This is a genomic window from Acinetobacter sp. FDAARGOS_559 (genome assembly GCF_003940475.1).
GTDB classification, from domain to species: Bacteria; Pseudomonadota; Gammaproteobacteria; order Pseudomonadales; family Moraxellaceae; genus Acinetobacter; species Acinetobacter baumannii.
In genome coordinates, this window is the sequence record NZ_RKJG01000005.1 from 1,499,459 (window position 1) to 1,557,129 (window position 57,671).

Below are 57,671 nucleotides of genomic sequence, written 5' to 3' on the forward strand. Positions count from 1 at the left end.
CTGATGTATTGGGGGCCATATCAGAAATTACAATGTCTACTTGTCTTCCGTTTAAAATATTTAACAATTTTTCAAATACAGCTTCTTCTCTGAAGTCGCCTTGTAAGAAAGTGACATCTGGCAAAGCATCCATAGGTAAAATATCGGAAGCAATAACCAATCCTTTACTACCAACGAGTTTCCCAGCGATTTGTGACCAACTCCCAGGAGCTGCTCCCAAGTCCACCACTGTCATGCCTGGCTTGATCAACTTATATTTTTCTTGAATTTCAAGAAGTTTATACGCTGCTCGTGCACGATATCCTTCCTTTTGTGCTTTTTTTACAAAAGGATCGTCTAGATGTTCCCTCATCCACGCACGACTACTTTTAGACAATTTTTGGTTGGTGATGCGTGTTGCCATAACTCACTAAATATCAAAAAAACTTCTGATTGCTCATTGTACGTGAAAATTACTCTCATTACAGTACGGATGTAACGTAATCTCAATAACTTTTACAGTTTTTTTTCAATAATGTTGATCGATTATTTATACAGTTTTTCGTACATTTGATTTTAAGTTTTTTGCTATACTAAGTCGTTTTTAAAATCAGGTATTTTTAATGGCCGCTTTATCTATTCATGAACGTAAACGTTTACGTCAAATTGGTCATGTGCTTAATCCGGTTGTCATGATTGGTGGACAAGGCTTAACAGACGCTGTTATTGAAGAAACGCTTCGTGCTTTAAACGATCATGAACTCATCAAGGTAAAAATTGCTGGTGAAGACCGTGAAGCTCGTGCCGCAGTAATTGATGCGATTGTAGAAGCAACTGGTGCTGAAGCTGTCCAGAAAATTGGTAAAATTGTTTTACTCTATAAAAAAGCAGCTAAGCAAAATCAACATTTATCTAACCTCGTTCGTCACGCACACTTAGCAAACTAACTTATTGACTACTTATGGCAAGTTACGAACTTTCAGCTTTTGATCGTTTTCATGCTGTTTCTGTTGTTGGCGCAATTGAACAGCAAGCCCCATATACATTAAATGTGGGTTTTTGGATTCGTGATCCAAACCAACTGATTATCTGGCCCCAAGAAGTCGCCGCTCATCCTCGTCAGGACTTTTTGTGGGAAGAGACTTGTTTTGAAATTTTCATTGGCGTGGATGATGAAGATTTCTACCGGGAAATTAATCTTTCCCCTTCTCAAGCATGGCAGACTTACCAGTTTGAAGAATATCGCTATCCGGAAAGCATGCCTCCCCTCGTTGCTTACGATATCGAATTGAATCATCTCAAACGTACCCACTATGGGTTAAATGTAAGTCTTGACTTAAGCCAGTTTATGCAACAGCACCGCTTAAAATGGGCAAACCTTTATCTAGGTTTGACTGCTGTTTTAAAAACAAAAGATGGTATGCAGTACTATGCAATGCAGCATAGTGGAAAACATGCTGATTTTCACAATAAACGTGATTGGCTGCATGAGTTTTAAAAAACAAAAAAGCGAGAAATTAATTCTCGCTTTTTTATTAACTTTTAATGCTAATTCTTTAGTGGTCTCTTGCTTTGTTCCAAGCTTCAACCGCATTATTTTTAGTACGTTTTAAGCTTTCAGTTAAAGAGTCTTTATGTTTTAAAGAAATTTGGCTAATGTCACCTTTAAGTTCTTTAGTCACTTTGGTTAGATCTTCAATTAATGCATTGATTTCAGCTTTTAAAGTATTTTTTAATTCATTCAATCCTTCTTGTGAAGTATTGAACTGAGCTTTAATCACATCAAGACGCTGTAAAATATCTTGTTTAATCTGAGCAAATTGATTGTGAATGTTCTGATTCAATTCTTGTGTTTCAGCTTCAATCTTTTCTTCGGTCTCATTAATTACAGCTTTTACTTGCTCTTGTGTTTCTGCAATAGCTTCTTTAACTTGCGAAGTCGCTTCGTGAGCCACTTCTTTGACCTGTTCTGTTTTTTCAGCTACAACTTCTTTTACCTGTGTAGCTTTAGTGCTAACCGCTTTTTTAGCTCGAGTCGTCGTTTTGGCTACGATCTCTTTAGCTTCAGCTACTTCTGTTTTTACAGTCTCTGCTACTGATGAAGTATTCTCAGCTATGTCTTTTGAAACTTGGTTATCGCTCATGCTATTTCCTCGTATTGTTTATTTTTTAGCTAACATTACAATAAGAGGAATTAGACAATTTCAGCAGCCAGATTGTCAGACAATTTGCTAAAAGTATCAATTTCAGACAAGTGGATGAATTTTTTTGCTAAAAGCAAGCAATGAATTAAATTTTTTAATAGAAAATAAATAGACTTTTTAAGGTTCCATGCGTATAATGCGCTGTTAAGTTACAAGCGAGCAGACCAGTGAGGAGGGGCATGTTTTTTTAGAACATCGCCTATCTTTTTTAGGTCTACTCGCTTTTTTACAGCCGAAATTCAGGAGCTTTGGTTTGAGCACCCCCGCCATTTTAGCCCTCGCAGATGGAACGATCTTTAAAGGAACGTCAATCGGCGCAACGGGAAGTACGACTGGAGAAGTCGTTTTTAACACAGCCATGACAGGCTATCAAGAAATTTTGACTGACCCAAGTTATGCACAACAAATTGTGACATTAACTTACCCTCATATTGGTAACACTGGTTGCAACGAAGAAGACGTTGAATCTGGTCGTATCCATAAAGTATGGGCGAATGGTTTAATTATTCGTGACCTTCCACTATTACACAGCAACTTCCGTTCTGAGCAATCATTAAGTGAATATTTGCAAGCGCACAATGTTGTCGCAATTGCTGATATTGACACACGTAAACTTACTCGTATTTTACGTGATAAAGGTGCACAAAATGGTTGCATCCTTGCCGGCGAAAATATTACTGAAGAAGAAGCAATTGCTAAAGCTCGCGCTTTTGGTGGTTTAAATGGTTTAGACCTCGCAAAAGAGTGCTGTGATCCGACAGGCTTTGAATGGTCTGAAGGTTCATGGGTATTAGGTAAAGGCTTTACTCAACCTGAGTTAAAATACCATGTGGTTGCATACGATTATGGTGTCAAAACCAACATCTTGCGTATGCTTGCAGACCGCGGTTGTAAACTCACTGTTGTCCCTGCTGAAACTCCGGCTGAAAAAGTATTAGCACTTAATCCGGATGGCGTATTCCTTTCAAACGGCCCTGGCGACCCAGCTGCTTGTGATTACGCTATCGAAGCTGTAAAAACTATTGTTGAAACCACAACATTACCTGTATTTGGTATCTGTTTAGGACACCAAATCTTGGCACTCGCTTCTGGTGCAAAAACTGTAAAAATGAATCATGGTCACCACGGTGCGAACCACCCTGTACAAAATCTTGAAGATGGTACAGTGATGATTACATCTCAAAACCATGGTTTTGCTGTAGATGCAGAAACATTACCGGCTAACTTAAAAGCAACGCATAAATCATTGTTCGATGGCACTCTACAAGGGATTCATCGTACAGACAAACCAGCTTTCAGCTTCCAAGGTCACCCTGAAGCAAGCCCAGGTCCACATGATTGTGCACCTTTGTTCGATCATTTCATCGAACTTATTGAAGCATCTAAACAGTAATTAAGGAGCGAATAATGCCTAAACGTACGGATATTAAAAGCATCTTAATTATTGGTGCTGGTCCAATTGTCATTGGTCAAGCTTGTGAGTTTGACTATTCTGGTGCTCAAGCATGTAAAGCACTTCGTGAAGAAGGCTATCGTGTTATTTTGGTTAACTCTAACCCAGCAACCATTATGACTGACCCTTCAATGGCTGATGCAACTTATATTGAGCCAATTACTTGGCAAACTGTTGCTCAAATCATTGAAAAAGAGCGCCCAGATGCAGTTCTCCCTACTATGGGTGGACAAACTGCACTTAACTGCGCACTTGCACTTGATGAAAATGGTGTATTAGAAAAATACGGCGTAGAACTTATTGGTGCAACTAAAGAAGCAATTGAAAAAGCTGAAGACCGTAAATTGTTTGATGAGGCAATGCGCAAAATCGGCTTGGAATGCCCAAAAGCTGCCATTGCTGAAACAATGGAAGAAGCATTGGAAATTCAATCTCGTTTTGGTTTCCCAGTAATTATCCGTCCGTCATTCACTATGGGTGGTTCAGGCGGTGGTATTGCATATAACCGCGAAGAATTCCTTGAGATTTGTGAACGTGGTTTCGACCTCTCTCCTACTCACCAATTATTGATCGACGAATCTTTAATTGGCTGGAAAGAATACGAAATGGAAGTTGTTCGTGACAAAAACGACAACTGTATTATCGTATGTGCGATCGAAAACTTCGACCCAATGGGCGTTCACACAGGTGACTCAATCACTGTAGCACCGGCTCAAACCTTAACTGACAAAGAATATCAATTGATGCGTAATGCTTCAGTTGCAGTTCTTCGTGAAATTGGTGTTGAGACAGGTGGTTCTAACGTTCAGTTCGGTATTAACCCGAAAGACGGCCGTATGGTTGTGATCGAGATGAACCCACGTGTATCTCGTTCTTCTGCGCTTGCGTCTAAAGCAACTGGCTTCCCAATTGCAAAAATCGCAGCCAAACTTGCTGTTGGTTACACCCTTGATGAATTGAAAAATGACATCACTGGTGGCGTAACTCCTGCAAGCTTTGAACCATCAATTGACTACGTTGTAACAAAGATTCCTCGTTTTAACTTCGAGAAATTCCCACAAGCAGAACCTGTATTAACCACTCAGATGAAATCTGTTGGTGAAGTCATGGCTATTGGTCGTAACTTCCAGGAATCTGTACAAAAAGCATTACGTGGTCTTGAAGTTGGCGTAAGCGGTTTCGATGAGAAAATCGAAGCTGGTGCAACAAATGTAAAAGAAACTATTCTAAAAGAGCTTAAAGTTCCGGGACCTGAACGTATTTGGTACGTAGCAGATGCATTCCGTCACGGCTTCTCTTTAGATGATGTATTTGAAGCAACTAAAATTGACCGTTGGTTCTTGATCCAAATTCAAGATATTGTCAACACAGAAGCTCAAGTAAAAACTTTAGGTTTTGGTGATCTCACTGCTGAAAATATCCGTTCGTTCAAACGTAAAGGTTTATCTGACCTTCGTATTGCGAACCTCATGGGTATTTCTCAAAAGCAATTCCGTAAGCAACGTTGGAACTTGGGTGTTTACCCTGTTTACAAACGTGTTGATACATGTGCTGCCGAGTTTGAATCTGGTACAGCATATATGTACTCCACTTACGATGAAGAGTGTGAAGCTAACCCATCAAATCGTGACAAGATCATGGTTATTGGTGGTGGTCCAAACCGTATTGGTCAAGGTATCGAATTTGACTACTGCTGTGTACACGCTGCTTTAGCAATGCGTGAAGACGGTTATGAAACAATCATGGTAAACTGTAACCCTGAAACTGTTTCTACCGACTATGACACATCTGATCGTCTATACTTCGAACCTGTAACACTTGAAGACGTTCTTGAAATCGTACGTACAGAGAAGCCTAAAGGCGTAATCGTACAATACGGTGGTCAGACTCCACTGAAATTGGCACGTGCTTTAGAAGAAGCTGGTACTCCAATTATCGGTACATCTCCAGATGCAATTGACCGTGCAGAAGACCGTGAACGTTTCCAACAAATGATTCAACGTTTACAGCTTCGTCAACCAAACAACAGCATTGTAAAATCTGCTGAAGAAGGTATCTCTGAAGCTGCGAAAGTTGGCTATCCATTAGTTGTTCGCCCATCTTATGTATTAGGTGGCCGTGCAATGGAAATCGTCTATAACGAAGATGAGCTTAAACGTTATCTTCGTGAAGCAGTACAGGCTTCTAATGAAGCACCTGTTCTTCTTGACCATTTCCTTGATGATGCAACTGAAGTTGATGTTGACTGCGTATCTGACGGTAAAGATGTCGTGATTGGCGGTATTATGCAACACATCGAACAAGCAGGTATTCACTCAGGTGACTCTGCATGTTCTATCCCTCCTTACTCTCTTTCTAAAGAGATTCAGGATGAGATGCGTCGTCAAACAATTGCGATGGCAAAAGAACTTGGTGTAGTTGGTTTAATGAACGTTCAGTTCGCAGTGAAAGGCAACGATATTTACGTTCTGGAAGTAAACCCACGTGCATCACGTACTGTTCCATTCGTATCGAAATGTATTGGTGAATCTTTAGCAAAAGTAGCTGCTCGTTGTATGGCGGGTCAATCACTTGAGTCTCAAGGTTTTACTAAAGAAATTATTCCAAATCGTTTCGCAGTAAAAGAAGCGGTATTCCCATTTGCAAAATTCCCTGGCGTAGACCCAATGCTTGGTCCTGAGATGAAATCTACAGGTGAAGTAATGGGTGTTGGTCAAACCTTTGGTGAAGCATTCTATAAGGCTGTTTTAGGCTCAAATGACCGCTTACCAGGCTTGCCAACTGAAGGTGAAGTAAAGCATGCTTTCTTATCTGTTCGTGAGTCAGACAAGAAATACATCGCTGATATTGCTAAGAAATTAGTTGAATATGGCTTCAAACTTGTAGCAACAGGTGGAACATATCAGGTACTTAAAGAAGCAGGTTTAGAATGTGAATCTGTAAATAAAGTAACTGAAGGCCGTCCACATATTGTTGACCGCTTGAAAAATGGTGAAATACACCTTATTGTCAATACTACTGAAGGCAAACAAGCTCAATATGACTCTGCAATGATTCGTCGTGCTGCCCTACAAGGCAAAGTGTATTACACAACGACTATCAATGGCGCAGAAGCGGTTTGCCAAGCCTTTGCTGTGAAATTGCCAATGGATGTATACCGCTTGCAAGATTTAACTGTAGGTTAATTTTTTCCGATAAGTCCCGCCACCTTATCGGTGGCGGGATTTTTTCATTTTTTTAACTGTGTTTTCTCAACTTAAGAGGGACCGAAATGCAACGTTATCCAATGACCCCTGAAGGTAAAATCGCCTTAGAGAAAGAATTACAACATCTGAAAACTGTTGAACGTCCACGTATTACTCAAGCGATTGCTGAAGCACGTGAACATGGGGACTTAAAAGAAAATGCAGAATATCATGCTGCTCGTGAACAGCAAGGTTTCTGCGAAGGCCGTATCCAAGATATCGAAGGAAAATTGGGTGCTGCACAAGTCATCGATGTTAAAGACTTAGAACAAAACGGTCGTGTTGTATTCGGTGTTACGGTAACGATTGAAAACCTTGATACTGAAGAACGCAAGACTTATAAGATTGTTGGTGATGACGAAGCTGATTTTAAAATCAATAAAATTTCAGTAAATTCGCCAATTGCACGTGGCCTTTTGGGTAAAAATGAAGGTGATGAAGTAAAAATTACCACCCCTCAAGGCGAAGTGGAATACGAAGTTGTAAGTGTAGAATATCTCTAAGGTAATACACTTGAACCCCTCTTCATGAGGGGTTTTTATTTAATATGTTTTGGCTCATTTTTCTTTGGATAATAAATTATGGATACTCCTCTAATTAACACACCAGTCCGCCATTGGTGTGAATTTGAGTTTATTTCCAAAACTGTGAAAAATCCAAATATCCATATTAAAGGGAATTACTCTTACTACTCGGCATATTGGGATCAAGGTTTTGAACGTTGTGTAGTGCGATATCTACATGACAAGCCTTCTACTCCAGACAAGCCAATTGATCAGCTCTATATTGGTAATTTTGTTTGTTTTGGCGCTGAATGCGTGATTATGATGGGTGGCAACCAACTTCATCGGCCAGACTGGATATCGACATTTCCCTTTGACACCCGAAGTTTTTTAGCCGCTGGTGACACTATAATTGCAGATGGCTGCTGGATTGGAAGTCGTGCAATGATCATGCAAGGTGTAAAAATCGGTGAAGGTGCTGTTGTTGCAACTGGAGCTGTGGTCACTAAAGATGTCCCCCCTTATACAATTGTTGGTGGCGTACCTGCAAAAATTATTAAATACCGTTTTCCTCAAGAGCAAATAGAAAAACTACTTGCTTTAAAAATTTATGATTTAGATGAAAAACAAGTTTTAAAAATGCGGGAATATTTACAAACGGATGATATAGATGCATTAACAGCACATCTTAAAAAATTACAGAGCGAATAAAATATATTTGCAAGAATTTCTTGCTTAAAAACACAAATGATTACGTGCTCGAATTTAAATCGTAAGAAAAGAAGTATAAAGTATTGAATAAATAACCATCATTACAATAAGGAATAAACTCATGTTATATCAACATATTCTTGTACCAATTGACGGTTCTGAAACTTCTATGGTTGCTATGAAGGAAGCAATCAAAATTGGGAAAGCATTAAACAGTAAAATTACGGTTGTACAAGTTATGGCACTTGACCCGATTATTGCTGACCTTTACGTTAAGACGGGGCAAACCAATGAATTGATTGAGCGTACTAGAACATATTTGCTAGATATTTTAGAGCAAGCCAAGCAACAATTTTTGCAAGAAGGTCTTAGTGTAGAAACCAAATTACTTGAAGGTTTTGTTGTTCACGAAGAAATTATTCAAGCTGCACAAGAGCTTAATGCTGATCTGATCGTGATGGGTTCTCATGGCCGCACGGGTGTACGAAAACTTGTATTAGGAAGTGTTGCGCAAAAGGTTTTAGGTGAAAGTCATATCCCGGTTTTAATAGTTCGTTAAAACTAAAAAGCCTGTCTAGCTTATGGAGCAAGGCAGCAATTATTAAAATACTTTTAAGGCTGCCAAGCAAATTCCTTTAAGTTTACTTTGCCATTTAATAAATAGATTCCCTCTGCTTCAAGCTTTAACTGCTGAATATTTTCGCCCTTTTCATTAAACTTACTTAGGCTAATTTTACCTTGCGAATTAATAACACGATACCAAGGGACCTGATGATCTGCCTCAAGATGTTTAAGCACATACCCAACTAATCTGGCATGTTTAGGTAAACCTGCCATACAAGCAACTTGGCCATAAGTTGCAACTTTTCCATATGGAATCAAAGCGATGACTTCTAAAATTTGTCGATGTAGTTCATACTGAGTTGTCAAAATGGAATCCATAAACGTTGACATTATTCATATCATATAAAAATTTTTGAATAAAATTAAACCTACTCTAAGATGAGCTCAAGGGAAAATCGCATGAAAAAAATATTGCTGTTGATCAGTGGAACTTTACTGTGTGTTTCTTGTACTACTCGTCCCCCTCTGCAAAAGCCAGACTTATTAGAGGAGCCTGGTAATAATAGACCTGTAGTCCCTGTAACTTTCGTTTTTACAACAAACAATCCTTCTGCTGCACAATTTGATAACTTTACGCAGATGCGTAAAGAAATCAGCATCCTTAATAAATATTATTTAGATGACCAAGGAAAGAAAATATTTAATTTCAAATTAAACCGTTATATCCCTTACAAAGAGTTCTCAAAGTTACATTGTGATTTAAAACAACAAATTAACCAGCCTTATCCCATTTCTACTGAAACGATTCCTGCCAGTGTAAATACATGTTTTCCTAAGCGTACTGCAAGTAAAGAAGTCATTGTTTTTATTTATGATGCCTACTCAACAAAATGGAAATTTAAAGATGTTACAAGTAGAGCATTTCGTAATAATGGCAAACCTTTTATTTTATTAGATTGGAACCGTCTAAATTATAATATTCAGGCTGGTAGTGTGCATGAGATGGGGCATGTATTTGGTCTAAAACATGTTTGTGCACCGAAGGCTACAAAACGTACTCCAACCAATATTATGACAAGTGCCGAATGTAAATTAGGTAGTGGTGGCTTAAGAAATTTAGGGTTTACTCCAGTACAACTGCAAACCATTTTATCGACTTACAACCAATATCCTTAAAATTTAACTTCAAGATATCTCCCTAATTTATCTTGGGATGCCATGTAATTCTCAGGGGTCAGTAAAGATGTCATGTAAGCATTGGCCTTTGAGAAATCTTCCGCATCTACAGGATAAGGCTGCCAAAATGTTTGTAAATTATTGGTGTACATGGGGTAAAGGCGAATGATATCTTTTGCCAAATCAAGTCTAGCTATACAGCCAAATGGCAAAGCATTTTGCTGTTCATATTCACCGTCACTATTAAAGACTGCATTGCCTATATTAAAAACAACAGGCTTTTGATTGATGATCTGGATTGGTTGAATAGTATGAGCACCATGACCAACGATCAGATCAGCTCCTGCTTGAGTAAGAATAGTCGCGAGTTTAGTTTGGTCTTTTGTAATAGGCTTAAAGTCGACACCCCAATGACAAATAACAATAATTTTGCGTTCTGGATGAGCCTGCTTATAACGCATTATTTGTTCAAGTAAAACGCCATTTAAGCAAGCTACTCCACTTCTTGATCCTAACGCATAAAAGTCATAATCCAGATAGGCTGTGTCTCTATGCCAATAACCATTAAAAATCGCATAGTGCTTAGTCTCAAAAGTGATTTCAAAGTAATTGTGAGCATCTTTCTGGTTCAGTCCAGCGCCAATATAAGAAATACTCGCCTGATCCAACTGTTGTAATGTATAGGCTAATCCTTGCTCACCGTAATCTTTCAAATGGTTATTTGCCAAAACCAAATAATTTAGATGAATGCGCTTAAATTCTTCTAATGTTTTTTTAGCATCTGCTTTTAAAACAAATGGCTTTTTATCTTTTAACGGCGATTGATTTTCTAAAGAAAATACTGCTTCAAAATTAGCGATGTTGATGTCATTTTTACCTAAAAAGGGCTGTATTTTTTCAAATGAATAATGATATCCATATTGCTGTAAGGCATCTGTTTGCCCTCTAGACTTACGCTTTTCAGTATACATTTCACCAAAATAGGTATCTCCAAGAATATTGATAATGCCTGTTTGAGAAGAATATTTTTTTGCCTCCACATACCCTTCTTGAAAATAATGATAGTAAGGAACCAAATGCTCCAGACGGTGAATATCATCCAGAAAAGAGAAAAAACCAATGCTCCGGTTATGTTCGGAATAAGTGATATAAATCTGTCTAAAGGTATGTGAGATATATAAAACCGAAGTGAGTACCGGATGAGCAAGCAAAGGCGTAATCGGTTGATATACTTTATTTTTAAAAGAAAGTGTTCTAATAAAGAAAAGTTTTTTCAGCTCGGCTGGATAGCTATAAATGTGTTTTACCAACAAAAATAGATTTTTTAATTGATTAGGTGCTCTTAAAGCTAACTGGTAATCTTCTGCTCTTTTAGACAAGATCAATTGTGTTTGCTCAACAGAACCCAACAGCATATTGCTTAAGGCATCTTTAACATCATTTGCCTGAGTAAAAATTAAGAATTGTAAGTGCTCGGCAAATGTATATGATTCATTTTTTTCTAGACCTAAATTTTGTTTACCAATTTTCTTAATTTTTTGTTCAGGAACCCGATAGACTTCATCAGCTTGAACTTTTTTTTGATGAAATTGTTCTAATGCATAGTCAATCAGTAATAATGTAGAAATGTCTCCATCAATTTCAAATGCCCAAATTTCCTCTTCAAATTGAGCATGATCAAGAGCAGCTAGCAGCTTAAGTTCAAATAGAGGGTAAGTCATATCTCCCCTCCTTCGAAATCTTTTACGTAGGCAATATAACCAGAAAGGTTGTGTTCCTGATCATCAATTCTTACTCTAAAGCGGTCATGCCGTACATAAAAAGCATGCAATATTTTATCTGGTCGAGCCATATACATGGCTATTTCCGGATAGAAAAAACCTGTGGTTTGAAATTCGGCTCGAAACGTAATGAGTTTTTTTAACTCAGACATATATGCTTGTTCAAAAAGTGCATTATGGCCTTGCTCTTTTAAACGATTTACCATTTTATAGGCTGCCATTAGCATTTCTAATAAAGTGGCATATGTTGTTTTTCTATTTCGAATAAAAATAAAATGTTTTAAATAGTTATTTAAACCAAAAATAAAATATTTTTCTTCAGGACACATTTTTGTAAGCTCATTGGTACAATAACTTAACCAATGATCATGATATTTTTCATATCTTTTATGAATAAAATTTTCAAACATTAACTTAACTGTGTCTAATAATCTTTTATCCTGATTAATTTGATATAACCTTAATAAAGCTAATGCTGCTTCTCCATCATAATAAATGATTCTGAACTTTTCTTTTAAATCATAATTTGGATAATTTAATACATGAGTAGTTAATCCATCCGGATCTACTAATTCTAAAATACCATGAGCAAGTTTCTCTGCATATTTTAAATAATCATCTTTTCCTGTGATTTCTTGATATTTCGTTAACATTAAAATAGCTGCGGCATTTGCACCTAATTTAATTTCTAGCTCCCCTTCTTTACCATCAATCATAAACGCAGTTATTGGGTCTTTTTCTTTATAGAAAGTAGTAAGTGCGTATTGAATTGCTGCAACAATTTTAGGCCAGTATTCAGGTTTATCTTGTACTTCAAAAGTCTCTAAAAGCGCGTAAAGCGAAGTACAGTGACGTACCGTATTATAGTTCCGTATATCACGATCATAAGCAGGAAAATATCCATAAATGAATTTGCCATTTTCTTGAATCTGGCTATGTAAAAATGCTGCATTTTTTTCAATGAGGTCTCTAAAGTGCTGTTTTTTATTGCTAGCAATGGCTCTAATGCCATTTGCATCGTAGCGACTCGCTAAATTAATAAATTGTCCATTTTCATAAAAAGTTGCATAGGTATCGAAAGTCCACACTTCTTGTAGTGACTGAAGTCTAATTTCCGGCTTTGTTGCACGATATTTTTGTTTAATTGCATAGTTCAGATTTATTTCATCAAAAAAGTTCGGCTTGTCATAACTTAAGCCCCGAATAATGGCTTTTCCATATATTTCTTGCTCCAGAAAAGCTACCGAACAGGAATCATCAAATCCAATACCTCTGCGGTAATGATTATTGTGAAATTGGTGATGAACCTGCTGCTCTATTTGGTTCCAACTTTGCTTTTCTAAATTGTACGCAACATCAATTTTTATGTAGTCTGGAAGTTGATCTGGCGAAAACTGATCATCAATAAAATCAAATAATTGTAGAGTTGCTTGTGTAAGCACTGTTTTTTCACTATGCCATACGCTACATCTATGATCTTTAGGGCCAAATGATATAAATAAAATAGTTTCTTCTTGAAGGTCTGAAACATGGTGAACGATATGTTCTAACCAAAGCTTGAGCTGTCTTTTGAAGTCTAAAAATACCACCACTCGAATTAAGTCCCTATCCGTTATTTGTTGTTCTATAAAATTCTCAATGCATCATAGCATGAACTCTTTCAAAGCTAGGTTAACGTATTGTTTAAAAATAAAAAAAGAGAACCCTAGAGTTCTCTTTTTCTGATGAGTCAATTCTCTATTAATAGATAATTGAATTATTATTTAACAAATCTACTAAACTAGTAATAGGATTTGTTGCGTGGTCTTCATTAGTTAAAGTTAACAATGCGGTAGGAGTTGAAATACCCCCACTACTACCATCTCGGTCAACCAATAAAGTAACCTGATTCCCACTAATACTCACACTAAGATAATTATTAATATTATCTGTGGTAGCGCCTGATAATAAAGATGAAACATCGATTTTATCGCCTTCAGACATATTAAAATCTAACCACTGATCAGTTCCATTCCCACCTGTTGGGCTTGAACCGTTAAGTACATTGTAAATTAACAAATCAGCGCCATCACCTAATGTGAAGACTTCATTTGCGGATTGACTAACAGCGATATCGTTCCCTGTTGTACCAGCATCTGGCGTACCAATCAGAACATTATCAGCATCTACTTTAATTGTTAAAGTTTGTGTGTTTACAGTACCATCCAATGTCTCAATTTTATATGTAAAGACATCATCTTTACCAAGGTCAGCAATTTTACCATTAGCTTGATAACTATAGGTTCCATCTAAATTAACAGTTAAAGTTCCATACGCTCCTACTATTGGTGTTGAATTTGCATCCAAATAATTGCTAGGCGTAGTCGATCCAGCCGCAACACCAATTTTAAAGACACTTGAATATAATATATCATTAGAAATTAGGTCACCTGATACAGAAGATGCTGTATATGTTGTATCTTTAATATCTAATTGAATATTATTAATACCAAATGTCTTACCAGTAGTATTCGTCCAGTTATACGCTATTGAACCATCACCATAACCAATATTTAGATCATAGTTAGCCGACGAATTTCCTGTATTAGTCACTTTATAATAATACTTCGTACCACTGGTGGTTGATGTCCAAGTGGCCAATTGAGTATCGAATGCTAGTGTTCCTCCATCTCTCTCTAATTCAATAACCACATTATAAGCACTGGTTTGGTTTCCTCCTCCTAAGAAGCCAAAGTCTTGAGTCACATTTGATGGTAATATTGATGTGAAAGAAATATATGCTGTTTGCCCTGCACCTAGGGTAAAACGCCCAGAATCATCTGGTATTGCCGTACTACCTGTCTCAGGAGGTGAAGTAGGTAATACACCGTTACTTCCAGTTACCTGAATACTATTTGAAGAATCACCAGAACCATTTAATACCTGATCGAATAAAGTAGTAACTGTACCTGCGGAAGCCTTATTATCAGCGGTCAGTTGCGTTACTAACTTATTAGCTTCTTCTAGTCCTGTTTTACCCGTCCAATCTAATGTAACTAAATTAGAGTCCAAACGAATATAAATAGTTGCCTGTTTTGAATGACCATCATTATCTTGTACGGTATAAGTAAATGCTTCAACCTTACCTAAGGCAGTTGCATTAGCCGTCATTTGATAACTATATGCACCAGTTGAATCTATAGTTAAAGTACCATACATCCCTTCAATGACTTTAGGAGTACCAGACACTACAGTTTCATCTACACCTGCTGTAGTTTCTTTAATGGAAACAATTGACAAATCTAAACCTATCGGTGCAGCAGTATCATTAGATAAAACATTACCAGTAATAAGATCTGTATTGTTAATGGTTGCTACGTAAGCGTCCGCTGAATCCCATACCTATTTTTTAATTCGATTTAGGTTTCCAGCAGTGCGGCAGTAACTCTTCAATCTGGGTCACTTTATGTGTCGGTAACCTTTTCAGCACATCACTTAAATAGGCATACGGATCCAGCCCATTCAGCTTTGCTGACTGGATTAAAGTCATGATGTTTGCCGCTCGCTGACCACTGCGCAGCGAACCTGCAAACAGCCAGTTCTTGCGCCCCAACGCCCAGGGACGCATCTGATTCTCTACCCAATTGTTGCATATCGGTAGATTGCCATCATCCAGATAGCGGCTTAAGGCTGGCCAACGCTTCAGAGTGTAATTGATGGCCTTGGCGGTGGGAGAACTCGATGGCACTGTCAGATGATGTTGGTTGAGCCATTCATATAGTTGTTGCATCACTGGTTGACTATGCTGTTGTCGGTATTCGCGGCGGTCTTCCGCTGTACCATCGGTCTTTTTCCTGAGTTCTGCTTCTATCGCATACAGTTTCTGAATCAGCACCAATGCCTGTTCAGCGACCTGACTTTTCCCGGTCACATGCAGTTCATGGAATTTACGACGTGCATGGGCCATGCAGCCGACCTCTATGACCTGGCCTGATTTAAAGCGTGCTTTATAACCACTGTAATCATCACAGACTAGATTGCCCTGCCAGCCTTTCAAGAACTCTGCAGCATGCTGGCCTGAACGACTATCCTGAAAGTCATAGATCACCGCCTGAACTGGATTGTACTGTGTGGTGGCATAGGCCCAGACATAACCTTTCTTCGGTTTTTTCTCATTCTCACCCATCCGCATGATGGTGACCGGTGTTTCATCTGCATGCAGCACCCGCTGTTGCAGCACCACCTCTTTTAAGGCATTGGCCAGAGGTTCCAGTTCTACACCGCAGCGACCTATCCAGTCAGATAAAGTTGATCTAGAAAGTTCGATTCCCGCCCGCTGATAGATCAGACGTTGACGGTACAGCGGCAAATGATCGGCATACTTCGATACCAGCACATGGCTGAGCAATTCAGGTGAAGCAATGCCTTTATCAATCACATAGGCGGGCATCGCTTGCTGAGTCAGAGTGTCACACTGATCACAGACCCATTTACCACGCACATGCTGTTCCTTATAGAACTGTGCCGGTCTGAAATGCAGTTTCTCACTGACATCTTCGCCGATACGACGGAGTTGGCATCCACAAGTGCATTGGGTTGATGCAGGTTCATGCTCAATACGGATGGTGTGTAGATGATCTGGCAGTGGTCGACGTTTAGGTTTATTGGTTTTGGCTTTCTGTGTCGCTGCATCGGTTTTATCTGCATTTAATCGTTCTAATTCCAGATCAACAGCAGCAATATCTTCTTCAACCGCTTCATCCCATAGGTGGATTTGTTTTGCCGTTAAGTGTTCATTCTTTTGGGCGAATTTGTGCTTTTTAAACAGCGCCAGTTCATGCTCGTATTTTTGATTGAGAATAGAAAGATGTTGAACTTTGGCATCCAATTGTTGGTTTGATTGTGCTAGAGACTGATGCTGCATCGCCAACTGTCTGGTGAATTCCAGCAGTTGTTCATGGGTCAGTTGGCTTAAGTCAGGCAGCGTATTCATGACCGCAGTATGCCTGAGGTCATGAAGAGAATGAAATAGAACGTTTGGAGGATGGCAGAATGGTCGAGCTTGGTTTAGAGCATATTCACCACTTGCTGCAATCCAATTCTCTGCCAGGGCAAACCTTGGATTAATGCCTGTAACTGTTCCGGGCTGAGGGCCACGGTTTCACCTTGGTGAACTTGAGCCCAGTGAAATTTACCCTGTTCCAAACGCCGGGCACACAGCCAGATGCCCAGTCCATCATGTACCAACACTTTCATACGATGACCACGTTTATTACAGAACAGGTAGGCGCAATGCGGTTTGATGTAGCCAAAGGCTCTCACCACCTGAGCCATGACAGTATCCATTCCTGCTCGCATATCCATGGGCTGGGTAGAGAGCCAAATTTCATTGATACGGATCATGTTGCCAGTGCCTTGAGTAATTCTGCCAAGGCAGGTATTTCTGATGTCTGCCATTTTAGCTGAATATCATTATTCGTATGAGGCACGGTGATACACAACGTGATCCTCTCATCAATAGGTTGGCTGATTGCAGCAGTGTAAGGCAAAGCAATAAATGCTGGATTCACATGAGTAGGATCCTGCACGGCACCCTCATGATGGCTGAAGATCCTGATCCAACGACTGACAAGGTTGGCATTAATACTATGTTGCAGTGCGACCGAAGCGATCGAGGTATTAGGATTTTTACAGGCATTGACAATACTGAGTTTGAATTCTTTGCTGTATGTTCTGCGTTTTTTAGCAACAGGAGGTGTTGCTGAATATATATCCATGTTCATGGATTAAGTCCCCACTTGTTTTTAGGTGGGAACTAAATTAAGGCTTATAGGACCGCTTGGTAAGGCTGTGTTAGCCGGATGCTTACGTTGCTACTACATCGTTAGACGATAATATTAAATTACCTAATAAGTTCAGAGATAATAAGTTACTTAAAGCACTCGAGGTTGAGGAATTTGGAGCAAGAATAAATTTATAGACACCAGCATCATCCAAAGATATGGATTGCGAACCAGACGCGGTAAAAGTTAAAACATTATTGTTTAACGTATATGCATTAGCAATAGTATTATAAACTTCATAGCTACCTGTTGATGTTTGTTTAGCAATAATCAAATCAAGACTACCACCAATATTTCCACCTAAAATAGCATCAATTAAATTCCCAACTGCACTTATATCTAAACCAGTAGACCCACTTGCCGTTAATGTTAAAGTGATTTGTTCATTTGTACCGACAGTCACACCAGGAGCGGATGTAGCACTCAGATCTAAATCAATTAAATCTCCAAGAACACCAGCATTAGCTAAAGTAAAAATACCACCACTAATATTTGGACGATCTGCTGTAGTAGATAACTCATAGTTAGTTTGGTTAGGATCATCAAGCGCGACAATATTATGCAGACTTGCAATTGTTGGTGTAGAAATATTGCCAGCCGCATCTTTTGAAGTAACAACCACTGTGTCCCCTAAAGCGATTGCAGGGTTCAACGTGACTGTATAACTACCATCAGGATTAGCTGTAGTTGTACCAAGTAATGTATCCGGAATACCATCGCCATCACTGTCTGTACCACCATAGACATTAATAACACTATTAGCTTCCGCAGCTCCAGCAACACCAGTAACGGTGGTTTCATCCAATGAAGAAACAATTGGTGCTTTTGGTGCAATAACATCTGCCACACTTATAGTTAAAACGGCTGTATCTGAGTGAGTACCGTCTGATAAAGTGTAAGTAAAATCATCTACCTGACCATTAGAATCTACACTACCATTCAGCACATAACGATAAACACCATCTTTATTAATATACAAGGTACCATACAAACCTTTAATCACGGCATCTGTACCATCAGTAGGGACATCAACTCCATCTACTTTGGTCACAAGTGCTGCATCACTATTACCACGATCATCTGCTCCAGATCCATTGTCATCAAAAACATTACCTGATACTTGTGGTGTAGTGTAATAAGTTTCTGAACCATTGATGGTTACATTGGTAAACTCAAGTACACTAAGTAAATTATCAACCAATGCGTCTGCAATATAATCTAAAACAGTATCAACACCACCTAAAAGACTACCAACTAATGGTATTTTCACAATTGCTGCGACAATATCAGTCACAGCTAATGTTTCACCAGCAGCATTAGCAATATTTAACAGTGGTTCTAAAACATTTCTTACTAGAGTTCCTAAATTTAATACTTGACCATTTAAGGCAGTTTCTACCGCATCTAATACAGCATCCTGATTGTCAGCTCCTAATAAAATACCTTGGTCACCTAGTTGTGCTAATGTTAAATCATCTAATAAATCACCAATAGCACTACTATCGTTCTGCACTACAACACGATATTGACCTTCTGGTACACCTGTTAGATGCACAGCTATTGTTTTGCCATCATCTACAATACCTAAAACCCCTAAACCAAGCGCATCAGCAATTAAACCTCCATTTGTAGTTGTAGCCGTGGTGTATTGTACCCAATTAGCCCCATCAAAATATTCGACTAATACACTAAACCCGGAAGCAACTGCTATCAAATTGTCTTGGCTTACTTGAATAACAACATCACCTTCATGACCTGTACCAATATCTGCGCTATTTCTAGGGACAGAAAACTCAACATTCATTGAAGTATCACCAATAATAGAGGTATCAAGAACATTAATATCTTGAGCTATTATTGGTGCGTCCCAAATAGTACTTACAAACGTACCTGGATCAAACGTTACATTATCATTAATAGCATCAATGGTATTAACCACAAAGCCGTCCGTACCATCGAATACATCGCCTTTACCCAAGTTACCTGCAAGGTCCGTGTAGGCATCATCTGCAACACTGATGCTTGGTGCAGTTAGAGTACCGTCTTGAGTAAACGTAGCTGTCCAGACATTCGGGTTGGTTGTACTTTGGACCAGATTGCTCAGCGTACCGCCTACGGGCGTGATGTCATCAATATCAAAGCCACTGACCGCCTCGCTAAACGTAAAGCTGATTGTTGTCGATTCACCCAAGGATAGATTCGTATCAGTTGCGCTGATTACAAGTGTCGGCGCCAATGTATCGACCGTAAGGCTCTCTGTTGCAGTCAGGTTGGCATTACCTGCCACGTCCGTAACAATACCTGCCGGTACGTTCACAACCACATCGCCTTCAAAGTCCGCAGCCGGTACCAGCGTACCGCTGAAGCTGCCATCGCCGTTGTCTACAAGGCCGGTCAATGTGCCGTTAGCAATGTCCAGCAATCCCTCAAGCGCATCTGCCGTAAGCGGGCTGCCATCAACCGCATTGACTGCTTCACCAAAGTCAATCGTGATTGCATTCGTTACAGGATCAATCGTAATCACCGGTGCCGGAGCTAGCGTATCAACCACAAAGCCGTCCGTACCATCGAGTACATCGCCTGTACCCAAGTTACCTGCAAGGTCTGTATAGGCACCGTCTGCAACACTGATGCTTGGAGCCGCACCACTGCCGTCAGCTGTAAACGTAGCTGTCCAGACATTCGGGTTGGTTGTACTTTGGACCAGATTGCTCAGCGTACCGCCTACTGGCGTGATGTCATCAATATCAAAGCCACTGACCGCCTCGCTAAACGTAAAGCTGATTGTTGTCGATTCAGTCGCAGTGAGTGCAGGGTCCAGGGCCGTAATCACCAAGCCCGGCGCCAATGTATCGACCGTAAGGCTCTCTGTTGCAGTCAGGTTGGCATTACCTGCCACGTCCGTAACAATACCTGCCGGTACGTTCACAACCACATCGCCTTCAAAGTCCGCAGCCGGTACCAGCGTACCGCTGAAGCTGCCATCGCCGTTGTCTACAAGGCCGGTCAATGTACCGTTAGCAATGTCCAGCAATCCCTCAAGCGCATCTGCCGTAAGCGGACTGCCATCAACCGCATTGACTGCTTCACCAAAGTCAATCGTGATTGCATTCGTTACAGGATCAATCGTAATCACCGGTGCCGGAGCTAGCGTATCAACCACAAAGCCGTCCGTACCATCGAGTACATCGCCTGTACCCAAGTTACCTGCAAGGTCTGTATAGGCACCGTCTGCAACACTGATGCTTGGAGCCGCACCACTGCCGTCAGCTGTAAACGTAGCTGTCCAGACATTCGGGTTGGTTGTACTTTGGACCAGATTGCTCAGCGTACCGCCTACTGGCGTGATGTCATCAATATCAAAGCCACTGACCGCCTCGCTAAACGTAAAGCTGATTGTTGTCGATTCAGTCGCAGTGAGTGCAGGGTCCAGGGCCGTAATCACCAAGCCCGGCGCCAATGTATCGACCGTAAGGCTCTCTGTTGCAGTCAGGTTGGCATTACCTGCCACGTCCGTAACAATACCTGCCGGTACGTTCACAACCACATCGCCTTCAAAGTCCGCAGCCGGTACCAGCGTACCGCTGAAGCTGCCATCGCCGTTGTCTACAAGGTCTGTCAATTTACCGTTAGCAATGTCCAGCAATCCCTCAAGCGCATCTGCCGTAAGCGGACTGCCATCAACCGCATTGACTGCTTCACCAAAGTCAATCGTGATTGCATTCGTTACAGGATCAATCGTAATCACCGGTGCCGGAGCTAGCGTATCAACCACAAAGCCGTCCGTACCATCGAGTACATCGCCTGTACCCAAGTTACCTGCAAGGTCTGTATAGGCACCGTCTGCAACACTGATGCTTGGAGCCGCACCACTGCCGTCAGCTGTAAACGTAGCTGTCCAGACATTCGGGTTGGTTGTACTTTGGACCAGATTGCTCAGCGTACCGCCTACTGGCGTGATGTCATCAATATCAAAGCCACTGACCGCCTCGCTAAACGTAAAGCTGATTGTTGTCGATTCAGTCGCAGTGAGTGCAGGGTCCAGGGCCGTAATCACCAAGCCCGGCGCCAATGTATCGACCGTAAGGCTCTCTGTTGCAGTCAGGTTGGCATTACCTGCCACGTCCGTAACAATACCTGCCGGTACGTTCACAACCACATCGCCTTCAAAGTCCGCAGCCGGTACCAGCGTACCGCTGAAGCTGCCATCGCCGTTGTCTACAAGGTCTGTCAATTTACCGTTAGCAATGTCCAGCAATCCCTCAAGCGCATCTGCCGTAAGCGGACTGCCATCAACCGCATTGACTGCTTCACCAAAGTCAATCGTGATTGCATTCGTTACAGGATCAATCGTAATCACCGGTGCCGGAGCTAGCGTATCAACCACAAAGCCGTCCGTACCATCGAGTACATCGCCTGTACCCAAGTTACCTGCAAGGTCTGTATAGGCACCGTCTGCAACACTGATGCTTGGAGCCGCACCACTGCCGTCAGCTGTAAACGTAGCTGTCCAGACATTCGGGTTGGTTGTACTTTGGACCAGATTGCTCAGCGTACCGCCTACTGGCGTGATGTCATCAATATCAAAGCCACTGACCGCCTCGCTAAACGTAAAGCTGATTGTTGTCGATTCAGTCGCAGTGAGTGCAGGGTCCAGGGCCGTAATCACCAAGCTCGGCGCTGTCGTATCCACTGTCAGTAACAGTGCAGGACTCTGTACACTTTCATTACCTGCTGCATCAGTCAACGTATAAGTCAGTTGATGTGAACCATCTGCCAGCGGAGTGGTAGGCGTTAGTGTACCTGTTACAGGATCATAACTTGCAGCTACCTTCTCACCATCAACATACAAGGTCGGAGTCTCACCTGCACCCGGTGCAGAAATCACAACACCCGGGGTCGTGTCATCTGTACTACTGCCTGATCCCTTGATTCCTTGATCAGGTCCAACATTGTCCAGATAGCCTGTTGGTGCAGAAGGCGTAATAGGTGCTGTCGTGTCAACTGTAATCACTTTTATAGTTGTATCGGCAATGTCTGTATTACCAGCAGAATCACGTGCTTCTGCACGAACAGATAAATCTCCATCCACAGTTACAATAATTTCTGCTGTTATGAACCCAGCATCCAAATCTGCCTGTACTACTGTATAGTTTATACCATTTACACTAATAATATTTCCTACAGCCGCATCACTACCTAAAGTAATCTGAGCAGTAAATGTCTTATCTGCTCCTAACTCATTAGCATTGAGAATATTATCGTTATTTATATCTGCTGGAATAGTGATTTCACCAATCAAGTCAACTGCTAAGGGATTAAAAATAAAACCATCTGCTCCATCCAGAACGTCACCTTTACCGGTATTGCCAACAATATCAGTATAGGCCCCATCAGCTACACTAATACTTGGTGCTACTGATCCACTTTGAGTAAAAATTGCTGTCCATGTATTTGCATCAACTTGAATAAAATTACTTAGTACACCACCGCTAACAACTACATCTGAAACTGAAAATTCACTAACGGGTTCACTAAATTCAAATGTAATAGTTGCAGCTTCGCCCGATGCGAGAACCAAATCAGATGTACTAATTGTCAAAACTGGCGCAGTTGTATCTACAGTAACTGTTATTGCTGGGCTCTGTGCACTTTCATTACCTGCTGCATCAGTCAGCGTATAAGTCAGTTGATGTGAACCATCTGCCAGCGGAGTGGTAGGCGTTAGTGTACCGGTTACAGGATCATAGCTTGCAGCTACCTTCTCACCATCAACATACAAAGTCGGAGTCTCACCTGCACCCGGTGCAGAAATCACAACACCTGGTGTCGTATCATCTGTGCTGCTTCCTGACCCCTTGATTCCTTGATCAGGTCCAACATTGTCCAGATAACCACTCGGTACAGAAGGAGTAGCCGGTGCTAATGTATCTACAGTAACTGTTATTGCTGGGCTCTGTGCACTTTCATTACCTGCTGCATCAGTCAACGTATAAGTCAGTTGATGTGAACCATCTGCCAGCGGAGTGGTAGGCGTTAGTGTACCGGTTACAGGATCATAGCTTGCAGCTACCTTCTCACCATCAACATACAAGGTCGGAGTCTCACCTGCACCCGGTGCAGAAATCACAACACCTGGTGTCGTATCATCTGTGCTGCTTCCTGACCCCTTGATTCCTTGATCAGGTCCAACATTGTCCAGATAACCACTCGGTACAGAAGGAGTAGCCGGTGCTAATGTATCTACAGTAACTGTTATTGCTGGGCTCTGTGCACTTTCATTACCTGCTGCATCAGTCAACGTATAAGTCAGTTGATGTGAACCATCTGCCAGCGGAGTGGTAGGCGTTAGTGTACCGGTTACAGGATCATAGCTTGCAGCTACCTTCTCACCATCAACATACAAGGTCGGAGTCTCACCTGCACCCGGTGCAGAAATCACAACACCTGGTGTCGTATCATCTGTGCTGCTTCCTGACCCCTTGATTCCTTGATCAGGTCCAACATTGTCCAGATAACCACTCGGTACAGAAGGAGTAGCCGGTGCTAATGTATCTACAGTAACTGTTATTGCTGGGCTCTGTGCACTTTCATTACCTGCTGCATCAGTCAACGTATAAGTCAGTTGATGTGAACCATCTGCCAGCGGAGTGGTAGGCGTTAGTGTACCGGTTACAGGATCATAGCTTGCAGCTACCTTCTCACCATCAACATACAAGGTCGGAGTCTCACCTGCACCCGGTGCAGAAATCACAACACCTGGTGTCGTATCATCTGTGCTGCTTCCTGACCCCTTGATTCCTTGATCAGGTCCAACATTGTCCAGATAACCACTCGGTACAGAAGGAGTAGCCGGTGCTAATGTATCTACAGTAACTGTTATTGCTGGGCTCTGTGCACTTTCATTACCTGCTGCATCAGTCAGCGTATAAGTCAGTTGATGTGAACCATCTGCCAGCGGAGTGGTAGGCGTTAGTGTACCTGTTACAGGATCATAACTTGCAGCTACCTTCTCACCATCAACATACAAGGTCGGAGTCTCACCTGCACCCGGTGCAGAAATCACAACACCCGGGGTCGTGTCATCTGTACTACTGCCTGACCCCTTGATTCCTTGATCAGGTCCAACATTGTCCAGATAACCACTCGGTACAGAAGGAGTAGCCGGTGCTAATGTATCTACAGTAACTGTTATTGCTGGGCTCTGTGCACTTTCATTACCTGCTGCATCAGTCAACGTATAAGTCAGTTGATGTGAACCATCTGCCAGCGGAGTGGTAGGCGTTAGTGTACCGGTTACAGGATCATAGCTTGCAGCTACCTTCTCACCATCAACATACAAGGTCGGAGTCTCACCTGCACCCGGTGCAGAAATCACAACACCTGGTGTCGTATCATCTGTGCTGCTTCCTGACCCCTTGATTCCTTGATCAGGTCCAACATTGTCCAGATAACCACTCGGTACAGAAGGAGTAGCCGGTGCTAATGTATCTACAGTAACTGTTATTGCTGGGCTCTGTGCACTTTCATTACCTGCTGCATCAGTCAACGTATAAGTCAGTTGATGTGAACCATCTGCCAGCGGAGTGGTAGGCGTTAGTGTACCGGTTACAGGATCATAGCTTGCAGCTACCTTCTCACCATCAACATACAAGGTCGGAGTCTCACCTGCACCCGGTGCAGAAATCACAACACCTGGTGTCGTATCATCTGTGCTGCTTCCTGACCCCTTGATTCCTTGATCAGGTCCAACATTGTCCAGATAACCACTCGGTACAGAAGGAGTAGCCGGTGCTAATGTATCTACAGTAACTGTTATTGCTGGGCTCTGTGCACTTTCATTACCTGCTGCATCAGTCAGCGTATAAGTCAGTTGATGTGAACCATCTGCCAGCGGAGTGGTAGGCGTTAGTGTACCGGTTACAGGATCATAGCTTGCAGCTACCTTCTCACCATCAACATACAAAGTCGGAGTCTCACCTGCACCCGGTGCAGAAATCACAACACCTGGTGTCGTATCATCTGTGCTGCTTCCTGACCCCTTGATTCCTTGATCAGGTCCAACATTGTCCAGATAACCACTCGGTACAGAAGGAGTAGCCGGTGCTAATGTATCTACAGTAACTGTTATTGCTGGGCTCTGTGCACTTTCATTACCTGCTGCATCAGTCAACGTATAAGTCAGTTGATGTGAACCATCTGCCAGCGGAGTGGTAGGCGTTAGTGTACCGGTTACAGGATCATAGCTTGCAGCTACCTTCTCACCATCAACATACAAGGTCGGAGTCTCACCTGCACCCGGTGCAGAAATCACAACACCTGGTGTCGTATCATCTGTGCTGCTTCCTGACCCCTTGATTCCTTGATCAGGTCCAACATTGTCCAGATAACCACTCGGTACAGAAGGAGTAGCCGGTGCTAATGTATCTACAGTAACTGTTATTGCTGGGCTCTGTGCACTTTCATTACCTGCTGCATCAGTCAACGTATAAGTCAGTTGATGTGAACCATCTGCCAGCGGAGTGGTAGGCGTTAGTGTACCGGTTACAGGATCATAGCTTGCAGCTACCTTCTCACCATCAACATACAAGGTCGGAGTCTCACCTGCACCCGGTGCAGAAATCACAACACCTGGTGTCGTATCATCTGTGCTGCTTCCTGACCCCTTGATTCCTTGATCAGGTCCAACATTGTCCAGATAACCACTCGGTACAGAAGGAGTAGCCGGTGCTAATGTATCTACAGTAACTGTTATTGCTGGGCTCTGTGCACTTTCATTACCTGCTGCATCAGTCAGCGTATAAGTCAGTTGATGTGAACCATCTGCCAGCGGAGTGGTAGGCGTTAGTGTACCTGTTACAGGATCATAACTTGCAGCTACCTTCTCACCATCAACATACAAGGTCGGAGTCTCACCTGCACCCGGTGCAGAAATCACAACACCCGGGGTCGTGTCATCTGTACTACTGCCTGACCCCTTGATTCCTTGATCAGGTCCAACATTGTCCAGATAACCACTCGGTACAGAAGGAGTAGCCGGTGCTAATGTATCTACAGTAACTGTTATTGCTGGGCTCTGTGCACTTTCATTACCTGCTGCATCAGTCAACGTATAAGTCAGTTGATGTGAACCATCTGCCAGCGGAGTGGTAGGCGTTAGTGTACCGGTTACAGGATCATAGCTTGCAGCTACCTTCTCACCATCAACATACAAGGTCGGAGTCTCACCTGCACCCGGTGCAGAAATCACAACACCTGGTGTCGTATCATCTGTGCTGCTTCCTGACCCCTTGATTCCTTGATCAGGTCCAACATTGTCCAGATAACCACTCGGTACAGAAGGAGTAGCCGGTGCTAATGTATCTACAGTAACTGTTATTGCTGGGCTCTGTGCACTTTCATTACCTGCTGCATCAGTCAACGTATAAGTCAGTTGATGTGAACCATCTGCCAGCGGAGTGGTAGGCGTTAGTGTACCGGTTACAGGATCATAGCTTGCAGCTACCTTCTCACCATCAACATACAAGGTCGGAGTCTCACCTGCACCCGGTGCAGAAATCACAACACCTGGTGTCGTATCATCTGTGCTGCTTCCTGACCCCTTGATTCCTTGATCAGGTCCAACATTGTCCAGATAACCACTCGGTACAGAAGGAGTAGCCGGTGCTAATGTATCTACAGTAACTGTTATTGCTGGGCTCTGTGCACTTTCATTACCTGCTGCATCAGTCAGCGTATAAGTCAGTTGATGTGAACCATCTGCCAGCGGAGTGGTAGGCGTTAGTGTACCGGTTACAGGATCATAGCTTGCAGCTACCTTCTCACCATCAACATACAAAGTCGGAGTCTCACCTGCACCCGGTGCAGAAATCACAACACCTGGTGTCGTATCATCTGTGCTGCTTCCTGACCCCTTGATTCCTTGATCAGGTCCAACATTGTCCAGATAACCACTCGGTACAGAAGGAGTAGCTGGTGGTGTAGTATCTGTTGGTGTTGAAGAATCATCATTACTATCATGATTTGATGCTGCGGCGATAATACCGCCCGCAACTAGTGGAATAGCAGCCCATAACCATGGGTTCACGCCTGCATCATCATAAAGTAAAGGTTCAATTGAAGAAATAGGCTGGTAAATAACATCAGATACCAACTCTTGTGGAGCTTCTGCTGGTAGAGCTGCTGGTAAATCCTCACCTAAAAGTGCTTGTGGTTCCACATCACTGTCAGCATCTGCATCTGCGTCACTATCAGCATCTGCATCATTTTCAGCATCTTTGAATTTTGCCCAAATCAACTGTCCATTTTCATCTTGGAAAACCAGACTGTTATCTTTAGGCTCGGCTGTTCCGCTAAAGAAACCTTCAATAACAATGGTCTCGCCATTTTTCAGACGTATGACTGCATTGGTACCCTCCCTATTCACTACCAATACATCACTGGCAGCCACTTTCACCAATACAACTGACGCTTCTGAAAGTTTTGCAGAAGTTCCCTCTGTGGTTACCAAGGTCTTATGATTATCCTTAGCAATAATTTGTATCTCAGGCATATCTACATTCCTTTATATTATTGATTTAAATGATTTTATGTATAATTCTTTTTACTTAATGTTTTCATGTTTTTTGATCTACAACTTAAAAAACATTAAGTAATGTGATCATTTTTACGTTAATCACTTTAAAATAAAAAAAATAAATACTAAAGCCCTTAAAGAAAAAAAATTAACTAATACAAATTTTATATAAATAAAAATCTGATTTTTCTACTTATAATCTATTCAAAAAGCTTATTAACTTTTTTATATGTAAAAGAAAATTAATTTTTCAATATTGAACATTCATTAAAAATTATTTTAATTTAAATTTTCATATAACAAGTTTTAATATCTCAACAAAATAAAATATATTAATAATGATATATATAAAAAAAATGGCCTTAGATAATATTTTACTATTACACTAAAGCCTCATTTTTATATTCAAATAAAAATTATTTTTTATTTACCTTTAGAAATTATCGGGACTTTCAAAACGTTTTACTTCTTGTAACTTATTTGGATCATGCATGGTTGCGATCCCGTCTTCTGTTTTTTGATCAACAATAACATCTGGGTTAAAGATAGTAATTGTTTCTCTTCCTAATGCATCTTCTCCAACTATATATTGAAAGCCACGGCGATTCATTTTATGGCATAGCTTTTGATAAAAGCCTTTAAGCCCTTCCGTTTCTTCATTAGGATTGTAATAAAACGCATTCATTACCGCAGGAAGGCCAAGTCCACATACTACACCAGATAACAATACGCTAATAAAGGTATATCCAATCAGAATACTACTATAAGGACTCAGCGCCGGAATATTCGCGACCGCCAAAATTAAAGCGAGTGAAATCCCTCCTCGAACACCACCCCAAGATAAAATAGTTAAACTACCATTGTAACTTTTGGTCTTACGCATTGTTGGGAAGAAAGCAAAAGACATAAAGTTGGCGGCAAAACGAGAAATATGGAGAATAAAGAAAGCAACTATTCCACCTAAAATCAGGCTAAAGTTTAAGTCAAGAATAAATAACTCAAGGCCAATTAAGGTAAATAAGAATGAATTGATAATCCCTTCTACTGTATGCCAAAAATGGTTAACCTCTCTGATCTCACGCTCTTCGCGAATTTCTTTCCATTTATTGCCGACGATTAAACCACCAATTACGCAGGCAATCGGTGCGGATGCATGGGCGAATAGAGCCACCAAATATGCTCCACTTGCAAGTAATGCAGTTGTTAAAATCAGGGATTCCATTTCGTGTTTACCACGCAATAAGCGTAAAGTACCTATCCCAAATGCCCACCCAATACCAACAGCAACCACAATTTCATAAAGCAAAGCTTCTAATGTCGCAACCAATGAAAAATGTTCACCCTGTAAAACATTCAGTAATGTCATAAATAAGGCAATACACATCGCATCGTTAAATAAAGATTCTCCTTCTAATTTAACAATGAGATGATGAGGAGCACGAATTGAACTTAAAACACCTTTAATACCGATCGGGTCTGTTGCACCTAATGCTGCACCTAATAATAGAAGAACCAAAATTGGTACATGATGTCCAACTAACAATTGGAAACCGTAAAGTAAGCTACCAAACAATACAGCGCAGATTACCAAGGCAATAGTGGCCAAAATACTAATCTGTTTCCAATAACTTCTTAGATCTGAAATTTTAAATTTAAGTGCTGAAGACGTCAGAATAAAGCAAATAACACCATTAATTAAAAAATCATAGAAATCGATGTGACGTACTGCTTCCTCAATATTATGAATATTGATAGTAATGAATTGATTACCATTTAAAAGACTGGCTCCCCATTGCAAAATGAAGACAAAAATCGCAGAAACAAGAGGTACGCCGATAGCCTGAGGAAAGCCCAAAATACGCTTATTAAATATGGTGGTCGCAATTGATAAGGCAAATACAACCGTAAATGCTTGTAATAAGAAAAAATTACCCATGAACACCCTTCTTCTGGGTCAATGACCAAATAAAAAATCTAGACAGCTGAACTGAACAGAACAGAACGAGAAAATAGACACCTCATGTGTGCCCAAGCAATTAAAAAGTTGGAATACAAGTTTAACGAATTACGTTAATCATTCTATCAATTAGTTAAATTTCTTAACATTAATTATGTTGGAGGGATGATTAAAAAGATGAGCCTACTTAAACACCTTGTAAACTCATCTTATTTATAGATTTAGATAGAATTATTAAAAGTATCGCATTGGCTAATATCACCAGTTTTTAAACCAACTTGGAACCAGTGCATTCGCTGTTCACTACTACCATGAGTAAAGCTATCCGGAACGACTTGTCCTGTTGCTCGTTTTTGTAAGTAGTCATCTCCAATTTTTTGCGCGGCATCCATTGCTTCCTCAACGTCCCCCTGCTCTAAAAACTGAGTACGTTGTTGATTATGATTGGCCCAGATACCCGCTAAACAGTCAGCTTGTAATTCTTGACGTACAGATAACTGATTACCTTCTCTTTGACTGACTTGCGCACGAGCCTGTTGTACTTGAGATGAGATACCAAGCAAAGTTTGGACATGATGTCCTACTTCATGGGCAACCACATAAGCTTGGGCAAAGTCCCCTGCCTGATCTTGTCTCGATAATTCTGTCTGATTTTGTTCGCCAGATATTCCCATCTGCTCACGCATATCTTTGAAGAATTCTGTATCTATATAAACCTTCTGATCTGCAGGGCAATAAAAGGGACCCATTGCAGACTGAGCTGTACCACAGCCTGACTGAATCATCCCACTAAACAAGACTAATTTTGGTGGCGTATAAGTTTTACCTAACTGTTTAAAAATAGGTGTCCACGTATCCTCTGTATCGGCTAATACTGTTCCAACAAAATCAGAAGCTTCCTTTTGCTCGGCTGTTAAACTTTCGGGTGCAGTTGCATTTGATTGTTGCGAAGCAGTAACCTGCTGCGTTGCCTGATATGCTTGTTGGGGGTCAACGCCAAAAAATTTCCATGCAACAAATGCCACAACCAAACCAATAATACTAATACCACCTGCCCTAACACCGCCTCCGCCTCGACGGTCTTCAACATTGGTACTGACTCGACGATCTCTCCAACGCATAATTTCCCTCTTCTTTGTAGATGGCCTGATTAAGTAGAAGCTTTTGGCCACATTTTTTGTATCAAGCTAACAACAAGCAATACTATTGCACCAGCAACAATTCCTATTGCAAAGTTAATAAGCGTTGGGGTTAAAGCACCAATGATGTTGCCTACAGCAGGTATAGTTTCCACATGGTCAACTGTATTTTCAGTGACATGATGGAGTAAAGGAATCGTATGATTAATAATCCCTCCACCTACCAAGAACATCGCAATAGTGCCGACGATAGACAATAACTTCATTAAAAGTGGCGCAAATGCAAGCAGCCCGCGACCAATAGTTTGTTTAAAAGAAGCAGCCTGTTTTGTTAAATATAGACCCAAGTCATCAATCTTAACAATCATGCCGACCAAACCATAAACGCCGATCGTCATTACAACTGCAATAATGCTGAGGACACTAACTTTAGTCATTAAAGTTGCAGTTGCCACAGTACCTAAAGAAATAACCACAATTTCAGCTGACAAAATAAAGTCTGTACGAATAGCTCCTTTCACTTTATCTTTTTCAAAAGTCGCCAAGTCTAACTCTTCACTATCAAACTCTTTTTGTGCTTCTTCTGAGGTTGAGGCTTTTTTATGTGTAATGGTATGAAGAACTTTTTCAACACCCTCGTAACATAAGAATAGCCCGCCAAGCATTAATAAAGGATTAATCAACCAAGGAGCAATCACGCTAATTAATAAAGCTAGAGGAACTAAAATGAGCTTATTAACAAAGGAGCCTTTAGCAACTTTCCACACAATCGGTAATTCGCGATCAGCACGGACACCTGTAACCTGTTGTGCATTTAAAGCCAAATCATCACCTAAAACACCAGCAGTTTTTTTTGCTGCCATTTTGCTCATTAAGGCGACGTCATCTAAAATTGTTGCAATATCATCTAGTAGTAAAAGTAAGCCACTTGCCATTTCTTATCCAAGTTTGTATTTATTAAACTATTGTAAGATGATTTTTTTCAATTTTTGTAATTTTACTGAATAAATTCACAATATTATTTTAAGAAAAGTTTACCCAATTGCTGACGAAAAAATTTTATTTCCCGTACAATAATGCCAATCTTTTATATTGCAGGGCTTATTATCCCTGATTAAGCCAATACCATAGTGGAATAAATAATGAGTAATGTTGATCAGCGTCCAATTATTTTGACAGGCGACCGCCCAACCGGACAACTTCACCTCGGGCATTTTGTCGGTTCTTTGCGTTCTCGTGTAGGTCTACAGGATAGCCATCATCAACATCTCTTATTAGCAGATGCACAAGCGTTAACAGACAATGCCGATAACCCAGATAAAGTACGCCGTAACATTTTAGAAGTTGCTCTAGACTATTTAGCGGTAGGCATTGATCCAACTAAAACCACAATTTGTGTACAGTCATGCTTGCCTGCACTGAATGAGCTTACAATGTTATATCTTAACTTTGTAACTGTAGCTCGTTTGGAGCGTAACCCAACCATCAAATCTGAAATTCAAATGCGTGGTTTTGAACGTGATATTCCTGCCGGTTTTCTTTGCTACCCTGTAGCACAGGCAGCTGATATTACGGCTTTTAAAGCGACTGTAGTACCAGTAGGCGAAGATCAAATTCCAATGATTGAGCAAACTAACGAAATCGTGCGTCGTGTAAACCGTCAAATTGGTCAAGACCTTTTACCTGAATGTAAAGCATTGCTTTCTAATATGGCTCGTTTACCTGGTTTTGATGGTAAAGCGAAAATGTCTAAGTCATTAGGCAATACCATTGTTTTAAATGCTTCTGACAAAGACATCAAAAAAGCTGTAAATGCGATGTATACCGATCCAAATCATCTTCGCATCGAAGATCCGGGCCAAGTTGAAGGAAACATTGTATTTACTTATTTAGATGCATTTGATCCAAATAAAGAAGAAGTTGAAGAGCTAAAAGCACACTACCGCCGTGGTGGTCTTGGTGATGGTACAGTTAAAAAACGACTTGAAGGTGTACTAAAAGAATTAATTACACCTATACGTGAACGTCGAGAAGAACTTGCTAAAGATCCTGACTACATTATGGATGTTTTACGCCAAGGTACTGATAAATGTCGAATCATTACCCAGCAGACTTTGGACGAAGTTAAAGATGGCTTAGGCTTATTTAAGTTCTAATTTTTTATATTAGAGATATAAATCAAAAAAGCCCTACGGGGCTTTTTTTATAATTATATTTAGATTCAATAATTTAACTCTTTAGAATTTCTATATATTTATTATGATTCACACGCTTTTACCCTTTTAACGTGAAGTAACACTAATTAACGTGAACCTTAATGAACAAATAAGAATGCATCACTAATATAACTTGAGTAGGTTGATATGAACCTCACGACATTTCTCCTTAAGCCGAAACTGTTTTTAACAGATTCGTTGTTCTACGCAGTGATCACCCCAATCATTGCGTATTTTTTTGTCTTTTTTAGCCAGATTATTTCTTACATCATTTTATTTAGCTTTCAATAATACAAAAAAATACCGCATCATTTTTCAGATGCGGTATTTTTTAAAGATTCAAGGAAGCAATTAAGCTAAACCTTTCTCTTTTAATACTTGCAACATAGTTGAACCAAGCTCAGCTGGGCTACGAGTGTAAGCCATACCTGCTTTTTCAAATGCAGCGAATTTCTCTTCAGCAGTACCTTGACCACCAGAAATGATCGCACCAGCGTGACCCATACGCTTACCTTTAGGCGCAGTTACACCAGCGATGTAACCTACTACAGGTTTAGTCACGTTAGATTTGATGAATTCAGCAGCTTCTTCTTCCGCTGTACCACCGATCTCACCGATCATGATGATTGCATCAGTATCTGGATCGTCTTGGAACAATTGAAGAGCTTCGATTTGGTTCATACCTGGGATTGGGTCACCACCGATACCGATACAAGTAGACTGACCTAAACCAAGCTTAGTTGTTTGAGCAACAGCTTCATAAGTCAATGTACCTGAACGTGAGATGATACCAATACGACCTGGTTGGTGGATGTGACCAGGCATAATACCGATCTTACATTCACCTGGAGTGATCACGCCTGGGCAGTTAGGACCAACTAAACGAGTACCGTTACCGTTAGTTTCTAAATAACGTTTTGCTTTAAGCATGTCGATTGTTGGAACACCTTCAGTGATCACAACGATTAGGCCAACACCTGAATCAACCGCTTCAACGATTGAGTCTAAAACGAATGGAGCTGGTACATAGATTACAGATGCATCTGCATTTGTTTCACGTACAGCTTCTTTCATTGTGTTGAATACTGGTAAGTCAAGGTGAGTTGTACCACCTTTACCTGGAGTAACACCACCAACAACTTTTGTACCGTAGTCTAAAGCTTGTGCAGAGTGGAAAGTACCGTTTTTACCAGTAAAACCTTGTACCAATACTTTAGTGTCTTTATTAATTAATACGCTCATGATTGATACTCCCCTTACGCTTTAACTGCAGCTACAACTTTTTCTGCGGCATCAGACAAACCGTTCGCAGAAATTAATTTCAAACCAGATTCATCAAGTAATTTCGCACCTAACTCAGCGTTGTTACCTTCTAAACGAACAACAACTGGAACAGTTACATTTACTTCTTGAACCGCTGCAATAATTGCTTCAGCAATCATGTCACAACGTACGATACCACCGAAGATGTTGATTAAAACACCTTGTACAGACGTATCAGCAAGAATGATTTTGAACGCTTCGATTACACGCTCTTTAGTTGCACCGCCACCAACATCAAGGAAGTTTGCAGGCTGACCACCATAAAGTTTAATGATGTCCATAGTTGCCATTGCAAGACCAGCACCGTTAACCATACAACCAATGTTACCTTCTAAAGCAACATAGTTAAGATCAAATTCAGATGCTTTTAACTCACGCTCATTCTCTTGAGATTTATCACGTAAAGCAGCAACTTTAGGTAAACGGTAAAGCGCGTTAGAGTCGATACCTACTTTCGCATCTACACATAAAATTTCGCCATTTTCACGAACTGAAAGTGGGTTAATTTCAAATAAAGCGAAATCATTTTCAACAAATGCTTGATAAGCAGCTGTCATGATTTTCACGAATTGACCGATTTGTTTGTCTTTCAAACCTAAAGCAAACGCAACTTCACGTGCTTGGAATGGTTGTAAACCAACTAATGGATCAACTTCAACTTTGATAATTTTTTCTGGAGTTTCTTCCGCAACTTTCTCGATTTCTACACCACCTTCTGTAGAAGCCATGAAAGTAATACGACGGCTAGAACGGTCTACAACCGCACCCAAGTAAAGCTCACGCTCAACTGGATATACGTCTTCAGCAACAATGATGCTGTTTACTGGTTGACCATTTGCATCTGTTTGATACGTTACAAGACGAGTACCAATGATATTGTTTGCAAATTCGATAACATCTTCTTTAGATTTTGCAACTTTAACGCCACCAGCCTTACCACGACCACCAGCATGAACTTGCGCCTTCATTACAGCGAATTTACCACCAAGCTGTTCAAATGCAGCAACTGCTTCGTCTGCATTGGTTGCCAAGATACCTTCTTGTACCGGCATACCATATTCTTTCAATAACGCTTTAGCTTGATACTCATGTAAGTTCATTTAGTTACCTACTTAACTTTGTTTGTTGTCTTCAATTTGCGCAACATTCTCATGTTGTATAAGCAAATTGCTGTCTACGTCTATCAACTTGATGATTTTTTAATCACACCATCGAATGTGAAAAAGAGCGGAGGACCGCTCTTTATTTTATTTACGCTTACGTTGAATCGCGTGAATTGCACGACCATCTACAGCAAGTGCAGCTTCATGAACAACTTCAGAGAATGTTGGGTGACCAAAAGTCATCAACTGAAGATCTTCAACAGAAGATACAAATTCAAGTGCAATCATACCTTGGTGAACGATATCAGATGCCGCAGGCCCAATCACATGCATACCTAATAAACGGTCAGTTTTTGCATCAGCAACAAACTTAACAAAACCTGCACCTTCACCAGCAGCTAAAGCACGACCATTTACAGCAAAACCGAATTGACCAGTTTTTACTTCATGACCTTTTTCTTTAGCTTGCTCTTCAGTTAAACCAACCCACGCCGCTTCAGGGTGTGTATAGATAACAGAAATGATTGTGTCATAGTTTACTTGAGCTGCATGACCATGAATACGTTCAACAGCCATTACGCCCTCTTCCATTGCTTTATGAGCAAGCATTGGACCGCGTACTAAGTCACCAATCGCATATACACCTTCTACAGAAGTTGCACAGTGATCATTTACTTCAACTAAACCACGTTCAGTTAATTTAATACCTGAATCTTCAGCCAATAAACCTTCAGCATAAGCTTTACGGCCAACACAAACGATTAACTTATCAAACGTTTGTTCTTTGTCTTCACCAGCTTGAGTGTATTTAACAGTCACTTCACGACCGTTTACTTCAGTACCAGATACTTTTGCACCAATGCGGATATCTAAACCTTGTTTAGTCAAGATTTTTTGATATTCCTTAGAAAGTGCTTTATCAGCCATTGGCAAGAATGCATCCATTGCTTCAAATACAACAACTTCTGCACCAAGACGACGCCATACTGAACCAAGTTCTAAACCGATTACACCTGCACCAATTACACCTAAACGCTTAGGTACTTCAGGGAAGTTTAATGCGCCAGTTGAATCAACAATAATATCTTGATCTACAGGAGCTACAGGAATATTTACAGGCACAGAACCAGACGCAAGAATTACGTATTTAGGTTCTAAAATTTGAGTTTCACCTTCATGTGGAACAAACTCAACTTTTTTACCAGCAAGTAATTTACCTGTACCTTTTAACCACTCGATACCGTTGCCTTTAAGCAATTGATCAATACCGCCAGTTAATTGGTCAACAATTTTGTCTTTACGAGCAAGAAGTTTTGCAAGATCGAAATTCACTTCACCAGTTGTAATACCGTGATCAGCTAAATGATGCACTGTATCTTCATAACGATGAGAAGAATCAAGCAAAGCTTTAGAAGGGATACAACCTACGTTTAAGCAAGTACCACCTAAAGAAGGCTTACCGTTGTGAATACGTTTTTCAATACAAGCGACTTTGAAGCCTAGTTGAGCAGCGCGAATCGCAGCTTCATAACCACCAGGACCACCGCCAATGACAACAAGATCAAATTGTTGAGACATTTTTATCTCCATAAACCAGGATAGAGGATTACTCTACCCTGGTAGGTATTTATTCGAAGAAATTAAAGATCAAGAATGAGTTTAGCTGGTTCTTCTAACAATTCTTTGATTGCTACTAAGAAACCTACAGCTTCTTTACCATCGATCATACGGTGGTCATAAGAAAGCGCTAAGTACATCATTGGCAAGATTTCAACTTGACCATTTACCGCCATAGGACGTTCTTGGATTTTATGCATACCCAAGATACCAGTTTGCGGCTGGTTCAAAATTGGAGTTGAAAGTAATGAACCGAAAGTACCACCGTTAGTGATCGTGAAAGTACCGCCAGTCATTTCTTCGATAGATAATTTACCATCACGTGCTTTAGCAGCGTAAGCAGCAATACCTGCTTCAACTTCTGCATAGCTCATACGGTCAGTATCACGTAATACTGGTACAACAAGACCACGATCAGAAGATACTGCAACACCGATGTCATAGTAACCGTGATAAACGATATCATCGCCATCAATTGAAGCATTTACAGCTGGGTAGCGTTTTAGCGCTTCAGTTGCTGCTTTAACGAAGAATGACATGAAGCCTAAACGAGCACCATGACGTTTTTCGAAAGCATCTTTATATTGCTTACGTAATTCCATGATTGGCTTCATGTTAACTTCGTTAAATGTAGTTAACATTGCTGTTTCTTGAGTAGCTGCAAGAAGACGCTCAGCTACACGTTTACGTAAACGAGTCATTGGAACGCGTTTTTCGATACGCTCGCCAACAGCAACGCTTAATGGAGTAACGTTAGCAGCTGGTTTAGCTTGATGGTTTGCAACATCTTCTTTAGTAATACGACCGCCACGACCAGTACCTTGTACGTCAGAAGCAGCAATACCAGATTCAGTTAACGCTTTACGTACCGCAGGAGCTTGATCAGATACAGTTTCATTACGCTCAACAACAGGAGCAGCACCAGCTTGAGTCTGAGCAACTGCTTGTTCTACTGCCGCAGGAGCAGCAGCCGCTGCGCCAGCACCAGCTTCGAATTGAGCAATAACTTCGTCAGAAAGAACTGTATCGCCTTCACCTTTAATGATTGCAACCAAGCTACCATCTGCAGGAGCAACAACTTCTAAAACAACTTTGTCGGTTTCAATATCACAGATTACTTCATCACGTGATACAGGTTCACCCACCTTTTTATGCCAAGTTGCGATGGTTCCATCTGCAACAGACTCTGGGAATACCGGTGCTTTAATTTCGGTTGCCATTATTGAGAATCTCCTGATTGTTCAGCTTCGATTGCCAATGCATCATTAATTAGCTGAGCTTGTTGTTTTGCATGCAAGTACGGTGAGCCACAAGCTGGTGCAGCAGAAGCTTCACGACCTGCAAAACTGATACGGATTTGTTTGCCAGATTTTAAGATATCGTCATATAAACGCGGTGCGATAAACAACCAAGCACCTTGGTTCTTCGGCTCTTCTTGCGCCCAAACGAGTTCTTTCACATTTGGATAAGCAGCCAAGATTTCCGCAAGACGTTGCTCTGGGTATGGATACAACTGTTCAATACGTACAATTGCAACATTAGTTAAGTTTTGTTCACGACGTTTTTCGAGTAAGTCGTAATAAACTTTACCGCCACAAAGTACAAGACGAGTTACATCTGACTTGTTAATTTGATCAATTTCGTCAATTACAGTTTGGAACGAACCATGTGCTAGCTCTTCTAAAGTAGAAGTCGCAAGTTTATGACGAAGTAAAGATTTCGGTGACATTACGATTAATGGCTTACGAATTGGGCGTACAGCCTGACGACGTAATGCATGGAAAATCTGTGCAGGTGTCGTTGGAGTAATCACTTGCATGTTGTCTTCAGCACATAACTGTAAGAAACGTTCTAAACGAGCTGAAGAGTGCTCTGGACCTTGACCTTCGAAACCATGCGGTAACAACATTGTTAAACCACAAACACGTTCCCATTTAGTCTCACCAGAAGCAATAAACTGGTCAATCACAACCTGAGCACAGTTTACGAAGTCACCAAATTGTGCTTCCCAAATAATCAAGCTCTTAGGAATTGTAGTTGCGTAACCATATTCGAATGCAAGAACTGCTTCTTCTGATAAAAGAGAGTCATAAATCGCAAAACGCGGTTGGTTCTCTTTCACATGGCAAAGAGGAATGTAAGTTGAACCATCAACTTGGTTATGCAATTTCGCATGGCGGTGTGAGAAGGTACCACGACCCACGTCTTCACCAGTAATACGAACTAGATAGTCTTCATCTAATAAAGTTGCATAAGCTAAAGTTTCTGCTGCACCCCAGTTCAATGGAGTTTCACCAGTTTGCATTTTCACGCGGTCTTCAATTACTTTTTGAACCTGACGCTGCATTACAAACCCTTCAGGAAGCTTGCTCATGCCCTCGCCTAACTCTTTAAGGCGGTTTATGTCAAATGAAGTATCCCAATCGTCTGTATATTCATGGCCCAAATATGGAGTCCAATCTACAAACATTTTAGTGTTCGGCTCAAGAATCAAAGCATTCGCTACATGATTACCCGCTTCTAAATCAGCACGATAATCTTCAACCATTTGGTCAGCTTCAGCACGGTCAAGCACTTTCTCTTGTACCAATTGATCAGCATAAAGTGTACGAGTAGTTGCTTTCTTAGCAATCACTTGATACATCAATGGTTGTGTACCAGATGGCTCATCTGCTTCGTTATGGCCACGGCGACGGTAACAGAACAAATCGATGACTACATCTTTACGGAATTCGTGACGGAAATCATGTGCTAATTGAGTAGCAAAGATAACAGCTTCAGGATCATCACCATTTACATGGAAGATAGGAGCCTGAATCATTTTAGCAACGTCTGTACAGTATTCTGTCGAACGCGCATCACGTGGATCAGAAGTTGTGAAACCAACTTGGTTGTTCACAATAATATGAACTGTACCACCAACCGTATAGCCACGAGTTTGTGACATCTGGAAGGTTTCCATGTTCACGCCCTGACCTGCAAATGCAGCATCACCATGAACAATAACTGGTAATACGTCATCACCGCCGATGTCTCTACGACGTACTTGACGCGCACGTACAGAACCTTCGACTACAGGACCAACGATTTCCAAGTGAGATGGGTTAAATGCCAATGCCAAGTGAACTTCACCACCTGGAGTCATTACATTACTTGAGAAACCTTGGTGGTATTTAACGTCACCAGAACCTTTCTTATGAAGTGCTTTACCTTCGAACTCACCAAATAAGTCCGCAGGGTTTTTACCCATAATATTAACAAGAAGGTTCAAACGACCACGGTGTGGCATACCGATAACAACTTCTTTACAACCTACGGCACCAGCACGCTGGATAATCTCATTTACCATAGGAATAAAAGATTCGCCGCCTTCAACACCAAAACGTTTAGCGCCGACGTATTTATTACCGAGATATTTTTCTAAGCCTTCAGCAGCGGTTAAACGCTCTAAGAAGCCTTTCTTTTGTTCATTTGAGAAATTGAATTTACCACGGGCACTTTCAAGACGCTGTTGAATCCAACGTTTCTCTTTTGTGTCCACGATATGCATATATTCAACACCGATCGAACCACAATAGATTGCTTCCATTGCTTCAATCATCTCAGCAAGCGTTGCTTCGCTTTTACCGATCTCAAGATTGCCTGTGTTGAATACTGTGTCTAAATCTGATTTGGTTAAACCGTGTGCTGAAAGATCTAAATCAGGAATATCTTCACGCTTAGCAAGACCTAACGGATCTAACTTAGCTTTTTGATGTCCGCGATTGCGATAAGCAGCAATGAGTTGTAAAACGCCAATTTGACGACGCTCATGTTCAGTACTTACAGTACTTTGTACAACAGGTTGAACACGATTAGCATTACGTCCTAGTAATAGGAATTGCTCACGCACAGCGCTGTGTGGTTGGTCACCCTTTGGATATTTATCGAAATATTGGCGCCAGTCCTCAGCGACGGAGGTTGGGGAAGTCAGGTACTGCTCGTAAAGTTCTTCAATATACGCTGCACTATCAGCGGAAAGTTCAGTGTCAAGACGCAATGCGTCAGCAACTTCTTGCATTTGTGGACCCATTTCCTATTGCAAAAAATATTACAGGCTGCCTTTTAAGCATACCCATGATGCATAATGTCAAATTGGTAAAAATGACACTACTTACCCAACAGGTCTTCAAGACCATGGGGCGTCATACTACCTAGAGAGAAAACTCCATAGGTAATTAATGAATCACAACGCCCTCAATGGCATCATCACTCACCTTATACTCGATAAAAAACCGAGCAATTTTTTGCAAATCTTTTTAGAAAAATTAACTTTAAAATTAACTTTTCTAAAATGACTTTAACCATAAAAATTAAGCACAGATCTAAGATCGTGCCACTTAATTTAATTTCACTAGTATACGCTTTTTTCACCTATAACTTTGTGGCAAATCGTATCATGTTCTTAACGAACGATTGATTTTTTTGACACATACCATCTATAAATTGGCGAAATACATATCCAATTTTATCTATTAATATATGGTGCTTTATATAAAAACCCCTCTTTTACCGACTAAAGTATAAGACACGTATTATAAAATTAAAAAAAAACGCACATCAAGGATGTGCGTTCTCTATTTGCGCAGAATTAACCCGCTTGATCTAACAACATATTACGGATATGACCGATTGCTTTTGTTGGATTCAAACCTTTAGGACATACTGACACACAGTTCATAATACCTTTACAACGGAACAAACTGAACGGATCGTCAAGACGAGCCAAACGTTCTGCAGTTGCAGTATCACGAGAGTCGATAATAAAACGATATGCATTCAACAACGCTGAAGGACCCAAGAATTTATCAGGGTTCCACCAGAATGATGGGCATGAAGTTGAACAACATGCACAAAGAATACACTCATACAAACCATTTAAGTGTTCACGCTCTTCAGGAGATTGCAAACGCTCTTTAGGTGGAGCAGGTTGGTTATTGATCAAGAATGGCTGAATTTTGTCATACTGATCATAGAATTGGTTCATATCAACAACCAAATCTTTAACAACCGGCAAACCAGGTAATGGACGAATTACGATTTTCTCTGGTAAATCGTTAAGGTTTTGCAAGCAAGCCAAACCATTTTTACCATTGATATTCACACCATCAGAACCACAAATACCTTCACGGCAAGAACGACGGAATGTTAACGTTTCGTCTTGAACCTTCAAAGCAAGCAATGCATCAAGCAACATACGGTGCTTATCAGTCAACTCAAGCTTGAAAGTTTGCATGTACGGCGCTTTATCCTTATCAGGATCATAGCGGTAGATTTCGAATGTACGAGTACCTCTACTCATCTTTATACTCCCGATTAGAATGTACGTGGTGCTGGTGGAATTGGATCAACAGTTAACGGCTTGAAGCGCACTGGCTTATATTCCAAACGGTTATCTGATGAATACCATAAAGTATGTTTCATCCACTCATCATCACGGCGACCGTATGAATAAGTTGGGTGATCAGCTGGTAATTCATAATCAACTACCGTATGCGCACCACGACATTCTTTACGCGCAGCAGCTGAAATTAATGTAGCTTTTGCAACTTCATATAAGTTTTCAACTTCAAGCGCTTCAACACGTGCAGTGTTAAATACTTTAGATTTATCTTTCAAGTGGATGTTACGCACGCGTGGTTCAAGAGCAAGAATCTCTTTAACACCCTTATCAAGCAATGCTTGAGTACGGAATACACCTGCGTGATCTTGAACGATATCACGAATTGCATCAGCAACTTCTTGAGCATTTTCGCCAGAAGTTGATTCATCCAATTTACGTACACGAGCTAAAGTTTGCTCTAATACATTTGTTGGAAGCGGTGCATATTCATCACCATGATGCTTAGTTACGTAATCAATAATGTGCTCACCAGCAGCCTTACCAAATACAACCAAGTCAAGAAGTGAGTTCGTACCTAAACGGTTCGCACCATGTACTGATACGCATGAACACTCACCGATTGCATAGAAACCTTTTACAGGTTTAGTGTAGTTGTCTGTACCAGGCTCTGGTAAGCACACTTGACCATGCATATTCGTAGGAATACCACCCATTTGATAATGGATTGTTGGTACTACTGGAATTGGTTCTTTAGTGATGTCAACGTTTGCGAATTTTTTACCAATCTCAAATACAGATGGTAAACGCTTCATAATTGTGTCAGCACCCAAGTGAGTCATATCAAGCAAGATATAATCACCTTTTGGACCACAACCACGACCTTCTTTAATTTCTTGGTCCATAGAACGTGATACGAAGTCACGCGGAGCCAAGTCTTTTAAAGTTGGTGCATAACGTTCCATGAATGGTTCGCCGTCTTTGTTACGAAGGATCGCACCTTCACCACGACAACCTTCAGTCAACAATACGCCTGCGCCCGCAACACCTGTAGGGTGGAATTGCCAGAATTCCATATCTTGTAATGGAATACCAGCACGAGCAGCCATACCAAGACCGTCACCAGTGTTGATATAAGCATTTGTTGATGCACGGTAAACACGACCAGCACCACCAGTTGCAAATAATGTTGCTTTTGCTTGGAATACTGCAATGTTACCAGTTTCTTGGTCAATTGCAGTTACACCAAGTACATCACCCGCTTCGTTACGGATCAAATCAAGAGCGATCCACTCAACGAAGAATTGAGTACCCATTTTCACGTTGCTTTGATAAAGCGTGTGCAATAAAGCGTGACCAGTACGGTCAGCAGCTGCACAAGCACGTGGAACTGGTTTATCACCATAGTTTGCAGAGTGACCACCGAACGGACGTTGGTAAATTGTACCATCAGCGTTACGGTCAAACGGCATACCTAAGTGTTCAAGTTCATAAACAACTTTTGGCGCCTCACGACACATAAATTCGATTGCGTCTTGGTCACCTAACCAGTCAGAACCTTTTACTGTATCGTAAAAGTGGAAATGCCAGTTATCTTCTTGCATGTTACCTAACGACGCACCAATACCGCCCTGAGCAGCAACTGTATGTGAACGTGTTGGGAAAACTTTAGTAAGTACTGCAACTTTCAAACCTGCTTGAGCAAGTTGGTAAGATGCACGCATACCAGAACCACCACCACCAACGATAACAGCATCGAAAGTGAGGTTTTGAATATTTGAATAATCTTCTTTAGGGTTTATCGCGCCCATGATATCTTCCTATCAATTCGCCCAGAAAATCTGGATACCCCAGATTGCGTACACAAACACTGCAATAATGACAGCCGTAGTCAGTACAAGGCGTAAACCTTTCGCTGAAGGACCCATTTGACGAGTAGTGACATAGTCAGTAAAAACCTGCCACATACCAATCCATGCGTGTGCGATAAGCGACAAAATTGCCAATAAAGAGAAAATCTTCATTGGTAATGTCATCATGAAGCCAGCCCATTGTTGATAGTCAAATCCGCCTTTGCAGAGGATCCAACCAAAAAGAACAACAGTATAAGCTGCCAATACCACAGCACTTACACGCTGGATAAACCAATCACGAGAACCTGAACCTGTTAAACCTGTAGCACTTTTCATTAGAACATAATCCATACAAAGGCTGCGATAATGGCTACCACAGATAAGATCAATGAAATTGTCGCTGCAATACGACCGCTTTGCAGTTCTTCAGCAAAACCTAGATCTGCAAGCAAATGCTTAACCCCAGCAATAAAGTGGAAAATCAAGCCGGCTACAAATACCCACACAACAAAACGTACGAGGATATTTCCAAAAACGACATTTTTAACGTAGTCAAATCCTTCTGGTGAAGATAATGATTTATCTAGAATCCATAAGAGAACTGGTACTAATAAGAAAACGATGACACCTGATAAACGGTGTAAAATTGATGCAATAGCCACGGGTGAGCGTAAATTTACCGCTAACACCTGACCCATGGACAAATTGACAGGTCTGTTGCTTTTCACAGCGGGCATCCTGTAGGTAGAAACTCCGACCGGAGTTTGTTGAATTAATTCCAAGGAAAGCTGGCATTGTTAGGCAAGCACAGCTCATGCCTAACCTATAAACGACACTGAATTATAAAACGCGAAATATCAAAATACAAACAATCGACTTTGGCTTTTCCGCAAAAACTCATCAAATAAGAATCATTCACATAGCCAAACAGCATCCTTTCCTATCCCGAAGTTAAGATCAAACAAAACATGTGCTTGTTTAATCTCATCTTTTATAAAAAATTGCTTTTCTACAGTTTTATTTAAAATAAGTGCATTTTAGACTAAAGATAAAGTTAATAAATCATCAACTCAAGACAAAAATATAAATAAAACTGCTTCTTACCTGCTAATTTTATTCAGTTTTATCTATAAAGAGGGTTTATCCGTATTTATATCAAAAGAAATAAAGTGCTACTTGACTGTTAACAATGATCACTATTTTTACAAAAAATGAGTTTTAATTTTTTCTAGACTGTTCAATGAGCTATTTTTTAAACAATTAAACTTAAAAAAAAGACAACTTTTGGAATTATCAAATAGTGATAATGTGGCGATTTTTGAATCATAATTTAAAATTACAGCCTGAGTTTTATGATTTTTTTAATCGGATTGGCATTTTATAACGTTATCCTATTCTTAATTTTTATTTAAAAATTTGCTTACAATTGTACTCACGCTTCATTTTTTTTCTGCACGTTCTTCTTGAATTGACTTATGATACCATCCCGATGCAGTGATTTTACTGACTTTTTTGCTCGGGTCTTGATGACTAACTCTCTGTGGGAACGTCATTTTTTATCCATAAGTATAATTGACAAAATTTCAGTACTCACTAATCTTATAGCAAATTTTGACACCGTCTGATTCGCACATGAGAAAATTAGGATTTCGAGTCAGATAATCATTCACCAGGACAGGAGATCTATTGAATGTCTGAAGCAACTGGCAAAAAAGCCGTATTACATCTTGATGGCAAAGAAATTGAATTACCAATTTACAGTGGCACATTAGGTCCCGATGTAATCGACGTTAAAGATGTATTGGCCTCAGGTCACTTTACTTTTGATCCTGGTTTTATGGCGACAGCTTCATGCGAGTCTAAAATCACATTTATCGATGGTGACAAAGGTATTTTATTACACCGCGGTTACCCGATTGACCAGTTAGCGACTCAAGCAGACTACCTTGAAACTTGTTATTTATTATTAAATGGCGAGTTACCAACTGCTGAACAAAAAGTTGAGTTCGATGCGAAAGTTCGTGCTCATACTATGGTTCATGATCAAGTTAGCCGTTTCTTCAATGGTTTCCGTCGTGATGCTCACCCTATGGCAATCATGGTTGGTGTAGTAGGCGCATTATCTGCTTTCTATCACAACAACCTTGACATTGAAGACATCAACCACCGCGAAATTACTGCGATTCGTTTGATTGCTAAAATTCCAACGCTTGCTGCTTGGAGCTACAAATATACTGTAGGTCAGCCATTCATCTATCCACGTAATGACTTAAATTACGCGGAAAACTTCTTACACATGATGTTTGCAACTCCTGCAGACCGTGACTACAAAGTAAACCCTGTTCTTGCTCGTGCAATGGATCGTATCTTTACGCTTCACGCTGACCATGAACAAAACGCGTCTACTTCTACAGTTCGTCTTGCTGGTTCTACTGGTGCGAATCCATATGCGTGTATCTCTGCTGGTATCTCTGCTCTTTGGGGTCCTGCACACGGTGGTGCGAACGAAGCAGTTCTTAAAATGCTTGATGAAATCGGTAGCGTTGAAAATGTTGCTGAGTTCATGGAAAAAGTTAAACGCAAAGAAGTTAAACTTATGGGCTTCGGTCACCGCGTTTACAAAAACTTCGATCCACGTGCTAAAGTGATGAAGCAAACTTGTGACGAAGTTCTTGAAGCATTAGGTATCAATGATCCTCAATTAGCGCTTGCTATGGAACTTGAACGTATTGCATTGAACGACCCGTACTTTGTTGAACGTAAACTTTACCCTAACGTAGACTTCTACTCTGGTATCATCCTTAAAGCGATTGGTATCCCAACAGAAATGTTTACCGTTATCTTCGCTCTTGCACGTACAGTTGGCTGGATCAGTCACTGGTTAGAAATGCACAGCGGTCCTTACAAAATTGGTCGTCCTCGTCAGCTTTACACTGGTGAAGTGCAACGTGACATCAAGCGTTAATATTCGAAAGAACATTAATGTAAAAAAGCTGCCTAATGGCAGCTTTTTTTTATAAATAAGTTTTTAAAAGTTATTCTTCTTCAAACATATTTAACAAGTGATGACTGATACCATCAGCTCTTAGCCAAGCCAACTCATAACTTGCTTTAGCCAAAGCTAAAATACGTCTTTCAAACTCAGTCCATACTTCTTTAACTTGTGCTTCTGAAATCCCCAAACCACTCTCATGAGCTAAATGCTTATTCTTTTCACATATTTTTAAGGCATGGTAGAGTTTACGCCCTTTACTCGCCCCTTCCATTAACCTGACACGTTTACCTAATATAAATCCTTCTACATGTTGTAGATTCGCCTGCGGCAACATAGGTACTAAAATCTGGTCTAATTGATCATCTAAACGCTTCCAGACAGCTAAACGCTGCTCTGCCGTATAGGTATTCCATTGAATCACTTCATGGTTAAAGCGGCGACAACCACGACACACCTGATCACCAAAAACTGTTGAACAACGCCCTGCACATGGGGTGAGAGAGAGCATTCGATGATCACTACTCAAAACAGACTCCTTAAATAAACCATATACTTTTTATGGTTTTCTCGCTTATTACGAATTTTCGCGCTAAAATATGCGCCTTAAATTTCTATCTTAATACATTTGGAGTTTTCCATGAACGCTACTGTAGAACAGCTTGCACCTGTAGAACAGCAAGCGACCGCGGGTTGGGTTGTTGCAGCACTATATCAATTTAAAGAAGTTCAAGATCCAGCTGATCTTCAACAACGTCTTTTAGACTTAGTGAAAACAATTAACCTTTGCGGAACTCTGATTGTAGCAGGTGAAGGAATTAATGGTACTGTTGCTGGGGACCGTGAAGCAATTGATACGATTCATCAATTTCTGTTAAACGAAGGTTTTAACGCTATGGAATATAAAGAGTCCCATAGTTCTGACAAACCTTTCCGTAAAATGAAAATCAAGCTTAAAAAAGAAATCGTGACTTTAGGCGTTGAAGTAAAACCTCGTGATTTAGTGGGTCACTATCTTGATCCTAAAGAATGGAATGAGCTTATTGCACGTGATGATGTGATTCTAATCGACACACGTAATGATTATGAATATAAAGCCGGAACTTTCAAAGGTGCGATTGATCCAAAAACAGAAACTTTCCGCGAATTTCCTAAATATGTAAAAAAAGAGTTAGAACAACATAAAGATAAGAAAATCGCGATGTTCTGTACGGGCGGTATTCGCTGCGAAAAATCAACTTCTTTACTTCTTCAAGAGGGCTTTAAAGAGGTTTACCACCTTAAAGGCGGTATTCTTAAATATTTAGAAGAAACTCCTCCTGATGAAAGCCTTTGGGAAGGTGAATGTTTCGTATTTGATGGACGTACTGCTGTAACTCATGGTGTTGAAGAAGGTGCAAATATTAAATGTCATGCTTGTGGCTGGCCTTTAACTCCTGAAGAGTCTGCGCTACCAAGCTATGAACATGGTGTTTCTTGCTTGTACTGTATTGATAAAACCACTGAAAAACAAAAAGCTGGCTTCCGTATGCGCCAATCACAAATTGCTGCCGCTAAACGTAAACGTCTATAAGATTTAATAGAGTTTCAAAAAAGGCATTTAGTTTTCTAGATGCCTTTTTTTAATTCATACAAATAAATTCTGACAATAAAAAACGCCCTAGAAAGGACGTTATTTATTATTTCTTCTAATAAATTAATTTGGAGTATGGTACATCAAATATAACTCATTCAAATTATCTGGGATTTCTTCTGCCAGTTCATCCATTAACTGTCCATTGCGACGGAAAGATTCCATCTGTGGATCTTCTTCATCAATTCCGCTAAAAACCATGATTGGTAAAGTCAAATCAACCAATTGTTCTTCATACTCAGGGGCAAACCAAGCCTCTTCATTTAAGAACATTGCATCAACAAACCCTACACTCCAATCGCCTAAGCTTGATTCAACGTCAGCTTCTTCAACTTCAAATGGAAATTCAATCCCATTTTCATTTGCTAAATCTTGACGAATCGACTCTAGCCAAACCTTGATTTGTTGAATAATTTCAGCCGGAACCTTTTTCTGGTTACCTTCGAACAATTCATCTAACCAACGGTCAAACTGAGGGCCTACTGCAATTGCACACAAAAATCCATGAGTTGCAGCAAAGTCTAGACCATACTCATTGTGGTCTCCATCTAGATATTCACTTAATTGGTCTAAATCTAATGCACTCATTGTGTGTTACCTGACTTTAAAAAGAAATTGACGATAGCATAGCACTTAAGCTGACGATGCCCTATTTAGTTTTGATTAGTCTTCGTCATCAAGATCATCATCGTCTAAATCATAATCGAAATCTTTTAACTCACGCTCTAAACGGCGCTGTGCCAATAGATCATCAATTAATCTACGTTTTTCCAACGATTCTTTTGCACTGATTTTGCCTGATGACTCATCAAAACCGACATCATCATCATCGCCGTAGTTATCATCTAGTTCAAAATCTGTAGAAGACACTAAAACTACCTCATAATGAAAAAATGTGAATGGGTCTAGCCGCTATTTATCTGTCTTACTTTTCCTTGTCAAGTTTTATTTATATTTTTTTCATTTAATTGCTCATTTGTACTTTTTTTCACCCAAAAAATTGTGTATTTATAAAACAGAACAATCTTTTGATAAGCGAAGATTTCTACAAATTTTTCTATGATTTAACCTTGAAAAAAATGATTTTAGCCCAATATTCAAAAAATAGTCGTGAATTCAAAGATATTTTTTATTTAACGGTCACCGATCAAAGCCCAAACATTTCAAGCAAATTGTGCTATCATGCACGGTTTTTCACTGCCACAGATTCAACAAAGAGTAAGCAAAGATGAGCGATATGCATTCCCCTACTTCTCAAGTAGCGGCTCTGATTAGCCGAGGCAAAGAACAAGGTTACTTAACTTACGCTGAGGTTAACGATCATCTGCCGGACTCGATTACTGAAAGCGAACAGATTGAAGACATCATCCAGATGCTTCAAGACGTTGGTATTCCTGTACACGAGCGTGCACCTGAATCTGACGATACCATGTTCGGCGAATCAGCTGATGCAACTGATGAAGTTGCTGAAGAAGAAGCTGCTGCCGTACTTGCATCTGTTGAAAATGAGCCTGGACGTACGACAGACCCTGTACGTATGTACATGCGTGAAATGGGTACAGTAGAACTGTTAACCCGTGAAGGTGAAATCAGCATTGCTAAACGTATTGAAGAAGGCATTCGTGATGTCTTGAACTCAATCGCTTACTGGCCAAATGCTGTTGAAGTTGTATTAAAAGAATATAATGATTTTTTAACTGGCGAACGCCGTCTTGCCGATATCTTATCTGGTTATTTAGACCCTGAAACTGACGAAGATATTCCGGAAGTTTTAGAAGATGTTGAAGAGCTTGAGGAAGAAGACGAATCATCTACAAAGTCAACGAAAGAAGTTAAGCTTGATGATGACGATGAAGAAGAAGAGTCTGAAGGTGATGATGATTCTGAAGGTGATTCAGGTCCAGACCCTGAAGTTGCAAAAGTTCGTTTTGCTGAATTAGAAGCTGCATGGGCTCAAACTAAAGCTGTCATCGAAAAACATGGCCGTAATAGCCCTGAAGCAAATGAAGCTCTGGAGTCTTTAGCAACTGTATTTATGATGTTTAAATTTACTCCACGTTTATTTGACATCATTTCAGAAATGATTCGCGGAACTCATGAACAAATTCGTGCCAATGAACGTGAAATTATGCGTTATGCAGTACGTCGTGGTCGTATGGACCGTAACCAGTTCCGTACATCTTTCCCGAAACAGGAATCTAATCCTGCTTGGTTAGATGAACAAATTGCTAAAGCTCCAGCTGAAATCAAGGCTCACTTGGAAAAAGTTCGTCCTGATGTTTTAGCCTTCCAGCAAAAAATTGCAGATATCGAAAAAGAGCTTGGCCTAAACGTTAGTGAAATTAAAGATATTTCTAAACGTATGGCAATTGGTGAAGCCAAAGCTCGTCGTGCGAAAAAAGAAATGGTAGAGGCCAACCTTCGTTTGGTAATTTCGATTGCGAAAAAATATACCAATCGTGGTTTACAGTTCCTTGACTTGATTCAAGAAGGGAACATTGGTTTGATGAAAGCCGTAGACAAGTTTGAATATCGTCGTGGTTATAAATTCTCGACTTATGCGACTTGGTGGATTCGTCAGGCAATTACCCGTTCTATTGCCGATCAGGCCCGTACAATTCGTATTCCTGTACACATGATTGAAACGATTAACAAAATTAACCGTGTATCGCGTCAATTATTACAGGAAATGGGCCGTGAACCTACTCCTGAAGAGTTAGGCGAACGCTTAGAAATGGATGAGGTTAAAGTTCGTAAGGTTCTTAAAATTGCGAAAGAGCCAATTTCAATGGAAACTCCAATCGGTGATGATGAAGATTCGCATCTTGGGGATTTTATTGAAGACCAGAACATCACTTCTCCAATTGATGCTGCGACTTCAGAAGGCTTAAAAGAAGCAACTCGTGAAGTTTTAGAAAACTTAACTGAACGTGAAGCAAAAGTATTGAAGATGCGTTTTGGTATTGATATGCCAACCGATCATACTTTAGAAGAAGTAGGTAAGCAGTTTGATGTAACACGTGAGCGTATTCGTCAGATTGAAGCGAAAGCATTGCGTAAATTACGTCACCCTTCTCGTTCTGAACACTTGCGTTCTTTCCTAGAGAATGACTAATTTTTGAAATCTTGAAATTTCGAGACTAGTCCCCATTTAATAGAAAGAGCTATAAACGCCTGCGATGATGCAGGCGTTTCACATGATGAGGTTACTTATGTTAGACCGCACTCCATCTCGCGAACTCCGTGAAGACCTTTGGGTATTTCCAATGGACTATCCAATTAAGCTCATTGGCGATGCGGGTGAAGAATTACGTATAGCTGTCGTTGATATTCTAGTGAAACATTTTCCTGACTTTGACCAAACAACGTTAAAAGTACAAGAATCACGTACAGGCAAATACCATTCATTAACCGCGCAATTACGCTTTGATGAATTGGAACAAGTGCATGCTTTATATGCAGACTTGGCTGCTTGTCCGCAAATAAGAACTGCGCTTTAATTTTAAAATGCCATGACAAATTTAATGTCATGGCATTTTTATTTATACCAATCTTTATAGAAATAATTACAAATATTTAGAACCGCTTAAGCAAAATACTTTAAACTCATCAAAAGCATACTCTCATAATTTAAAGTTGAGAGACTTCCCTTCTGTTAAGTACCATGCACAGGAAAATGTTTAATGAGCCTTGATAAACCCACTTTGATTATTCGTCAGTGGAACGATTTACAAGATTATCAAAGCAAATTCGAATCGATGAAGAACCTGACCAATCAACGTGATGAAAATACAGCAGACGAGCTGTGGTTACTCCAGCATCATGAAGTACTAACTCAAGGTCAGGCTGGAAAACCAGAACATATTCTGATTCCATCAAACATTCCTGTAGTACAAACTGACCGTGGTGGACAAGTAACTTGGCATGGTCCTGGTCAACTCGTCGCTTACTTTATGTTTGACCTTAATCGACTGAAATGGAATGTACGCACATTGGTCAGTTTTGCTGAACAATTTATGATAGATGTTTTAAAGAAATATAACATTGAAGCATATGCAAAACCTGATGCACCAGGCGTTTATGTGGATGGCAGAAAGATTGGTTCATTAGGCTTCAAAATTCGCCGTGGACGTAGTTATCACGGTTTAGCCCTAAACTTGGACTGTGCTCTAACTGGTTTTCAAACCATCAACCCTTGTGGTTATGCAGGATTAGAAATGGTCCGCATACAAGATTTAGTGACTCCATATCCATCATTTGAACAACTTTGTCAGGACTTTATTGAGTATATTAAAGCTACTGGGTACTTTAATGACCCAGAAGTCAAAATTGAATAAATGATTTTGAGATGGAATAAAAATATATTAGAGTAATTACTCTAAATTTGCTTTTGCATAATTTTAAGAAGGGATAGCAAGTGATTTCGACAAAAGCTGTAAAGCCCACTCTGCAACTTGCCTACGTTAAGCTCATGATGGACGTTGTTGGTCGAGGCTTAGTCATGGCGAGTCAAGTAGATAGTGAAATACAAGAGGAAGTGTCTAAATTTCCTGTTCACTTTGTACTTTCAATGAATGTCTTCCCAAATGGACCCGCATTTTTTGCACGAGTGACAGAAGATAAACAATTAGAACTGCTGAAAAGAGCGGAAAAAAAGCCTGATTTAACCATTACTTTTAAGCATGTAACTCATGCTTTTTTGGTTTTCTCTTTTCAGGAAAGTACTGCTCAAGCCTTTGCAAATGACCGTATGATTGCTGATGGTGATGTATCCGCAGCAATTCGTTTAGTCCGCTGCCTCAATAAAATGGAGTCTCTCATTTTACCGAAATTGGTGGCTTCACTCGCTGTTAAAGAATACCCAACTGAACTTACCCTAAAAGAAAAATTCAACCAAGCTGCAAATATTTATTTAAAAGTAGCTAAGTCTTACTTCAAGCGGAGCGCATAACATGGCTAAACCATATTACGAATTCTTTTGTCCTGTAAAAGTCATTGCCGGTAATGCTGCTTTAGAACATATTCCGTTTGAACTTGCGACTTTAGGTGCAAAACGCCCTCTTATCATTACCGATAAAGGTGTTCGTGCAAATGGCTTGTTAAACCCTATTGAAGCTGCTTTTAGCACAACTGATGCAGTCATTGGTCATGTTTTTGATGATGTTCCACCAGACTCAAGTCTTGAAGTTGTTCGACTTGCCGCGGAAGCTTATCGCATAAATAAATGTGATGCGATTATTGCTGTGGGTGGTGGTTCTGTTATCGATACCTCTAAAGCAACTAACATTTTAGTATCAGAAGGTGGAGATGATCTTCTTCAATATTCTGGTGCACACAACCTACCAAAACCATTAAAACCATTTTTCGTCATCCCGACTACATCAGGTACGGGATCTGAAGTGACCATGGTTGCTGTTGTGTCTGATACACAAAAGAATGTTAAATTGGCATTTGCTTCATATTACTTAATGCCACATGCTGCGATTTTAGATCCACGCATGACATTAACTTTACCACCTCACTTAACTGCAATGACGGGTATGGATGCGTTAACACATTGTGTTGAAGCATACACCTGTATGGCAGCCAACCCACTCAGCGATGCCTATGCAAGTGCAGGTATTAAAAAGATTAGCGAAAATCTATTTAATGTCTTAGAAAATCCAAATGACACACAAGGTCGTTTAGAACTTGCACAAGCTTCTACAATGGCAGGTATCGCATTCTCTAACTCGATGGTAGGCCTTGTACACTCATTAGGACATGCATTAGGTGCAGTTGCTCACCTGCCCCACGGGCTGTGCATGAACTTATTCTTACCTTATGTGCTTGAGTACAATAAACAAGTCAATGGTCAGAAAATTGGCGAGTTGCTATTACCACTTGCAGGTGCCGATATTTATGCCCAGACTCCTGCTACTCAGCGTGCAGACAGAGCAATCGCAACTATTTTAGCAATGCGTGATCGTTTATTTAGCTTAACCAAATTACCACGTACCTTACGTGAAACAGGTAAAGTTACTGAAGCACAGCTTGATGAAGTGGCAGAGAAAGCACTAAATGATGGCTCAATTATTTATAATCCTAAAGAAGCAAGCTTAAAAGATCTACGAGAGATCTTACAAAAAGCTTGGTAAGTTAAGATTTAGATATCTAAAGCAAAAAGCTAAAGGTCTGATTTTTATGACAAATCAGACCTTTTTTATATCTATGAATTTTTATTCATCATTTTCTTTGGAAATATGGCAAAAAATTTGCTAAAAAATCCACGAAAGTACTGACAATTTGCATCAATTTAGGATAGATTGGCGCACTTTATCTTTTATGTAGGGGGGATCGTTCGTCTCAAACGATCCTTAACACCAAGCTGATCCTTGATCAACGATTATGAGGATAACGCCGTTGACAAACTTATCTGGGACTAAACCAACAGCTAAACTTCAAAAGAATCTTGTGCTTTGGCACATCATTATTATTGGTTTAGCTTATATTCAGCCATTAACTTTATTTGATACTTTTGGTTTAGTATCAGAACGAAGTGGTGGACATGTACCTACTTCTTATATCTTTGCCTTAGTTGCAATTTTATTGACGTCGATCAGTTATGGACACATGATCAAACGCTATCCTTCTTCAGGATCAGCATATACCTACGCCCAAAAGTCAATTCACCCTAATGTTGGTTTTATGGTGGGTTGGTCATCTTGGCTAGACTATCTACTTTCACCACTCGTCAATATCATTTTGGCCGATATTTATTTAAGAGCTTTATTTCCAGAAGTAAATAATTGGCTATGGGTTATTGGCTTAACTGCATTAATGACTGTGATTAACTTATTTGGCGCACGCTTTGTCGCGCGTTTTAACAGTACAATTGTGGTTATTCAACTTGGTGTTATTTTTTACTTTGTTTATCAAGTATATATTCTCCTTACCCAAGGCGTATATGCTGATGGTACGCTTAATCCCGATAAAGCCGAATTATGGTCATTAACTCCTTTTTGGAATGATATGACTTCTATTAGTGCTTTGATTGGTGGTGCAACAGTACTGTGCTTTTCTTTTACAGGTTTTGATGCTTTATCTTCACTTGCAGAAGAAACTAAAGATGCTGAAAAAACGCTTCCAAAAGCGATTTTCTCAACAGCATTGCTTGCAGGTATTATTTTTATCGTAAGCACTTACTTTATCCAGTTGTATTTCCCTAGCAACCCAAACATCTATTTTAAACCGTTAGATGAATCACAACCTGTTATGGTTGCAGCAATTGGCAGCATTGCATTTAAAACATTAGTTTTATATTTTGCTGTAGTTGCAGTAATGGCATCCGGTATTTCAGCACATGCTGGTGTATCTCGCTTAATGTATGTAATGGGCCGTGATGGGGTTATCAATAAAAAGCTGTTTGGTCATATTAGCCCAAGATTGCATACTCCGACTTACAATATTCTTATTGTTGGTGTAGTTGCATTATCTGCTGGCTTTTTAGACCTTGAACATATTGTTAACTTAATTAGTTTCGGGGCCTTAACTGCTTTTAGTTTTGTAAACTTCTCGGTGATTTCGCGCTACGCGCTGAGAGATGGTAAAAACAAATCTATCAAAGATATTATTAATTACATTATTGTACCAACGCTTGGCTTTGCTAGTGTGTTCTTAATGTGGTTAGAAATTGACAAGCTTGCTTTGCAAATTGGCTTAGCTTGGGCAGTGTTTGGGGTAGGTTATCTTGCCTATAAAACCAAAGGCTTTAAATATAATGCTCCTCAACATAATGAGCATGAATAATAAAAAAGGCGCTTAAAAGCGCCTTTTTTTATGGACTCATTAACCATATATTTTATTTACAATGGCTTGTACACGTTTTGCATAAACTTTAGCTGTTTCCAAATCCCCTGTTGGGACTTCATCTACACTTGCATCCGAAGGCGATTGAACTAAAAGCCCTACCGAACCGCCTAAATTATTTACATCTTCACGTGTTGCATCTTTGGTATTCGCTGGCAATAAGCCCAGACTCACCCAAATACCACCATGCTGTGATGCTAAAGTTTGCAGTTGGATAAGCGTAACTTGTTTATCCCCATTTAAACTTGCACTATTCGTAAAGCCTGCAAAAACTTTATCTTGCCAACCACGTATGAACCAAACCTTTGAAGTTGCATCAGCAAATTTTTTAAATTGCCATGGTGCTGTACCCATATAAGTCGGCGCACCAAACACAATGCCTTTTGCATTATTCAATGTTTCCCAATCTTGCTCAGTGATATTACCTTCCTGATTAATCTGGATAAGTTGAGCATTAATTTCATTAGCAAAAGTTTCAGCCACTACTTTAGTGTGGCCATAACCCGAGAAATATACAACCGCAATATTAGAATTAGACATGGAAGAAAACCTATGTTTTATTAAATTCCATTTAATGATATATTTTAGATACTAGG

General features: G+C 40.3%; 42 protein-coding genes and 2 pseudogenes (1 of these 44 cut by a window edge). 17 read left to right on the forward strand and 27 right to left on the reverse strand.

Annotated features, from left to right (window positions below):
- Nucleotides 1-403 carry the 5' portion of a 23S rRNA (uridine(2552)-2'-O)-methyltransferase RlmE gene (rlmE, locus tag EGS71_RS08645; protein ID WP_000235573.1) on the reverse strand. It extends 248 nt beyond the left edge of the window, so only the first 403 of its 651 coding nucleotides appear in the window; it begins with the start codon at nucleotides 401-403; its stop codon lies beyond the left edge, outside the window.
- A gap of 199 nt (nucleotides 404-602) precedes the next feature.
- Here rlmE and yhbY point away from each other — a divergent pair, with 199 nt between their 5' ends.
- Both yhbY and EGS71_RS08655 read left to right on the forward strand, forming a co-directional pair.
- Nucleotides 603-926 (forward strand): ribosome assembly RNA-binding protein YhbY, encoded by a 324-nt coding sequence (gene yhbY / locus EGS71_RS08650; RefSeq protein ID WP_000729551.1) that lies wholly within the window; start codon nucleotides 603-605, stop codon nucleotides 924-926.
- A 14-nt stretch (nucleotides 927-940) separates the two neighbouring features.
- Nucleotides 941-1,477 carry a DOMON-like domain-containing protein gene (locus EGS71_RS08655; RefSeq protein WP_000179356.1) on the forward strand — a complete coding sequence of 179 codons (537 nt, stop codon included), beginning with the start codon at nucleotides 941-943 and terminating at the stop codon, nucleotides 1,475-1,477.
- A gap of 58 nt (nucleotides 1,478-1,535) precedes the next feature.
- Here the strand turns inward: EGS71_RS08655 and EGS71_RS08660 are convergent, their stop codons facing one another.
- Complete coding sequence (locus EGS71_RS08660; protein ID WP_001282885.1) at nucleotides 1,536-2,123, reverse strand: hypothetical protein; 588 nt, start codon at nucleotides 2,121-2,123, stop codon at nucleotides 1,536-1,538.
- 313 nt (nucleotides 2,124-2,436) lie between these two features.
- Between EGS71_RS08660 and carA the strand changes: the two genes are divergently transcribed.
- The 5 genes from carA to EGS71_RS08685 all read left to right on the forward strand — a co-directional run bounded on the left by carA (nucleotide 2,437) and on the right by EGS71_RS08685 (nucleotide 8,654).
- Nucleotides 2,437-3,576 carry a glutamine-hydrolyzing carbamoyl-phosphate synthase small subunit gene (gene carA / locus EGS71_RS08665; RefSeq protein ID WP_000106446.1) on the forward strand — a complete coding sequence of 380 codons (1,140 nt, stop codon included), beginning with the start codon at nucleotides 2,437-2,439 and terminating at the stop codon, nucleotides 3,574-3,576.
- Nucleotides 3,577-3,590: 14 nt separating this feature from the next.
- Nucleotides 3,591-6,821 (forward strand): carbamoyl-phosphate synthase large subunit, encoded by a 3,231-nt coding sequence (gene carB / locus EGS71_RS08670; RefSeq protein WP_001126293.1) that lies wholly within the window; start codon nucleotides 3,591-3,593, stop codon nucleotides 6,819-6,821.
- A gap of 86 nt (nucleotides 6,822-6,907) precedes the next feature.
- On the forward strand, nucleotides 6,908-7,384 hold the full coding sequence (gene greA, locus EGS71_RS08675; protein ID WP_001190204.1) for a transcription elongation factor GreA: 477 nt from the start codon (nucleotides 6,908-6,910) through the stop codon (nucleotides 7,382-7,384).
- Between the two features lie 78 nt (nucleotides 7,385-7,462).
- Nucleotides 7,463-8,095: a CatB-related O-acetyltransferase gene (locus tag EGS71_RS08680; RefSeq protein WP_000380747.1), complete on the forward strand. Its 633-nt coding sequence runs from the start codon at nucleotides 7,463-7,465 to the stop codon at nucleotides 8,093-8,095.
- 121 nt (nucleotides 8,096-8,216) lie between these two features.
- Nucleotides 8,217-8,654 (forward strand): universal stress protein, encoded by a 438-nt coding sequence (locus tag EGS71_RS08685; RefSeq protein WP_000966781.1) that lies wholly within the window; start codon nucleotides 8,217-8,219, stop codon nucleotides 8,652-8,654.
- A gap of 53 nt (nucleotides 8,655-8,707) precedes the next feature.
- Here EGS71_RS08685 and EGS71_RS08690 read toward each other — a convergent pair whose 3' ends face one another.
- Nucleotides 8,708-9,037: an MGMT family protein gene (locus EGS71_RS08690; protein WP_004736925.1), complete on the reverse strand. Its 330-nt coding sequence runs from the start codon at nucleotides 9,035-9,037 to the stop codon at nucleotides 8,708-8,710.
- Between the two features lie 81 nt (nucleotides 9,038-9,118).
- On the opposite strand from EGS71_RS08690, the gene EGS71_RS08695 reads away from it, so the two are divergent.
- Nucleotides 9,119-9,835 (forward strand): hypothetical protein, encoded by a 717-nt coding sequence (locus EGS71_RS08695; RefSeq protein WP_000722330.1) that lies wholly within the window; start codon nucleotides 9,119-9,121, stop codon nucleotides 9,833-9,835.
- On the opposite strand, the gene EGS71_RS08700 is transcribed toward EGS71_RS08695, so the two are convergent.
- From EGS71_RS08700 to EGS71_RS08745, 10 genes and pseudogenes are all read right to left on the reverse strand, one after another.
- Complete coding sequence (locus EGS71_RS08700; RefSeq protein WP_000222010.1) at nucleotides 9,832-11,556, reverse strand: CapA family protein; 1,725 nt, start codon at nucleotides 11,554-11,556, stop codon at nucleotides 9,832-9,834. The two genes, EGS71_RS08695 and EGS71_RS08700, sit on opposite strands and share 4 nt — an antisense overlap.
- Entirely contained in the window at nucleotides 11,553-13,208 is a 1,656-nt protein-coding gene (locus tag EGS71_RS08705) for a hypothetical protein (RefSeq protein WP_000259962.1), read from the reverse strand. The genes EGS71_RS08700 and EGS71_RS08705 overlap by 4 nt, the downstream gene beginning before the upstream one ends.
- A gap of 148 nt (nucleotides 13,209-13,356) precedes the next feature.
- On the reverse strand, nucleotides 13,357-14,964 hold the full coding sequence (locus EGS71_RS08710) for a VCBS domain-containing protein (protein WP_407508092.1): 1,608 nt from the start codon (nucleotides 14,962-14,964) through the stop codon (nucleotides 13,357-13,359).
- Between the two features lie 40 nt (nucleotides 14,965-15,004).
- Complete coding sequence (locus tag EGS71_RS08715) at nucleotides 15,005-16,588, reverse strand: IS66-like element ISAba25 family transposase (protein WP_001094424.1); 1,584 nt, start codon at nucleotides 16,586-16,588, stop codon at nucleotides 15,005-15,007.
- Nucleotides 16,589-16,662: 74 nt separating this feature from the next.
- Nucleotides 16,663-16,998: an IS66 family insertion sequence element accessory protein TnpB gene (gene tnpB, locus EGS71_RS08720; protein ID WP_000619347.1), complete on the reverse strand. Its 336-nt coding sequence runs from the start codon at nucleotides 16,996-16,998 to the stop codon at nucleotides 16,663-16,665.
- Nucleotides 16,995-17,378 (reverse strand): transposase, encoded by a 384-nt coding sequence (locus EGS71_RS08725; RefSeq protein ID WP_001055589.1) that lies wholly within the window; start codon nucleotides 17,376-17,378, stop codon nucleotides 16,995-16,997. The genes tnpB and EGS71_RS08725 overlap by 4 nt, the downstream gene beginning before the upstream one ends.
- 85 nt (nucleotides 17,379-17,463) lie before the next feature.
- Nucleotides 17,464-27,990: pseudogene (locus EGS71_RS08730) on the reverse strand (Ig-like domain-containing protein); the annotation flags it as partial.
- Between the two features lie 457 nt (nucleotides 27,991-28,447).
- Complete coding sequence (locus EGS71_RS08735; RefSeq protein ID WP_000526259.1) at nucleotides 28,448-29,950, reverse strand: cation:proton antiporter; 1,503 nt, start codon at nucleotides 29,948-29,950, stop codon at nucleotides 28,448-28,450.
- Nucleotides 29,951-30,192: 242 nt separating this feature from the next.
- Nucleotides 30,193-31,092, reverse strand: a complete 900-nt coding sequence (locus EGS71_RS08740; RefSeq protein WP_001267655.1) for a neutral zinc metallopeptidase — start codon at nucleotides 31,090-31,092, stop codon at nucleotides 30,193-30,195.
- A gap of 29 nt (nucleotides 31,093-31,121) precedes the next feature.
- Nucleotides 31,122-32,045 (reverse strand): DUF808 domain-containing protein, encoded by a 924-nt coding sequence (locus EGS71_RS08745; RefSeq protein WP_000146248.1) that lies wholly within the window; start codon nucleotides 32,043-32,045, stop codon nucleotides 31,122-31,124.
- 207 nt (nucleotides 32,046-32,252) lie between these two features.
- Here EGS71_RS08745 and trpS point away from each other — a divergent pair, with 207 nt between their 5' ends.
- On the forward strand, nucleotides 32,253-33,266 hold the full coding sequence (gene trpS, locus EGS71_RS08750) for a tryptophan--tRNA ligase (RefSeq protein ID WP_000072941.1): 1,014 nt from the start codon (nucleotides 32,253-32,255) through the stop codon (nucleotides 33,264-33,266).
- A 411-nt stretch (nucleotides 33,267-33,677) separates the two neighbouring features.
- On the opposite strand, the gene sucD is transcribed toward trpS, so the two are convergent.
- The 10 genes and pseudogenes from sucD to sdhC all read right to left on the reverse strand — a co-directional run bounded on the left by sucD (nucleotide 33,678) and on the right by sdhC (nucleotide 45,339).
- Complete coding sequence (gene sucD / locus EGS71_RS08755) at nucleotides 33,678-34,568, reverse strand: succinate--CoA ligase subunit alpha (RefSeq protein ID WP_000114637.1); 891 nt, start codon at nucleotides 34,566-34,568, stop codon at nucleotides 33,678-33,680.
- A gap of 14 nt (nucleotides 34,569-34,582) precedes the next feature.
- Entirely contained in the window at nucleotides 34,583-35,749 is a 1,167-nt protein-coding gene (gene sucC / locus EGS71_RS08760; protein WP_001048573.1) for an ADP-forming succinate--CoA ligase subunit beta, read from the reverse strand.
- 147 nt (nucleotides 35,750-35,896) lie between these two features.
- Entirely contained in the window at nucleotides 35,897-37,330 is a 1,434-nt protein-coding gene (gene lpdA, locus EGS71_RS08765; RefSeq protein ID WP_000082610.1) for a dihydrolipoyl dehydrogenase, read from the reverse strand.
- 62 nt (nucleotides 37,331-37,392) lie between these two features.
- Entirely contained in the window at nucleotides 37,393-38,589 is a 1,197-nt protein-coding gene (odhB, locus tag EGS71_RS08770) for a 2-oxoglutarate dehydrogenase complex dihydrolipoyllysine-residue succinyltransferase (protein WP_000179879.1), read from the reverse strand.
- Complete coding sequence (locus tag EGS71_RS08775) at nucleotides 38,589-41,429, reverse strand: 2-oxoglutarate dehydrogenase E1 component (protein WP_001984866.1); 2,841 nt, start codon at nucleotides 41,427-41,429, stop codon at nucleotides 38,589-38,591. The genes odhB and EGS71_RS08775 overlap by 1 nt, the downstream gene beginning before the upstream one ends.
- A 157-nt stretch (nucleotides 41,430-41,586) precedes the next feature.
- Nucleotides 41,587-41,716 (reverse strand): annotated as a pseudogene (locus tag EGS71_RS08785) (hypothetical protein).
- Nucleotides 41,717-41,999: 283 nt separating this feature from the next.
- The gene (locus EGS71_RS08790; protein ID WP_000086385.1) at nucleotides 42,000-42,710 is read right to left on the reverse strand and encodes a succinate dehydrogenase iron-sulfur subunit; all 711 of its coding nucleotides are present in this window, start codon (nucleotides 42,708-42,710) and stop codon (nucleotides 42,000-42,002) included.
- 14 nt (nucleotides 42,711-42,724) lie between these two features.
- Complete coding sequence (gene sdhA / locus EGS71_RS08795; protein WP_000500957.1) at nucleotides 42,725-44,560, reverse strand: succinate dehydrogenase flavoprotein subunit; 1,836 nt, start codon at nucleotides 44,558-44,560, stop codon at nucleotides 42,725-42,727.
- A gap of 12 nt (nucleotides 44,561-44,572) precedes the next feature.
- Nucleotides 44,573-44,938: a succinate dehydrogenase, hydrophobic membrane anchor protein gene (sdhD, locus tag EGS71_RS08800; protein WP_000833672.1), complete on the reverse strand. Its 366-nt coding sequence runs from the start codon at nucleotides 44,936-44,938 to the stop codon at nucleotides 44,573-44,575.
- Nucleotides 44,938-45,339, reverse strand: a complete 402-nt coding sequence (sdhC, locus tag EGS71_RS08805; RefSeq protein ID WP_001984863.1) for a succinate dehydrogenase, cytochrome b556 subunit — start codon at nucleotides 45,337-45,339, stop codon at nucleotides 44,938-44,940. Before sdhC ends, sdhD begins: the two co-directional genes overlap by 1 nt.
- Nucleotides 45,340-46,292: 953 nt before the next feature.
- On the opposite strand from sdhC, the gene gltA reads away from it, so the two are divergent.
- On the forward strand, nucleotides 46,293-47,567 hold the full coding sequence (gene gltA, locus EGS71_RS08810) for a citrate synthase (RefSeq protein ID WP_001287579.1): 1,275 nt from the start codon (nucleotides 46,293-46,295) through the stop codon (nucleotides 47,565-47,567).
- 70 nt (nucleotides 47,568-47,637) lie between these two features.
- Here the strand turns inward: gltA and EGS71_RS08815 are convergent, their stop codons facing one another.
- Entirely contained in the window at nucleotides 47,638-48,123 is a 486-nt protein-coding gene (locus EGS71_RS08815) for a DUF1289 domain-containing protein (RefSeq protein WP_001981983.1), read from the reverse strand.
- A 111-nt stretch (nucleotides 48,124-48,234) separates the two neighbouring features.
- Here EGS71_RS08815 and EGS71_RS08820 point away from each other — a divergent pair, with 111 nt between their 5' ends.
- Nucleotides 48,235-49,167: a rhodanese-related sulfurtransferase gene (locus EGS71_RS08820; RefSeq protein ID WP_000994657.1), complete on the forward strand. Its 933-nt coding sequence runs from the start codon at nucleotides 48,235-48,237 to the stop codon at nucleotides 49,165-49,167.
- A gap of 123 nt (nucleotides 49,168-49,290) precedes the next feature.
- On the opposite strand, the gene EGS71_RS08825 is transcribed toward EGS71_RS08820, so the two are convergent.
- A complete protein-coding gene (locus tag EGS71_RS08825; RefSeq protein WP_001274941.1) occupies nucleotides 49,291-49,815 on the reverse strand; it encodes a YecA family protein in 525 nt (174 codons plus the stop codon).
- A gap of 75 nt (nucleotides 49,816-49,890) precedes the next feature.
- Nucleotides 49,891-50,097, reverse strand: a complete 207-nt coding sequence (locus tag EGS71_RS08830; protein WP_000099358.1) for a PA3496 family putative envelope integrity protein — start codon at nucleotides 50,095-50,097, stop codon at nucleotides 49,891-49,893.
- Between the two features lie 358 nt (nucleotides 50,098-50,455).
- Between EGS71_RS08830 and rpoD the strand changes: the two genes are divergently transcribed.
- The 6 genes from rpoD to EGS71_RS08860 all read left to right on the forward strand — a co-directional run bounded on the left by rpoD (nucleotide 50,456) and on the right by EGS71_RS08860 (nucleotide 57,015).
- Entirely contained in the window at nucleotides 50,456-52,342 is a 1,887-nt protein-coding gene (gene rpoD / locus EGS71_RS08835) for an RNA polymerase sigma factor RpoD (RefSeq protein WP_001281941.1), read from the forward strand.
- 97 nt (nucleotides 52,343-52,439) lie between these two features.
- Nucleotides 52,440-52,727 carry a YbeD family protein gene (locus EGS71_RS08840; RefSeq protein WP_000887099.1) on the forward strand — a complete coding sequence of 96 codons (288 nt, stop codon included), beginning with the start codon at nucleotides 52,440-52,442 and terminating at the stop codon, nucleotides 52,725-52,727.
- A 183-nt stretch (nucleotides 52,728-52,910) separates the two neighbouring features.
- Nucleotides 52,911-53,564 carry a lipoyl(octanoyl) transferase LipB gene (gene lipB / locus EGS71_RS08845; RefSeq protein ID WP_000050858.1) on the forward strand — a complete coding sequence of 218 codons (654 nt, stop codon included), beginning with the start codon at nucleotides 52,911-52,913 and terminating at the stop codon, nucleotides 53,562-53,564.
- An 80-nt stretch (nucleotides 53,565-53,644) separates the two neighbouring features.
- Entirely contained in the window at nucleotides 53,645-54,178 is a 534-nt protein-coding gene (locus EGS71_RS08850) for a hypothetical protein (protein WP_000626048.1), read from the forward strand.
- Between the two features lies 1 nt (nucleotide 54,179).
- On the forward strand, nucleotides 54,180-55,364 hold the full coding sequence (locus EGS71_RS08855) for an iron-containing alcohol dehydrogenase (protein ID WP_001118407.1): 1,185 nt from the start codon (nucleotides 54,180-54,182) through the stop codon (nucleotides 55,362-55,364).
- A 265-nt stretch (nucleotides 55,365-55,629) separates the two neighbouring features.
- Nucleotides 55,630-57,015, forward strand: a complete 1,386-nt coding sequence (locus tag EGS71_RS08860) for an APC family permease (RefSeq protein WP_000183443.1) — start codon at nucleotides 55,630-55,632, stop codon at nucleotides 57,013-57,015.
- 39 nt (nucleotides 57,016-57,054) lie between these two features.
- On the opposite strand, the gene EGS71_RS08865 is transcribed toward EGS71_RS08860, so the two are convergent.
- On the reverse strand, nucleotides 57,055-57,615 hold the full coding sequence (locus EGS71_RS08865) for a flavodoxin family protein (RefSeq protein WP_000071883.1): 561 nt from the start codon (nucleotides 57,613-57,615) through the stop codon (nucleotides 57,055-57,057).
- Nucleotides 57,616-57,671: the final 56 nt, after the last annotated feature.

Excerpts from the sequence above, each read along its gene's own strand:
- EGS71_RS08855 (WP_001118407.1), top strand. The coding sequence starts at position 54,180 with ATGGCTAAACCATATTACGAATTCTTTTGTCCTGTAAAAGTCATTGCC.
- EGS71_RS08660 (WP_001282885.1), bottom strand. The coding sequence starts at position 2,123 with ATGAGCGATAACCAAGTTTCAAAAGACATAGCTGAGAATACTTCATCA.
- EGS71_RS08825 (WP_001274941.1), bottom strand. The coding sequence starts at position 49,815 with ATGAGTGCATTAGATTTAGACCAATTAAGTGAATATCTAGATGGAGAC.
- greA (WP_001190204.1), top strand. The coding sequence starts at position 6,908 with ATGCAACGTTATCCAATGACCCCTGAAGGTAAAATCGCCTTAGAGAAA.
- EGS71_RS08700 (WP_000222010.1), bottom strand. The coding sequence starts at position 11,556 with ATGACTTACCCTCTATTTGAACTTAAGCTGCTAGCTGCTCTTGATCAT.
- EGS71_RS08690 (WP_004736925.1), bottom strand. The coding sequence starts at position 9,037 with ATGGATTCCATTTTGACAACTCAGTATGAACTACATCGACAAATTTTA.
- EGS71_RS08735 (WP_000526259.1), bottom strand. The coding sequence starts at position 29,950 with ATGGGTAATTTTTTCTTATTACAAGCATTTACGGTTGTATTTGCCTTA.
- yhbY (WP_000729551.1), top strand. The coding sequence starts at position 603 with ATGGCCGCTTTATCTATTCATGAACGTAAACGTTTACGTCAAATTGGT.
- lipB (WP_000050858.1), top strand. The coding sequence starts at position 52,911 with ATGAGCCTTGATAAACCCACTTTGATTATTCGTCAGTGGAACGATTTA.
- rpoD (WP_001281941.1), top strand. The coding sequence starts at position 50,456 with ATGAGCGATATGCATTCCCCTACTTCTCAAGTAGCGGCTCTGATTAGC.
- EGS71_RS08840 (WP_000887099.1), top strand. The coding sequence starts at position 52,440 with ATGTTAGACCGCACTCCATCTCGCGAACTCCGTGAAGACCTTTGGGTA.
- EGS71_RS08740 (WP_001267655.1), bottom strand. The coding sequence starts at position 31,092 with ATGCGTTGGAGAGATCGTCGAGTCAGTACCAATGTTGAAGACCGTCGA.
- trpS (WP_000072941.1), top strand. The coding sequence starts at position 32,253 with ATGAGTAATGTTGATCAGCGTCCAATTATTTTGACAGGCGACCGCCCA.
- EGS71_RS08715 (WP_001094424.1), bottom strand. The coding sequence starts at position 16,588 with ATGAATACGCTGCCTGACTTAAGCCAACTGACCCATGAACAACTGCTG.
- gltA (WP_001287579.1), top strand. The coding sequence starts at position 46,293 with ATGTCTGAAGCAACTGGCAAAAAAGCCGTATTACATCTTGATGGCAAA.
- sucC (WP_001048573.1), bottom strand. The coding sequence starts at position 35,749 with ATGAACTTACATGAGTATCAAGCTAAAGCGTTATTGAAAGAATATGGT.
- sdhC (WP_001984863.1), bottom strand. The coding sequence starts at position 45,339 with ATGCCCGCTGTGAAAAGCAACAGACCTGTCAATTTGTCCATGGGTCAG.
- lpdA (WP_000082610.1), bottom strand. The coding sequence starts at position 37,330 with ATGTCTCAACAATTTGATCTTGTTGTCATTGGCGGTGGTCCTGGTGGT.
- EGS71_RS08655 (WP_000179356.1), top strand. The coding sequence starts at position 941 with ATGGCAAGTTACGAACTTTCAGCTTTTGATCGTTTTCATGCTGTTTCT.
- sucD (WP_000114637.1), bottom strand. The coding sequence starts at position 34,568 with ATGAGCGTATTAATTAATAAAGACACTAAAGTATTGGTACAAGGTTTT.
- EGS71_RS08695 (WP_000722330.1), top strand. The coding sequence starts at position 9,119 with ATGAAAAAAATATTGCTGTTGATCAGTGGAACTTTACTGTGTGTTTCT.
- EGS71_RS08820 (WP_000994657.1), top strand. The coding sequence starts at position 48,235 with ATGAACGCTACTGTAGAACAGCTTGCACCTGTAGAACAGCAAGCGACC.
- EGS71_RS08790 (WP_000086385.1), bottom strand. The coding sequence starts at position 42,710 with ATGAGTAGAGGTACTCGTACATTCGAAATCTACCGCTATGATCCTGAT.
- odhB (WP_000179879.1), bottom strand. The coding sequence starts at position 38,589 with ATGGCAACCGAAATTAAAGCACCGGTATTCCCAGAGTCTGTTGCAGAT.
- EGS71_RS08680 (WP_000380747.1), top strand. The coding sequence starts at position 7,463 with ATGGATACTCCTCTAATTAACACACCAGTCCGCCATTGGTGTGAATTT.
- sdhD (WP_000833672.1), bottom strand. The coding sequence starts at position 44,938 with ATGAAAAGTGCTACAGGTTTAACAGGTTCAGGTTCTCGTGATTGGTTT.
- EGS71_RS08725 (WP_001055589.1), bottom strand. The coding sequence starts at position 17,378 with ATGAACATGGATATATATTCAGCAACACCTCCTGTTGCTAAAAAACGC.
- EGS71_RS08865 (WP_000071883.1), bottom strand. The coding sequence starts at position 57,615 with ATGTCTAATTCTAATATTGCGGTTGTATATTTCTCGGGTTATGGCCAC.
- sdhA (WP_000500957.1), bottom strand. The coding sequence starts at position 44,560 with ATGGGCGCGATAAACCCTAAAGAAGATTATTCAAATATTCAAAACCTC.
- EGS71_RS08685 (WP_000966781.1), top strand. The coding sequence starts at position 8,217 with ATGTTATATCAACATATTCTTGTACCAATTGACGGTTCTGAAACTTCT.
- tnpB (WP_000619347.1), bottom strand. The coding sequence starts at position 16,998 with ATGATCCGTATCAATGAAATTTGGCTCTCTACCCAGCCCATGGATATG.
- EGS71_RS08775 (WP_001984866.1), bottom strand. The coding sequence starts at position 41,429 with ATGCAAGAAGTTGCTGACGCATTGCGTCTTGACACTGAACTTTCCGCT.
- carB (WP_001126293.1), top strand. The coding sequence starts at position 3,591 with ATGCCTAAACGTACGGATATTAAAAGCATCTTAATTATTGGTGCTGGT.
- EGS71_RS08745 (WP_000146248.1), bottom strand. The coding sequence starts at position 32,045 with ATGGCAAGTGGCTTACTTTTACTACTAGATGATATTGCAACAATTTTA.